The following is a 57,671-nucleotide window of genomic DNA, read 5'->3' as shown; positions in this document are numbered from 1 at the left end:
CCACTCTGGCTATCATTACAGGCGCAGATCGAATCCACAGAGCGTGCAATTGATGCCCTCGACAACATTTAGCCCTGGTGTGGGGCGCGCTGAGGCGCGATTCAGAGAAGCTCTGGAACGGCTTAAGGTAGGCAAGCCGATTCGGGTACGAAAGGGATCTAAGATAAGCCAGAACAATGTCGCGAAGGAGGCGGGCGTCGATCCTTCGGCACTGCGTAGATCGCGCTTTCCCACCTTGGTTGATGAAATCCAACAGTGGATTGCTTCCTATGGCAGCGCTCCTCCCAACCCTACGCCTCGCCAGCAGGTCTTGGCTGGCCGGTCACGCAATCGTGATCTACGTAAGCAGATTGAAGACCTCAAGATGCAGCGCGACGACGCTCTTTCCAAGTTAGTCGATGCAGAGTCTCGCATTCTGTACTTAGCTTTGGAGAACGAACGACTAGTGGCACTTGGGCCGAGGACCAATGTAGCTCCATTGCGACCTGCACAGTCTGGCAAGTAGACCGTACCTGCTGAACTTCACGCGGGACTACAGTAGATGCCTGCCCCGTTTGCTGTCGCGCCTTCTCCCTTCGGCTGCTGGTGTCACGGCGCTGCTCTATCGGCATAGATCTCGCAATGGAGATCTAGCTCCTCAGTCCTCTCGGCATCTTGTTCTGCTGCCTCGCTGTGCCCCGTAGAGACTGAGAAATGCCCCCATGGCGCCTCGGTTACGCAACGCCTCAGCAGGGACTTCTTTGCCAAGTTGGAGGCCGAGATCCAACGCATACTTGATCTGGGCAGCTGTCGGGAGCCTACGATCTGGCTTTGCATAGGGGAGGAGAGCCTGCACGAGTGCTGTTGCAGCGGCCGACCCGACACTGCCATCAACATCTCGAGCTAAGGCTAGACCCACGACATCGCGCAGCTCCTCCATCAACCCAGGGGGAACGAACAGTCGAAAGGTCTCTTGATGTCCCAGGATCTCGATCATCGGCGAGTGTATGATACTTTAAAGAAGCCTACCTTTAAGGGTGTGACCTTAAAAGTAGCAAGATCGTTACCGTCGCCGGATGAACGACGGGACTTCACAGGCTGCATTGGGGCTCGCTCTTCGCGCGAAGCGCGAGGCCGCGGGCTACAGCCAGGAGTCTTTCGCGGATCTGATCGACATGCATCGCGCGTATTACAGCGCGATCGAACGTGGAGGAAAGAACGTTACGTTGAGCACCTTGCTCAGGATTTGCGATGGGCTTCACATCAAAGCTGCCGAACTCATGCTCAGCGCAGGTCTGTAGCGGAGCACCAGATCCACTTGATGGTTCGCGCCTCTTTTGCACTCGGGTTCACTGATGATGTGCCAGAACATCGATATTGGCGACGTCTACATGCTCGCTGCCTTCTTAGTGCTCGGTTGCGTCGTTCTAGCAGCGTTTGTTGCGCTATGGGCTTTTTGGCAGAACGGGCGATCCGGCAGATAGTCCTGTGCGTTTCTTCCAGTGTCCACACCCCTATCAGAGGTTGAAGTTCGATTGGCCCACAAAAGGAAATCTCGGCTTGATTCGTCGTTGAAGCTAACTTCGAGTCGGTTTTCATCCTTGGATGCTGACGAGCGTTCTCAGCTAAGCAACAATGACCGAGTAGCACGCATGCTGTCGGCGACCGAAATCGATCGACTTCGGACCCGGGCTAATGAGTTGGTGGCGCGCTATGGAGATAGCGGGCTGGGAGTTGAGACTTCACCAGAAGTCAGATCATCGCGAATAGATGTGGATCAGTAAGAAACCTCTTTCCGCTCGGTGGGGCTTCGACGTCCCCGCTTTCAGCAGCGGGTCTGTTTGGAGTCCGGGCTCATCGTAGCGGCTTGGCCGCCAGCTGTTTTGCATAGGCGGTGGGCGTCAGTCCGCCGATGCTTTTTTTGGGTCTGTCCTCGTTGTATTCCCTGCGCCAGCGCTCGATCTCGGTGCGCGCGTGCAGCAATGTCAGGAACCAGTGCTCGTTGAGGCACTCATCACGCAGGCGTCCGTTGAAGGACTCGATGTAAGCGTTCTGATTCGGTTTTCCCCGCTGGATCAGGCGCAACGCGACACCACGCTCATGTGCCCAGCTCAACATCGCCTCACCGCAAAATTCCTTCCCGTTGTCGGTCCGAATCACCTTTGGCAGGCCACGGCTGAGCGTCAGACGATCCAACACACGACTGACGCCATGGCCCGAGATCGCACGCTCGACATCGATGGCCACGGCCTCGTGGCTCGCGTCGTCCACGATTACCAGACACTTGATGACGCGACCATCGGCCGTGCGATCGAAGATGAAGTCCATCGACCACACTTCGTTGGCGGGCGACCGGACGGATCAGCGGTTGCCGCTCGCCCATCGGCACCTTCTTGCGCTTGCGCCGCCGCACCTGCAGCTTCGCCTGCTGATACAACCGCTCCACGCGCTTGTAGTTCACGATGTGGCCGCCTTGCCGCAGCTTGAGGTAAATCATTCCTACGCCGTAGCGCTTATGCCGATACGCCAAGCCCTGGATCTGCGCCCGCAGTTCGATATTGCGATCCGGGCGAGACGTGTAGCGAAACGCGCTGGCACTCATGCCCACCACGCGCAGGGCGTGTCGCTCGCTCAACCCTTTGCCTGCCATGTAGCGCACCTGCTCGCGTCGGGCTGGTGCGCTCACCATTTTTTTCGCAGCACGTCCTTGATCACTTCGTTCTCGAGGACCTGCTCAGCCAGCAGCTTCTTCAACCGTGCGTTCTCGGTCTCCAGTTCCTTCAGCCGCTTGGCCTCGGACGCGTTCATGCCGCCGAACTTGCTGCGCCAAAGGTAGTACGACGCCTCGCTGAAGCCGTGTCGACGGCACAGTTCCTTGACCGGCAGGCCGGCCTCGGCCTCACGCAGGAAGCCGATGATCTGTTCTTCGCTGAAACGCTTCTTCACGTCCAATCTCCTTCTCGTTGGGGATTGGACTCCAAAGCAGCCTGCTACTCAATTGCGGGGGAACGTCGCTGTGCCGCGCTTATGCCGCACGCGGGGGGGGGGGGGGCATACAGATCGATCGTAAGATTTTCCCTATAGCCTGTGGGACCATCGGCAGCTATAAGGGGGTTATCAGCGTTGGGAAGTCGGCGCGATGCAGCGATCTCGATCGAGGCTTGCGTCATCAGCGAGCTTAGCGGGCTGCTGCGTCCACTGACGCTAGTCTCGTAAGGGCGCGTCTGCGTCTTCCGCATCCTGCAAAGGCGAGCTCCATTTGTAAAAGAGTCGGGCTAAGCGATTTGGGATTTCTCAGAAAATTCCAGAAATCGAGCTGATGATGCAATCGAAATGAGTTATGCGGAGTCCACCTTTCGCGTGATGGAAAAACGGGATTTCCACGACGTATTTATTCGCGCGCTCGTGTGGCGGCCGCTAAGAACGTGGGAACTACACCAATAATGAGTAGCGCTTCAGTCTTGGATTCTGCAAAAAACTGCTGTTTTCCCTTGCGACACCCCTGACTTTTTTACATTTATCTAGCATCTGCATCCCAAGGCCAATTCATAGCTCGTGCATTCCTTTTGCATGAAAGTAACCTTCGGCTAATTCGGATTCCATGGCGATGCGTTATTGGCGCCGTGCGCTGCCCTAGTATATCTTGGCATGACAGTGAATTTCAAGAACTCTGCACTTATATTAATAAAAGGATCTTTATAGGAGTGCGCTGATGTTATCAGTGACTAAATTAAATCCGGATTTTGACCGAGTATTATTATCGCTATCGATCTACGCGAAAATCCTTCGATAAAGAGAAATTGAAATGAAACTGGACGTGCCGTTTGCTTTTTTGATTTTGTTCTGCTGCGGGAATGCAAGCGCGCAGGTATATAGTTCTAATTATTACGGTGAAGAGGCCAGGAAAGCGCAGGAGTTCGTGCCACTTAGCACCGATGATGATGTCGCGAGGGTTAATCTACAAGATGGATCTATTTCTTTCGATTATAACGATATCGATTTCACGGTAAGCGATGAGCTCAGCCTGAGCTTTGGGAGAACGGCCGGATTAGGTGGACCGGCTGGTTTCGCAACCTGGGATCTTAATGTCCCTTATATGGTCGGAACGTACAGCTCTAATGAAGGATGGAATGCTGGATCTAATGATGGAAAGCGCTGCTCGTCAGGAAATTTCGCACCTAAGCCTGCTGGATCAGCGGTAGGGGCGTTAAGCGGTAACAACTGGTGGCGTGGGGTCCAGATTTACATGCCCGGCAAGGGATCTGAAACCCTTCTCAACATAGACGATGGAGCCCCGGCACCCCAAGATGGGAACCAATATTACGGCGTCACGAAATCGCATTCGCGCGTCCGCTGCCTAAGCTCGATTAAGAATGGATCTGGAGAGGGTTTTGTCGTAGTAACCGCGAGCGGAACGAAGTACTTCTTTGACTGGATGTCAACCCAGCCGCATTACTCAATATCGGGGATGGTTGGGCAATATCAAGGATTATGGCTGAGCCTATCAAAAGTTTTCCTTCTGGCGACAAGGGTAGAGGATAGGCATGGTAACTATATAACCTACAATTATAGCGGTGCGCACAATTCGAGCGCTAAGCTTATATCCATTTCGGCAAGCGACGGATCACAGGTCGAGATCGAATACGACCAAGATAGGGTGAGGTTCGCCAGGCATGAGCAGCGATCGTGGGAGTATAGATATGCTCGCATAGATTCGCGGTATGAGACCTTGGGGCTTAGCGAGGTTATAAATCCGGATCAAAGCCGATGGACGTTCTCGGGGCCTATTGGCTCTCTCGACGCCCACATAGACGGGAGGGCCGCTGGACAGTTTTTCCAAACCCATTGTGCCTTGCCGGCTAAAATATTGGGTACAGGTTATGTGGGGTATTCAGCGGCAAACACAAGGGGCTCGATCCATATTAATCACCCATCAGGATTGGAAAGTATTTATGACGTTGAGTTATCTCACACAGGCATAAATCAGGCTCCGGGTTATTGCGTGATGGACACGGTGACTCGATATAAAAGCACCATGGGGGTGCCCTTCGCTTATCTCCATTATGCGATTAAATCGAAATCATTGGCTGGTCCCGGATTGGTTCGAAGCACGTGGGAGTATAGCTACGATCAAAGTTGGTCCTTTGCAGGGGCTGCCTCTAGCTCAGACAGATCCAGGACTAACATAATATCTCCTGACGGCACCAAGGTCGTTTATGAGTTTGGCAATGTATTTTCGACCAATTTCGGGCAGTTGCTCGTCAAGAATGTATACCAAGGATCGCAAATCTTGCGTCAAGAGAAATTCGAGTATGTACAGGAATCACAAGGGCAGCCGTTCCCGGATCGAGTGGGTGAGATGCCTCACAGAGCAACTAATGGAACGGCTGTTGGGTCATGGGGCAATGATTTTTGGTTTAAGAATAGGCCGCTCTCAGCCAAGACAATCGTTGAAAGCAACGTCACGTTTAGAACGAATTTCAGTGAATTCGATTATTTTGCACGTCCAGCTAGGATCGTAAAGTCTTCCACCGGCAACTGACCGGTGGTCATTCGGGCTAATGCGGCTTGGGTGTTTGGCAGGCGCTGGGACTTGTGGGGCTGGCATTTATCTTCGCGAGGCGATAGAAGGATGCAGCCGTCCGGTCACCAAAAAATCCAAGGCCTAGCCAAAGCGAAATTCACTTAGGGCATGAATGCGCTTGATGTCTATGCGCGCCTACGAGCATCACAGAGTCTAGCGCCCAATTCCATAAGGATGGAAATGAACAAGCAAAAGCTGTATTTCCACTCATTCTTGATAGCCGTGGCGCTTTATTCAATTTCCGGTATTGGGGTAGTAAATGCTCAAAGCTACTCACGCACTGAGACGATTACCTATCATGACAATATGACCAAATGGGTTTTGGGTCAGGCGTCCAAGACGACGGCCAACGGCGTCGTAACGACTGACACGACCTACAGTGCCAATGCCCAGCCCCTCACAACGAAAGCGTTCGGCAAGCTGCAACAGACTTTGACTTACAACACCGACGGCACGGTCGCCACCGTCAAGGACGGCAACAACAACGTGACCACGCTGTCGAGCTGGTACCGAGGCATCCCGCGGAGCATCCGGTATCCCGGCGGCAGCACGCAGTCGGCAGTGGTCAGTGCCGCCGGCTGGCTCACCCGCGTCACCGACGAGAACGGGTTCGCCACTAACTACACCTACGACGCGATGGGGCGGCTGGCTAGCATCGCCTACCCGACCGGCGACAGCACCGCGTGGAGCACGACCACGCAGGTGTTCCAACCTGTGGCCAGCGCCGAGTACGGCATTCCAGCCGGTCACTGGCGGCAAACGGTGATTACCGGGACCGGTAGGAAGATCAGCTACTTTGACGCCCTGTGGCGTCCCTTGCTGGTGCGCGAGTACGACACGGCCAACGAGGCCGGGACGCAGCGCTTCCAGCGTTTTACTTACGACCACGCTGGGCGTACCACGTTTGCCTCGTATCCGAGCGCGGCCAGCAGCCCGACGACCGGCACTTGGAGGGAGTACGACGCGCTCGGTCGGGCGACATCGGTGTCGCAGGACAGTGAACTGGGCCTGCTGACGACGACGACTGCCTATCTGAGCGGCTTTCGGACCCGGGTCACGAGTCCGAAGGGCGCACAGACGACGACGGCGTACTTGGCCTGGGACCAGCCAACAACGGACTACCCGGTGACCATCACCCACCCAGGTGGGGCCTGGACCCACATCACCCGTGACGGCTTCGGCAAACCGACGCAACTGCGGCGCAGCAACAGCAGTAGCCCGACGGGCGGCACGGTTGCGGTCAACCGCCGTTATGCCTACGACGCCAACCAGCAGCTGTGCCGCGTCCTCGATCCGGAAACTGGCGCGACCCTGATGGGCTATGACGGCGCCGGCAACTTGGCGTGGTCGGCATCCGGCTTGTCGACATCTACCGCCTGTCACGCGACCGGGCTGGTAGCTCCCATCCAGCAGCATCGGATCGGGCGAACCTACGATGCGCGCAACCGGCTACTGACGCTGACATTCCCGGACGGACTGGGCAACCAGGCCTGGACCTACACCCCCGACGGTCTGCCAGCCAGCATTACCACCCAGAACGCGACCGACAGCAGCGTACCGGTCGTCAACGCTTACAGCTACAACCGTCGGCGCCTGATGGTCGGCGAGAGTATGTCGCTGGCCGGTTCTACGCCGTGGGCGATCGGCTACGGCTACAACGGCAACGGTCACCTAGCTTCGCTTGTCTATCCGTCCAGCCTGACGGTCGCCTACGCGCCCAACGCCCTAGGCCAGCCAACGCAGGTGGGCACATTCGCCAACGGGGCAACTTATTTTCCCAATGGCGCGCTCAAGCAGTTCACCTACGGCAACGGCATCGTGCACACCCAGGCCCAGAACGCGCGTGGCCTGCCGACGCGCCGCATCGACTGCGCGGTAGCGGGGACGTGTGCGACGGCTAACCGGAGGCTGGACCTGCAGTACACCTATGACAGGCACGGCAACGTCCAGCAGATTGTCGATCACGTCAACGGCCGGCAGACCCGCGGCATGAGCTATGACACCTTGGACCGTTTGATACAGACCACGTCCAACATGTTCGGCACGGCCAGCTATGCGTACGACGTGCTGGACAATCTGAGCACGGTGCATGCCTCGAGCGGTAGCCATGCCCGAAACCACACCTACGTCTACGACACGGGCAACAGGCTGAGCCAGGTACGACAGACGGTGGGCGGGGCGGCCGTAGCGAGTCTAGCCTACGACATCCGGGGAAACCTGAGAACGAAGGGGGCCCAAGGCTACGAGTTTGACTTCGGCAACCGGCTGCGGGCTGCGACGGGCAAAGAGACCTACCACTACGACGGCCACGGCCGACGGATACGGGCACGCACGAATAGCACCAGTTACATTACCTCGCAGTACGCCAACTCAGGCCAACTGCTGTACCAGCAGAACTACCGGCAGGCGAAGCGCTCGGAGTACATGTACCTCGGCGATAGCCTGGTGGCATTCCGGGAGACGCCGCATGGATCGACCGCCAGTACTGTCAAGTACCAGCACACCGACGCGCTGAGCACGCCGATCGCGGTGACGAATGCGGCGAAGGCGACGATAGAGACGAGTGAGTACGAGCCGTACGGACAGCTGGTGAACAAGGCCGCATTCGATGGGCCGGGGTTCACGGGCCACGTGCAGGATGCGGCGACCGGGCTGACGTACATGCAGCAGCGCTACTACGATCCGCAACTGGGCGTGTTCCTGTCTGTCGATGCGGTCACTGCCTCCAGCAATCCGGTCAGCCAATTCCATCGATACCGCTATGCAGGAAGCAACCCTTATATATTCATTGATCCAGACGGAAGAGAGCAAACCTTCAAGCTCAACTACATTAGAGAAAATGGGACACCAACAGCAGCCCAGCAAGCTGAAGTACTTATGTCTTTAGCCTGCGCGTGCGACGCAGGATATGTAGCTCCAACTGGAAGTGGTGCCGTTCAAGGAAGCGTTACTCCATTTGAAACTGCTGTTGGATCTGGTGCGACTCGGGCGGCAGCATTGGTTGGTCAGGCAGCTAATGCTGTCAGAGGCCTGATTTCAAGGAGTTCCGCTAGTGGAATTGCGAATCCTGTACCGGCGACGATGGCCCGTGTGATACCCGAAGGGGTGCCGGCGACTAGCTTGGGGCCGCCAGGTGTTGCTGATGTTTTCGTTACAGCGGCAGATGATATTGCTGGCATGAACGCTGCCCAAATTGCGGGAAGGCTTACCATTCCCCAAAGTAACAGCGGGTTCCGGGTTATCGAATTCGCGAGTCCCGGGCCAGGCGTCGCCTCACCTGTCTTCAGGAGCAACCCGGGGTTTGTTGGTGGTGGGCGGACTGCAGGGGGCGCGAGAGAGTTCGTCGTACCCAATCAGAGGATTCCATCCGACGCAAGGCAAAGGATAGTTGAATGAAGATTCCCAAAGAGGAAAGTCTTATTACAGGTCGTTGGGTACTGGAAGATGGGCGTCCAGTTGCCGACGAAAATTGCCGTCGAATCGAACTCCTCGTTCGTGATCATTTAAAAGAGGTAGCAAGAGACGATAGCGGATGGAATATTATTTATCTTGATCCACGTGACGGTAGACTGTGGGAGTTAAATTATCCCGAAGCAGAATCGCACGGAGGAGGGCCACCTCAACTTCAGCGCGTGACTGCCGAAGAGGTTGAAAAAAACTACCCCGGGTCGAATTATTCTTCGACGGCGTAACGGCGAAGTTTAATCCTCTGGACCTTTGAACGCGTTCAAGCAGTTTTATCCGGTGGGCCTGAGAACTTACTGTTCCGGCAGAATATGAGCAGTAGGGTCCTCAAATACCTTTTCAGTTGGGAGAGCCGTTCAGAGCTCGAGCAGGGTGAGCCTCGTCCGACGCCATGGGAGACAGGTGGCCATTGTGCTCATGTCGGTTGTCGCGACCTACTGAAGCGTCCTCGTTCTTTCGAGTCATTCGAAAGTAGAGGTGGTGGGCGAGTGTGCCATCGCATAGCGCATCGGTGGCATGCCGCCGAGGGTGCGATGCGGACGTTGCTAGAAGCAACTCCACTCGCGCTCATGTGGTGCCAGTGGCAAGCACGGCTGGAGCGAAGCTGAGAAGCGGGGCTTCGGCACGGAAGCCCGGAAGCTCGACAGTCCTAGGACGAGCTTCGATTGGCCGCGAGGGGGCTGTCACCACTCCGATTGCGCCTTTACAAGCCGACAGTCATGCTTGAGCGTCGGGGGCGCCGCAAGCCTCTCTCAAGGCTTGCGACGCAGAGGAGATACAACGGGGGAACTATGGACGAGCTCGACTTTGCAATCATTCATTCGCTTGAGAAGGCGCGGGGTGCGTCTTCTGCAACCGTGCGGGCTCGCACCAAAGTTCTTGATGTTAGGAAGCCGGTAATCAGGGGCTTGGCTGAGACTTTGGCCAAGCTTGTCGGCAAGGACGGTAGCGCTGTTTACTGGGGGCAGTTCGGCACCAATCGTCGCGAGGGCCTGTTCCCTACACACGTAAAGAACTTAGCTTCCGAGTGCACCGAGGAGGCATTCTTCGCTCTGTCAGAGGTCGCAATGGAGGAGCTCCGCGTTAAGGCATCCGAAGAGAGCTTCGCCACTGGCGGACACGTGTGCTTCTTCCTGTACCGCGTCCAGTCGATGAGCTTCTTACTCGTCGCGATGGTTAAGGAGCGGGGAGGGATGGTGCTCACGGATGACATGGAGCCCACAGAGATCACGGAGATTGATCTGTCCAAGCTGCACCAAGCAGCTCGGGTCAACATCGATCGGTACCGCGCGTTCCTTACGACCTCAGGTCAGGATGCTGGAGCTGTTGCTGCTGGGCCGGAAGACAGTACAGAGAAGACCTATCTCTGCTTCATCAACCGAAAGTCCCAGTCTGATGTCGCTGGTTACTTTGTCGAAGCGCTTGGTTGCGAGAAAGGTGTCGCTTCGGGACGTACCACAAAGGCGGTTGTTACTGAGATACGCAATTTCGTCCGATCGGTCCCCGAGATTAAGGACGTGGCGCCTGCAGTTCGCCTTGCTGTGATCGACTACCTGCAGTCATTGGAGGATGGTTCCCTCGTTTCTCTCGATAAGGTCGTTGCAGTGGCCCGCAATGCCGTGGGGGTTGAACTAGAGGAGCATGTCGCCGGCCTCAAGGATCATCTGAACAGCGATGGCGTTCAGATCCCTGACGAATTTCCGGTAAGCGCGACGGCGTTGCGAACCTACACCCGCATTTCGGCCAAGTCTTCCCGGTGGCAGATCAGCTTTGAGAATGGTGCGCTCGGGGTGGATGACGCTGAGATAATCTATGACTGTGTCGAGAAGAGCTTGAAGCTTACCCAGCTGCCACATGAGATGATCAAGAAGGTCGAAGACACATTGGCGGCTCGTGCACAACTGCTGTCAGGCGCCTCGGAAGGCTAGTCGTATGTTTGCGGATGTGGTGACGCTTTATCGGGAAGCTCAGCGCCCTGCACTGGATGCAGGGCGATTCGCTTTCGTTGGAGTGGCCACAGCTTCATTGAGAGCAGCTATTTCGCGTTGTGAGTCATTGGGTGACACCTTTGGCCGCTTCGAGGACGGCCCCAACTGGTCAGGCGATAGTGTCGAGTTCTCGTGGATCGTGAGTGCCAATGAGCACGGGCGATTCTTTGCGAACGTGTCCGACTTGGTCGATCGCTCGCAGTCACTGAGTCGAGGAAAGCGTCCGCAGAACTTCTACCTCATCGAGGAGGACTACTTCTCGACGGAAGCTGATGTGCCAGAGCAGCTAGAGCACGCGTACGAGTTGTGCGAGCTAGTGCAGCACCTCGGGAGTATCTCGCTATCCGCAGATGTCAGCTCATCAACTCACCCCAAGGAGATCATATTCGTGATCCCCGCCGGGGAGAAGGCGCCTCCCAGGACGCTGACGCTTCTTACTCGATTGGACTCATCAGCCCTTTCTGTAGGTCCGCTAGACCTCGCACCATTGCGAAGACTGGTCGCTGGGGACGCTAGCAACGCTCTGCATAGCCATGAGCTCCGTGGTCTGTTCCGCTTGGCGGTTGCCGACGCGGTGGGCCGGGCCCCTACTAGCGATAAGGCGTTCCTTTTTCTCGTCAAGAACTGGCCCGAAGTTCTCGAGAAATACTCTTTCGACGTCGACTGCTATCTAAGCAACTTCTCTTTCGAGAAGGTGCGACTCGAGATTGCTCAGATGGAATTGGACTTCTCAAGCAGGCTCAGCTCAGTCCTGGGGGATAGCGCGGCGAAGTTCCTTGCGCTCCCGGTGCCGATTGCCGTGCTCGCAGCCATCTACAAAGTTGATGGAGTAGTCGAGTCTTACTTGCTGTTCTTTGGCTCCTTTGTGATCGTCATGCTGTTCTCAGGGCTGATCTACAACCAGCTCCTTCAGCTGAATCGCATTGGCCACAGCTATGACGTCATCACCGACCAGTTCAACAAGAAGTCGAAGAGCTACCCGGAATCGATTACTACCCGTCTGAGGGAGGTGCAGAGAGGCGTTTCTAGACAACGATCTTTTTTGCTCCGCATCCTCCGGATTTTGCGAATAATCGCTTGGATTCCAATCTTCGCGTCCCTCGCATTGCTCGCCTGGAAGTTCCACCCTGGGTTCCAGGCATGGATTGGTCATGTGACCTGAGAGAGACGCCAGTTTTGGAAATTATCGAATTGGTGGTGGCCGGTCGGAATCGGCTGCGACCGTCGCTGTTTACCCCATCATGTGAGGACGTCCGCTTTTGGCCGAAAGCGGACGTCGGTTATCCAGTTGCTGTCTATGACCGTCCCCAGCCAGAAGCGGATAGCCTAGAGCACACAGTTCCGCAGTTGTTGCAGAACTATGGGGTTCTTCGGGTGGGACGGCCTCACTTGTCGCCAGTTGGGCAGCCCAAAACGACGGCGCATCGTTCGATGGCAGCAAAGCGCGTGGATGTGTCCACAACGCTGTTTGCGATCGCCAGCACCCGCGTCGCGAAGCAGGTAGCCATAACGCCACGCCCGCCCCTGTCATCGGCCGAGGTGACCGATGCTCACGGGTCCGGCTTCAGCCGCCGCCTGAAACGCTCACCAGAACACCGTCACGAAACGACAGGCGCAGCGAAGGCGCCCCCTGGCCGACCGTTTCGCCATCCTGATTCAGCCCGGCCCGTCCGGCTAGGCGCTCTGTAGCCGTCACCCGCTGGTGGACTACGCCGACGTCCAATGCGGCCCCTGTCTTACGCTGGCTGATAGCGTTCCCAGTATTGCCGCCGATCGCAGTGCCGACATCGCCGACCGCACCCAAGGCGCTGTTCGCGGCCTGGCGCAAGCCGCCCCACATGCCCCGTTTCGGCGGTGCATTTGCAGCCGAGTAATACCAGCTCTCATAGTGAATCGGCTTGTTGTCCGAGGACAGTTCGGAGTTGCGCTCAATGCGGCGCTGTTCGGCACCAAGCAGTGCCTCTGCTTCGGCCGAGGTCGTCACGCCCAACTGGAGGCGATCGCCCCAGCACTCGCTGTTCTGCCAGCAAGAGTCCGCCTGAGCTAATCCGGCGAGCGGCAGCAGGGCCAGTGCGAGCCCAAGCGCCAATGCATTTCCCCGCGAAGAACTGATCATCTTATTCACTCTGAACCTCTGTTTGGTTTTTGGTGAGCGGCTTTCTTGGAACCATCCATTTCACGTGTAGGGTGCGCTTGCCGTGTCGCAAGTTAAGCGCCCAGGAACCGCAACTTCTTGAGCCGCAGCCCGCTGTCCGGATGAGCATTCAATGCTGTGCTTGCCCCAAGGTGCAACGACAATGACTGGCGCGCCGCTCTCTGCTGCTAATGCAGTGGCAAGTGCTACGGATGCTAGCTGTGCACCCAAGCGGCCCTGAAACACCTCGTGATGCAGATCCTCTGCGTAAACCTCGAACCGGCCGTTTTCGATCTCTTTCACTTCGATCATCTCGGCACCTCCTGTGTCTCAAACAAGACTACAAGTGCCTGCCTTCCAGGCCATCAGGAATCTCTGACGCTGCTGTAGGTGTTTGGCCAAGCCGGCCATGCCTATGCGTTACTAGCAGCTCGCGGTCGCGACCACCTTTAATCGAAGCCCGCGTAGCAGCTATTGGCTCGTGATTGTCCACTCTGGGTTCTTGACACCTCTGCGCGCCATTCTCTTCTGCAGCGCTGATGTGTTCATGCGCCCGCCTTTAGAGCTGTGTCCGGAAGGCGAGTCACGCGGGGCGCCCTTCCCTGTCGCAATCGGGCAGCTGTTCCGGGATGCAGTGCTTACCAATGTAACCAGGCCACGCTATCAGAGCGCAGGGCGGGGCCCTAGCGCAGGAAGGCGAGCGCTGCACAAAAGATCCCGAAGGGATGTATCTGAATCACTCCGGGTCAAGACAGAGAAAGAGCGGGAGATCCAGGACCTAATTGCCGAGTGAAACGGACGGAAGCTCGCCGACAGCGAAGAGCAGCTGGCAAAGAAGTAACCGATGACGGATGAGCCAATGTAATGGTGTAAGCGATGGGTTCTACCCCGTTTCCGCGGACGGTTTGATTAAGGCTGAAAACGCCCGGTCACGCCGAGCTACTCTACGGCGCATGCGCGGGTTGTGGAATCGCTCGAGGTAATCAAACAGGTCCGCACGCGCTTCGTCGCGGGTCCGGTAGTGCCGGCGGTGAACGCGCTCACGCTTAAGTATTCCGAAGAAGCCTTCGCATGCGGCGTTGTCGGCGCAGTGGCCCACTTTGCTCATGCTGCTCACCGATGCATTTCCGCCCAGGAACTTCTGGTAGGTGCCGCTGATGAACTGCCCACCGCGATCCGAATGCAGGATGACTTCGGCGCTGCTCTGCCGTTGCCACACCGCCATCTGCACCGCGCGCACGACCATGTGACGGTCCTGCCGGTGATGCATCGACCAGCCCACCACCAGCTTGCTGTAAAGATCGACCACCACGCACAGATACAGCTTGCCTTCCACTGTCGCGATCTCGGTGATGTCGGTGACCCACTTGGTGTCCGGTTCTCTGGCATTGAAGTCGCGATCGAGCCGATTCTCGATGCCCACCGGGCGTGCGACTGGCTTGCCGCCGAAGCGACGCTTCCTGCGCCGGGGCCATCCCTGCAGATTGGCACCCGCCATCAGCCTGGCAACGCGATTGAGACTGATCTGTTCGCCCTCGTCCACCAGATCCTCGTGCATGCGCGGCGCGCCGATCACGCCGCCGCTGTCCTCGTGAATCTGCCCGATACGCGCAAGCACACGCGCGTTTGCGCGCGCCCTCGGCCCCGGCTTGCGGCCGGTCCAGCCGTAGAAGCCACTGGTCGACACGTCCAGGCAGCGGCACATCATTCCGATGGAATAGTGGCTGCGGCAGCGCTCAATCACCGCGTACCGTTCGGTGACTGCTTCGCGAAGTACGCTGCCGCGTCTTTTAAAAAATCCCGTTCCTTGGTCACCCGCGCCAGCTCGCGCTTGAGCCTGGCGACGTCTTCATCCCGGGGTGTGCCGCCGCCGGGAAACGCCTTGCCGCCCTCGGCCTCCCGCACCCAGCGGGTGAGCATGTTCGGATTGACCCCCACTTTCAAGCCGATCTGACGACAGCTCGTCTTTGATCGCCGGACCAAATCAACCAGCTCTCGCTTGTACTCGGGGCTGTAACGCTTGCGCTTCGACATGGACAATCCTTTTGCTCAGTGTGAGCCTTGGTGGATGTGTCCGCGAAATCGGGGTAGAACCCCTTTGTATCCGTGCAGACGGCGACTACAGCCAGATTTGTCTGCTGAATGGGCGCAGCGAGCTGCACGACAAATCCTTGACCGCGCTGACAGTCGTGCTGCCGCCCGATTTCGTTCGTTGCCACCGCTCTTGCCTGGTCAATCTGCGTCATGTTCGTTCCTTGCATAGCGGCTCAGGCAGCCGCTACTGGCTTGTCATGGCGAACGGAAAGGAGCTGCCCGTTGGTCGCGCTCACGTCGCGGGTTTGCGCGGCGAACTTGCTCTCGAATGAGCACAAGCTTCCAACGTGCACCGCCGATAGTGCTGCCTAACCCCTGCCTTGCTACGTCCGATTTCGGCCAGAAGCGGACGTCGGGCACTTGTGTGTACCATTCACACGCCTTACCGGATCTGTTAACCCACGCGCGAGCTGACCGATCGGGCTGATCGTGTTGTTACAACCCACAGCAGGGAAGGCCAACGCTGAGTCAGAAAATTTATAACTTTTCTCCCTGCCAACATCCGGTCAAAAAGGCCGGTAGTCGGAGACTTTAATGCTGGTTGCACATCGGATTGGCGACTGCCCCAGATGCGGCCATAACGTGTTTGGCAATGTACTGATCTCGGGCAACCTGTTGCTGCGAGGATGCGGACGCTGCACTTACAGCCAAGAGATACCACTCCGCCGATTGCGCAAAGAGGTTCTCTACCTTGACCAATCTTTTTTCAGCGGAGCGTTCAGAGCCCGAGAGAATCGTTACGTTCGCCTGTTCGAGCGCATCTCCCGCTTGGCCTCCATGCAATTGATGACCGTTCCCCGGTCGTCAGTTCATGATTCGGAAACTAGGCTCTGGGTGGATGCAACCCACCTGCGAGATTTCATCAAACGGGCAAGCAGGGGCAGCAGGTTCGAGCACAGCTTTCGAGTCGAGCGCGACCAAATTTTTCGCGGCTTCCGAAGCTGGAGAGCTAATGAGCCCACAGGCCAACTCTTGCAAGAGGAAGTTTTAGCGCCGAGTGCTCATGAATGGGACAGCTACCTTCATGTCGATGTACAGCTGCCCGATGGCGGCGTTGAGGAAGAGCGAGAGCTGAAGCGCCAATCGATGGAGAACCTCATCGCCCTTTTTGACGAGTGGCGCGAGTCCGAATCAACCTTCGAAGAAGACGTTGTTGGCGAGGTCGCGGGGGCAAAGCGAAAGTACTTGGCCCAGTACGGCGAGGCTATCCAACGTGCATTCGAAGGTGACTTCGACCACATCATCAATGGGACCGTGGGCGTTTCGATTGTCCAAGGCATGCGCCTGCAACTACCGCGAGAGATGGGGGTACTTGATCAAATTCGCACGTGCGCAGCTTTCTTTGACTCTCAAGCTTTCGCGGAACTTCCCGTCCAATACGTTCGCTCAAGGGCGTACGCTGCTCTAAAGGCTCAGGTGAAAGCCGGCGCTTTTAGGAACGTCGCGAGAGCCCGCACGAAGTTGAAAGGGTTCTATACCGATGTCGAACACGTTGCACAGTACGCACCCTACTGCAATGCAGTTGCTCTAGATCAACCGATGGCTGCGTTGATGAACTATCCAGGTCTAGAGCTAGAGAAGCGATACGCTGTCCGAGTCTTCAGTCTTAACAATCTTGCAGAATTCCACGCATGGCTGGATGGGGTGGAAGAAGCGATGCCTGCAGAGCATCAGATAGACCTAGACCTTGCCTATCCCTAAGGCCAGCAAGGCAGTAGGGAAGTTGCACCGTCCCGCAATGGGCAACGGCGCTCTCGCGGCGTGGATTTTCCGCCACCCATGCCCGCTTCCGGCCAGAAGTGGACATCCAGAATGACCCCTTATACCGGGCGCATCTGGTCCGCGAGGCTACGTGTCTTCTCTGTGAGTTCGGTGCCAGTGTGCAAAGTCGACTTGCGTTCGATCAGCATGACGTGGCACTCGTTCTCAGCGACTGGGTTGTGCCGAACACCTTTGGGAACGACAAAGGCGTCACCTTCACCAAGTACCACTTTTCTGTCTTCCATCTCAATCGTCAGCGAGCCCTTGAGGACATAGAAGAGTTCGTCTTCGTTTTCGTGGCTGTGCCAGGTGAGCGAGCCTTGCACCTTGGCGACTTTGACGAACGAATCATCGAGTTCCGCAACCACGCGCGGTGACCAGTTCTCGATAAGACCGGCCGCGACCTTCTTGGGCGAGACAACGTCTGTCATTGGAAATTTCTCTATTGAGGGAATTTTGCCCACGCGAACCAACTGAGCATTCGCCTGAAATGGGTCTTGCGATACGTAGCGCTTTATGGCTTCCAGTTTCCTAATGCGGACACCGAGACTCCGGCGTGCGCGCCCGATAACGCCATGGCGTAGCCGCAAACGTAACGCAGCGGGGGCAGGCAGATCTCGCGCAGCTGAGCCCGGAAAGGTCCGCGAGGCAACTCTCGTACCGATAAGCCTAGACCGGTCGCGATGCTATCAACAATCAATGATTCTGCCGTCACCCGATGGCCGCTTCTGGCCGGAAGCGCACATCACCAGCCTGCACTGCCTCAGGCACACTCACCGCCTGTTTCTGGAATTCTTGGATCTCCCGATGAGTGCACCAACGCCAACAGCGATCGAGGTCAAAGCATTCCTGCCCGCGCAAGACTTCCGTCGCTCCCTTCTTTTCTATCAGGCGCTCGGATTCAATTGCGTTTGGTCGGATGGCAAGCTAGCGGAGCTTCGGCTCGACACTGCTAGCTTCATCCTCCAAGACTTCTACATCGCGGAGCATGCGCGCAGCTTCCAGATGCACCTGCTCGTGGCGAGCATAGACGCATGGCATGCCATGTTCAGAACGGAGGGGATCGACGTCGAATTCGGGGTGCGACCGGGCGAGATCGCCAATCAGCCATGGGGGCTTCGTGACTTCGTGTTTCTCGACCCAAACGGTGTGATGTGGCGCGTAGCTCAACGGTTGGAAGGCAGTTGAGGGCGCCCGATTAGTCATCATTAGCGTTTCCGCTTTCGGTCAGGAACACACGCCCGCTTGCTAACGCTCCAGTAACCCGCGCAGCGACGATGCGCCGTCGAAGCGGGCGCTGCTATCTTTGAGCAGCAGGCGATTGGAAATGCTAGACGGCCTGTCCACTATTACTACTCGTTCGAACGATCCGGAGTCTCCGGACGCTTCACTCTGAGCGTCATCCTGTCCACGGCCCCAGCCTGAACAATCGTTGTCGTTCGATCGGTCGGGGCATAGAACACGTACTCGCCGCCCAGGCGACCAACGAACCGCTGCTCACCGGCGGGAAGCGCGGTGTCTCGTAATCGCTCCGGGCTCAGGACGAGGACGCGTTCCTCTACGAGAATCGAGTTCGCTTTGCGCTGCCCGTAGTAATGCGAAGCCATAGGAATGTAGGCGATTGCGAGCGCGACGTAGCCGATGACTTTCGCATGCTTGAAGGTCTCGGGGATGTCAGGTGAGTGGTGCGCAAGCCATATTAGAAACCACGTCAGCACCATCCCGAACAGCAGGTAGATGCCAAAGTCGACGAAGATCACGAGAACGACCAGGCTGCAGAGCAATCCTCCAAAGATGCTCCAGCACGCAAGCCTGCTCTTAGGCACATGCTGCACTAGGGCTGCCCCCAGATAGCCTCCAAGCAGGGCGGCGCCCGCCATAAAGGCGAGTGTGACGCCAATGCCTGTCAGGCCGACCACGGCCAGATCACCCGCATTGCTGAACTGGAACGGATCTAGGCCGAACCGTCCCCAGAAGGACTTCAGGTAGATCACGCCCTGAGTGGTCCCGAACGCCAACACGACTGAAATCCAGGCCACCACGTGTGCGGAGCTGACGACCGATGCCTCGCGGCGCGCTGGCATCGTCGCGCCTGATCCGTCTGAGGTGTCGCGTTCGATCTGCAAGTCCTCAGTGGCCATTATCGTCTGCCTGGGGCTTCCAGAACTCCGCGCTGTGGTTATCGAGTCGCTTACTGTAGCGATCCAACCTCACGGGAAAGACTTTGGGAATGTCGCTTGCGACTCCTCCATCTCTGAAGTAGTCCCGAACGCTCCACAGCGCCAGCTTCCTCAGGTGATCCCACTCTGCAAACAGATCTTCCTGCTGCTTCCTGGCCGCCACCGCGGCACTGGGTTTTCGCTTCGGGGGTGGTTGGGTGTAGTCCTTTCTGGACACCACGAGGTGGGTGAACTCTATGAATCCGTGCGTCCAAGATTCGCTGCTTGAAGCTCTCCACTGATACATGACACGTACCGACATGTCAGGCGTAAAGCGCGTGGGAGGCAGCACGTCGTCAAACACGTGGAAGGTCTCCCCCTCCCTGGCCTGGACTTCAACTGTCTCTTGCGCGCGGCGAATCGCAGAGCTGAGCGAGCCGCCTCTCCGCCGGGCCATGCTCGCGGTTAATTCGGTCTTCTTCGACGCTTTGGCTCCATCGAAAGCCCTGAGCGCTGCATCGAACTCACGGGCCTTGCTGGCCACATAGGGACCGCAGGCATCAAGTCGGAACACGTTCAGTGCGTAGCTGTTCCGAACATCAAGGCAACGCTCAATAGCCGCGTCTAAGGCTCTCGCATCCACTTCGCTCAGTACCTCGATCTCGAACTTCGAGTAGTAGAGATCACCCACAAGTTGCTCCTTGCGATTATTTGCTCGATCATTCCGCGCTGCAGTCGTGAAGCCGGGATGCAGCAGACCCGCAGTTTGATTAGGTAGATCTGGGATATAGGACGCCATGCCTCTTAGGAAGCATGTCCGGTCTCCCGGTGGTCCTAAGACCAATGGCGGCGTCGAGCTCGCAGTAAGCACTCAAACATTGTAGATGCCTGAAGCACCGCGCCCCGCTCACGTATCACGGTCAAGCGTTACATGCTCCGGATTATGGCGCACACCGGTCCGCGCTTGGACCTCAAAAATCCGGCTCTAACTATGGGCTGGTGGCATCTGTTGCATTCGGCGCGGTCCGCCGCAGTTCCCGTGGAAGAAATTTGTCGATCTCCTCGTCGGAGAAGGTCATGTCCTCCATCTGCTGTAGTGCTTTCTGGGCCATCTGATAAGCCTCCGCATTCGTGCTGGGAGCGCCGCTGTAGATTTTTCCGAGCTTGAGAAGCAGTTCATCGCGGCGCTCTCTAGCCTGATCACCTGATACGAAATTGGATCTGAGGTCGGTAAGCAGCGTCAGGTATTGCTCCCGGACAACCCAAACTTCCGCAGCCGACTGACGATGCTTCTGTGCTACCTCACCCAGATCGTAGTCTTTCGTGTAGGCGTTCAAGGCGAACAGCGCAGTAGATACGATGGCCGTCAAGATCGCCCACATAGCGCTTGTGTCTGGAAAGATCGTACCGATGACGCCGCACGTCACTAGCGCGGACAGCAAGATCTGAGTCTTCTTGATTCTCTGGTGCTGCTTGAACAACAAGTCCGCGCAGTTATCATGCGTTTTATGGGTGTACACGACTCGTCCGTAGCACTCACGAATCTGACCCTCCAGTGCCTCATCCACGTCAGTCATAGTCGCGCCCATCGTTATTAATAGGCACATGGATTCGGTCTTTCGCAACGACCACGCCGTTTCGCACGATGTAAGCCTCGACGATGTGCTCGCCGCGGAAACTGGTCTGCTCTTTCTTCATGTAGTGGCCGCCATCCTTCACGATCTCACCTCTAACGCAGTCGCGATTCTCAGCCTCCTCGCCTCGATTAAGCACCTTCCAGTGGAGCTCGCAATCCGCATCCAAGCCTGACGGATTCGTCATCCGGAATTCCAAGCTCTTGTCACTGTAGAGCGGAATTCTCCTGAGAAGCATGTTGCGAAGCGTGTGCTTCCTGAAGCCACGCTGCTTCACATCGCAATCGATCTTGAGTACTTCGCGAACGTCGATGGGGAACATGTCCTCGATGAACATTTCGGTATTGCGCCACGACTGGGCGGCCTTCGCGAGCGCCTGCTTCTTCGCTGCGGGGAATGGACGACCGTAGATTCTCTTCCACTTGTCGTTGACGCTATCAGAGTCTTCCGCATCGATCGCGGCGACGCACAGGTTGTAGGCCTTCAATGCCTTCTTCTGGAACTTCTTCTTGACCTTGACTCGTTGCCTGCTACCAAGAGCTGCGTATTCGCTCTGTTCTGGCAACTCGGAGAGGTACTTGAAGAAATCCCGACTCATCCGATCGTAGTAGTCGTAGCTTCGCTTGTCGTATTCGCTTGTTGAACTGAGGAAGTTGTACGCAAGCGTATCGATCAGCAGCCCACCGATGCCGACACCGTGCTTGTTTTTCCACGCTCGCGCCATCTTGCAGAGCCGGCGCAAATTGCAGTTCTTGGCCGTGTCGAGAGAGCCAAGTGCGTCCATCTCGAGTCGCGGCTTTGTCGTCTTCCAGGATCCACCGTTCTTCGTGTCCGGATACCTGTAGGACCCGTCCTCCTGCTCGAAGACCGGCTGCACTTCGACGTGGAAGTTCTGATAGGTCACCGTCACGACTAAGCGATCAACTCGTACTTTGGTGGTCGAGTAGCGATCTTTAATGGCCTTACGTGCGTCCTCAAGCAGCTTGGATTGCCCGCCAACGATGTTGTAGGTGTCCCATTTGCTCTTCGGCATGATGTAGAGCATGTCGAGATCTGAGATCCCTTTGATGCCGGTGCGTCGACCGAATGAGCCTACCTGCAGCGTGTTTGCCAGCTTGGACTCGGTGTCTCTGAATTTCTTGTTCAACGCAGCGGTCAGCTCGCCGTAGCGAAGGCTGATGGTTTCTGCATTGCTGACCGCAAGATTCCCCAAGAACTCGGAGAACATCGTCGACACGCTCATCGATTGCTTCCTTTCTCTGATGCGGCAGTCTGAGCCGCTTTGCTAGGACGCCGGGCGTCGCCGAAGCCAACTGGATTATGCGACTTACGTCACATCTCAGGAAGATCCAAGTGAGAGGCTCACGACCTCCAGATTGGTCCACAGGTCTCCCTTGTCGCTGGGATCGCCGCCAGATTGAGTATCTGCTGGATCTGGCGGCGATCGGATTCGAGTCCGTCTAGCTCAAGTCGGCGCAGTAGCGCTATCGCCCCTGGCACCGCGTAGCAACGCGCATAAGAGGCCAATAGTCCGTTGCAAGGCTGAGGGGGCGAGCTCCGAAGCCGAGCATCAGTCCGGGACTTAAGTCGGCTCTATACATGCCGGAATTCTTGATCACTCGGCTGGATCTGATCGGTTAACGATCATCACCAGTTCGCTTCCGAGGTTGAAGCTCGTGAACTAGGTAGCCCCCGATCCAGTGGATGATACGAACAGGTGGGAAGTCTACGATGTCCGCTTCTGGCCGGAAGCCGCCGTTGCGCTGGGGAAGCATAGCCGGCTTATCCAACCACCAATAGCGTGATTACTGCGCAACGCATCCGGGCCCACCTGCATAGAGATTGGACAGAGGTTGACCTCAACTATGGTTGAGCTTCGATACTCCGGTCTTCTGGATTTGAACGGAAGCGGCGGATGGGAAGAGGAGAAGATCAGGGAGCAGCCTTGAAGGAGGCTGACGTGCCTCGATTGCTCGGCATCCAGTTCAGAACTGCGACCATCGGTATCGTCGGGTTGGTGTCGCTGATCGCCTACGAGGCCATGGGTAACGCGACGGTGATGCCCCAGGCAGTGTCGGATCTCAAAGGCGTCTCGTTGTATGGCTTTGCCTTCGGAGGACCGCTGGCTATATCCCTCATCGGCATGGTGGCGTCTGGCCGTTGGGCCGATACCGAATCACCCTCCAAATCTGTCTTTTTGGGAGGCATCTGTTTTGTCGGCGGGCTGTTGCTGGCATCCATGGCCTCCTCGATGGCGTGGATGCTTGCAGGACGACTCGTCACTGGGCTGGGGTCAGGAATGCTCGCCGTAGCCCTCTATGCCCTCGTTGGGCACGTATATCCGCCTGCCCTCCACTCGCGGATCTTCGCGGCCTTCTCAGCGGCCTGGGTGTTGCCCTCCTTGCTGGCCCCCGGCATCAGCGGGACCATTGCTCAGCTATTCGGTTGGCGATGGGCTGTTGTGGTTGTGGCAGGGCTCGCCGTCCCTTCGCTGGTCCTCTTAGCGCGACTACGCTTAAAGACGAGAAGCGCGCATGCCGCACGTCCACAGGACCGGCATTTGATATGGGCCATCGTGGCTGCATTTGGCGCTCTGGCGTTACACATGCTCGGGCAAGCCGAGGATCATGGGGCCGCGCCCAAAGTGGTGCCGGTCTTACAGGCTGCACTCGTAGTCATCGCCGTGGCAGCCCTGTACGTCTCTGCGCGTGTGCTCCTGCCGAGAGGAACACTGTTGATTCAACCAGGCCTACCCGCGGCGGTCGCCCTTAGCGGACTCTCGCAGGGCGCTTTCTTCGCAGCTGAGGCCTTCATTCCTCTGCTGCTGCATCGCCATCGCGGCATTGCGCTTAGTGTCGCCGGTCTAGCTTTGACTGCAGGTGCCTTGAGCTGGACCGCGGGGGCGATGTACCGAGCGCGTGTCCACGAGCGTGTCGGCACGACTAGCTTGCTCAGGAAAGGCCATGCATTGCTGGCCGGCGGCATCTTGGTATCGATGCTAGCGATCCATCCGGCGTTGCCCTTCTGGCTTGCACCATTGGGCTGGACTTTCTCAGGTGCAGGCATGGGCCTGATTTCGCCAACCCTGTCGGTCATTACCCTGGCCATGGCGGCACCCGGCAGCCATGGCAGCGTGGGCGCCTCGCTACGCCTGAGCGCGGCGATGACGACGACGACTGCCTTGGCACTCAGCGGTGCAGCGTTTGCAGCGTTGATAAAGCAGTCTCCCTCTCTGGCGTTCGCCTTCAGCTTAGGAGTCGCGGTAGTGCTCGCGACGACCGGTAGCCTCTTGGCCGGACGTGTTGCGATTGCGACTGGCAGCGCACAGAAGTAGCCCCCAGATGGGGCCGTGGTAGGTAGGGAGTCGAAGGTAGGCCGCCTGTCCGCTTCCGGCCAGAAGCGGACATGGTTTTCTGGCTTAGATAACTGACAAGCTTCTAGTCCACTGCCGTGCCTAGGCCATCGCTCTGCAAGCCCTCGCTTGACGCCCGAGACACTAGCGCGGGCGTAAGTCGCATCACTCAAAAATGGGAGAGATCGCGAACATCTGACGGGACATCAGGAAGTCGTCAGGCCTGGAACGACACACCTCCCCATCGGGCGCAATCCAGTCCTGCGCGAATTGCCTGCGAAAAATGCTGTCGTGGCTGAGACAGTCTATTCGCTTAGCTGCAGAGCGGACCAGCTGGTGACATTTGACAGTTAGTGTCGGCGGAAAGCGCTAGGAAGTATGGACACCGGAAGTTCCCCCGCAAACCCATGCAGCTAGGCACATTTCACGATGTCGGCAGAAAGCATGTAACGGGTGTGCATCGGCCGGCGACGTCTCCAGCCGCTGCCGCTGCAGCAGCGACGTGATCACCCGCTACCGCGCGCGCATCTCCGGGCCCTTGCTGGACCGCATCGACCTGCACGTCGACGTGCCACGCCTGCCACCCTCGGCGTTGCGACCTGATGCGCCTGGCGGCGAGCCGAGTGCCGATGTCGCCGCGCGCGTCGCTTCGGCACGCGAACGCCAGCACGCACGCGCCGGTACGCTGAATGCCCAGCTCGACCAGAGCGCGACCATGCGCGACTGCCGGCTCACCCCGAAAGACCAGGCGTTGCTCGAACGCGCGATCGAAGCCCTGCATCTCTCGGCCCGCTCGATGCACCGCATTCTGCGCGTCGCGCGCACGATTGCCGACCTCGATGGCAGCGACTCAATTGCCACGCCGCATCTCACCGAGGCGCTGGGTTATCGCGGCGCCCATGCAGGACCTTCGCCGTCAGCCTGAGGCCGAACAGCCAGCCGTTTCCGAACGACGCGGCCTCGCGTTGGTCAGCCTTGCTTTCGCGTACGCAAGTGCATCCAGGCACGCGCACTCAGCACGGCAGCGATCACGAACACCCACAACGGCCAGATCGCCACCAGCGCGACTGTGAGATCGAGGACGCCCTGCCAGCCGCCGCGCAGTGCCTGTCCGATCCGTGCGAAGAATCCTGGCCGGTGCTGCGCGAACGCTGCATCCGGATCCGCTCGCTCGCTGCGCCGCACCTGCGCCGGCTGGTACAGCGACAATGACAGCGTCGCGAACGCGATACGGTCCTCGACCTCCCGCTGCGCAACACGGGCGTCGTCCCGTGCGGCCAGCGCCTGCGCGCGTGCGGCGAAGGCCTCGCCCTTGCGGTCCAGGCGGTCCTCGTCACGGACCGCTTGCGCAAGCGATTGCTGCAACTCCTCTGAGCGCGCATCGGCGAGCTGCTGGCGCAGCAGATCGAACTGCACATCCCGGGCCTCGAAGTCGCGGCTGTCGAGGAACGTCATCTGCTGGGCGAGCTCGCGCAGGAACGCCTGCGCACGATCGCTGGGCACTCGGACGATGAGTTCGCCCTGTGTCGTGTACTCGGTCAGCTCCAGCAGTTGTCCGTCGCCGATGTTGTGGCGTCGCACATTCTGCGTATCGGATCGGATCCGGTTGGAGACCACGAAGCCGCCCTGGCCGGCCGCAAGGTCTTCGATGGCGAGCACCGACCGGTAGACATCATCGACCGAGAACCGCACATCGGCGGTCCGCACGAAACGGCGGCCCGGCGCATCCTGTGCCATCGCGCCGGAGGCCATCTGCGTGGATGCGTCGACTGGCGTTCCTGCAGCCGCCGCATCTTCCGCGGAGGCGGCGTCAGCCTGCGGCGTTTCGGCTGCAACAGACACCATTTCCGCCGCACCGCCGGACTGCTTCGCGCAGCCGCTCATCAGCATCATCAGCACGCATGTCGATAACCACGCGGCGCGTCGGAATTCGTGCATGAATCGCTCCAGAGGAAATCGGCGGAACCGGATAAGGCTGGATGTGCCGCAAGGCGCAGCGTGCCGTCGAGCATCGGCCCCTATGCGTCCCTACGCCACCCTGCCATCGGTCATCCCGCGGAATTAACGGGTTTACAACACGCCCGGCAAACCGTCGCGCTAGCTTCACGCGGCACAACTCACCCGGGGAACACCAATGCGTCAACTCATGCTCGCGACCGGCATCGCCGTCGCGCTGACCGCCTGTGGCGGTCGCACCGACAATGCAGATTCCGCCGCGCGGGCACCCGCCGCTGCCGCGCCGACAACGCTGGCCGATGTCGAACTCATCCCGCGCGACGCGCTGTTCGGCAATCCGGAGCGGGCCGGCGTGCAGCTGAGCCCGGACGGCCAGTATCTGAGCTGGATCGCCCCGGTCGACGGCACGATGAATGTCTGGGTCGCGCCGGCCGACAATCCCGGCGCCGCGAAGGCGGTCACCCAGGACACCGCGCGCGGCATCCGGAGCTACTTCTGGACCTACAAGCCCGGCACGCTGCTGTATCTGCGCGACACCGGCGGCGATGAGGATTTCCATCTGTTCGCGGTTGATGTTGAGAGCGCGCAGGCGCGCGACCTGACCCCGTTCCCGAAGACCACTGCGCAGGTGGTCGGGGTGAGCCATCGCCAGCCCGACACGCTGCTGGTCGGCATGAACGATCGCGACCCGCAGTGGCATGATCTCTACAAGGTCGATCTCGCCAGTGGCGAACGCACGCTGGTCGAGGAGAACACCGATCAGATCGCCGGCTACATCGCCGATGCCGATTACGCGCTTCGCTTCGCCTCTCGCAGTCGTCCCGACGGCGGCATGGACGTCCTGCGTCGCAACGGCGATGCCTGGGAGGTGCAGGACGACATCCCGTTCGAAGATGTGCTGACCACGGCACCGGCAGGCCTCACCGAAGACGGCAGGACGCTGTACATGTCCGACTCGCGCGAGCGCAACACGGCCGCGCTGTACGCGATCGATACCACCAGCGGCGAGAAGACCCTGGTGCATCAGGATCCACGCGCCGATGTCGGCGGCAGCCTGAGCGACCCGCGCACCGGCGTGTTGCAGGCGGTCTCGGTGAATTACCTGCGCGAGGAATGGACGACGCTCGACGACAGCATCAAGGCCGATCTCGCCAAGCTTGAGGCGATCGGCCCGGGCGAGGTCTCGATCAACAGCCGGACTCTGGACGACAAGCATTGGCTGGTGGCGTACTCGGCCGCCGAATCGCCGGTGAAGTACTACCGCTACGACCGCGGCGAGAACGGCGCTGAGGGCACGCTCACCGAACTGTTCTCCGGTCGCCCCGCGCTCGACGGCAAGCCGCTGGTGCCGATGTGGCCGCTGGAACTGAAGTCACGCGACGGCCTGACTCTCGTCAGCTATCTCACGCTGCCCAAGCACGCCGACGCCAACAACGACGGCAAGGCCGATGCGCCGGTGCCGATGGTGCTGCTGGTGCACGGCGGCCCCTGGGCGCGCGACGGCTATGGCTACAGCTCGATGGACCAGTGGCTGGCGAATCGCGGCTACGCGGTGCTGAGCGTGAATTTCCGCGGCTCGACCGGCTTCGGCAAGGACTTCACCAACGCCGGCAACGGCGAGTGGGCGGCGAAGATGCACGACGATCTGATCGACGCCGTGCAGTGGGCGGTCGACAGCGGCGTCACCACGTCCGACAAGGTCGCGATCATGGGCGGCAGCTACGGTGGCTACGCCACATTGGTCGGCCTGACGTTCACGCCGGAGACCTTCGCCTGCGGCGTCGACATCGTCGGCCCGGCCAATCTCAACACGCTGCTGTCGACAGTGCCGCCGTACTGGGCCAGCTTCTTCGAGCAGCTGACCCGGCGCATGGGCGACCCGCGTACCGAAGAAGGCAAGGCCTGGTTGACCGAGCGTTCGCCGCTGAGCCGCGCGGACGCGATCACCAAGCCGTTGCTGATCGGCCAGGGCGCCAACGACCCGCGCGTGAAGCAGGCCGAGAGCGACCAGATCGTCGAGGCGATGACGGCGAAGAACATTCCCGTCACCTATGTGCTGTTCCCCGACGAAGGCCACGGCTTCGCGCGGCCAGAGAACAACAAGGCGTTCAACGCGGTGGCCGAAGGCTTTCTCGAAACCTGCCTCGGCGGACGTTCGCAGCCGATCGGCGAAGAGTTCAAGGGTTCGAGTATCACCGTGCCGACCGGCGCCGACGGCGTGCCGGGTCTGGCGGATGCGCTGAAATCGCATACGCAGGAGGTACGCAAGTAACCGAGGATCGTCACCTCGGGTGCGAATGAAGAGGCCGGGCATTGCCCGGCCTCTTCGTTTCCGCAGTATCGGTTCTCAGGCCGCCTTCGTCCCGTAGAACTGCGCTTCCTCCGTCGAGCCCGTCAGCGCGGTGACACTCGACGCACCGCCCTGGATCACGGTCGTCACGTCGTCGAAATAACCCGCGCCGACTTCCTGCTGGTGCGACACGAAGGTGTAGCCCTTGTCGCGCGCGGCGAATTCGCGTTCCTGCACCTGTTCGACGTAGTGCTTCATGCCCTCGCCGCGGGCGTAGTCGTGGGCGAACTGGAAGCTGTTGAACCAGTTGATGTGGATGCCGGCCAGGGTGATGAACTGGAACTTGTAGCCCAGTGCGGCCAGGTCCTCCTGGAAACTCGCGATCTGGCGGTCGTCGAGATTCTTTTTCCAGTTGAAACTCGGCGAGCAGTTGTAGCTCAGCAGTTTGCCGGGGTGCTTGGCATGCACGGCCTGGGCGAACTCGCGGGCAAAGCCGATGTCAGGCGTGCCGGTCTCGCACCACACGAGATCCGCATACGGCGCGTAGGCCACGCCGCGGCTGATCGCCTGCTCCAGACCGTTGCGCACCTTGTAGAAGCCTTCGGCCGTGCGCTCGCCGGTGACGAAGGGCGCGTCGTTGGCGTCGAAGTCGGAGGTCAGCAGGTTCGCGGCCTCGGCATCGGTGCGCGCGAGCACGATCGCCGGCACGCCGAGCACGTCGGCCGCAAGACGCGCGGCGACCAGCTTCTGCACGGCTTCCTGCGTGGGCACCAGCACCTTGCCGCCCATGTGGCCGCACTTCTTGACCGCGGCCAGCTGGTCCTCGAAGTGCACGCCGGCGGCGCCGGCGACGAGCATGTTCTTCATCAGCTCGTAGGCGTTGAGCACGCCGCCGAAGCCGGCTTCGCCGTCGGCGACGATCGGCAGGAAGAAATCGATCGCATCACGCTCGTCGAGCTTGCCGTCGGCGATGGTCTTCCACTGGATCTCGTCGGCGCGCTGGAAGGTGTTGTTGATCCGGCGGACCATCGTCGGCACCGAGTCGTAGGCGTACAGCGACTGGTCCGGATACATGGTCTCGGAGCTGTTGCCGTCGGCGGCGACCTGCCAGCCGGACAGGTACACCGCTTCCAGACCGGCCTTGGCCTGCTGCATCGCCTGGCCCGCGCTGATCGCGCCGAAGGCGTTGACGTAACCCTTCTTCGCGTCGCCGTTGACCAGCGCCCACAGTTTCTCGGCGCCGCGCTTCGCGAGCGTGTGCTCGGGCTGCACGCTGCCGCGCAGGCGCACGACATCGGCAGCGGAATACGGCCGCTGGACGACGCTCCAGCGCGGGTTGGTGGTCCAGTCCTGTTGCAGGGCATCGATCTGTTGCTGGCGAGTGCGCATGGCAAGACTCCTTCGGAGTGGTAATTCGTGATGTGTGATTTGTGATTCGGAAAAGCGGCTGATCGGCGTCCGGAACGTGCTTTGGATGGGTCCAATCACGAATCCCGGCTTTCAACGGACGAATGTCCGTTCATCCCAATCACGGCTCTCAGAGACGGTCGTACGCAGGCAGCGTCAGAAAGTCCTCGAGCGTGTCGCGATGCGTGAGGTCTTCGAGCAGGGAGATGGCCTCGGCGACGCGCGTCGCGCCCGGGATGTCCTGACCGGCCAGCTTCGATGGCAGCGACAGCAGCACGCGGTCGAGCAGTGCGCCGTCGATCGCGGTGCCGTCGTCGAGATGCAGCGGCGCATGGCCGTCATCGGCGTAGTGGATCCACTGCCAGAGTTGCGCGCGGGCGATCTCGGCGGTGGCCGCGTCTTCCATCATGTGATGGATCGGCACGCAGCCGTTGCCGTCGAGCCAGGCGGCGATGTAGCGCACGCAGACTTCGACATTGCCGTCGAATCCCGCGCGGCTGATCGTGCCGATCGACGGCGCGATCAGGTCGTCGCGGTCGACCAGCACATCGTCGCGCGTCATCGCGTGCTGGTGCGGGCCGCGCATGCGCTCGTCGAAGATCTGCTTCGCCAGCGGAATCAAGCCCGGGTGCGCGACCCAAGTACCGTCGTGACCGGCGGTGACCTCGCGCAGCTTGTCCGCGCGCACGCGCGCCATCGCCGCGTCGTTCGCGGCGGCGTCGCCGGCGATTGGAATCTGGGCCGCCATGCCGCCCATCGCATGCGCGCCGCGGCGGTGGCAGGTCTGCACCAGCAGTTCCGAATACGCCTTGAGGAACGGCTGGGTCATCGTGACCTGTGCGCGTTCGGGCAGCACGCGGTCGCGATGCCGGCGGAAGGTCTTGAGGTAGGAAAAGATGTAGTCCCAACGGCCGCAGTTGAGCCCGGCGATGCGGTCCCGCAGCGCGTACAGGATCTCGTCCATCTCGAACACAGCGGGCAAGGTTTCGATCAGCACCGTCACGCGTATCTGCCCGGCCGGCAGGCCCAGCGTGCGTTCGATGTGGGCCAGCACCTCGTCCCACAGCTGCGCTTCCTCCATCGACTGCAGCTTGGGGATGTAGAAGTAGGGACCATGGTCCTTCGCCGCCAGCGCATGCGCGTTGTGGAAAGCGAACAGACCGGTATCGAACAGGGCGCCCGACATCGGCGCGCCGTCGATGCGCACGTGCTTCTCGTCCAGATGCCAGCCGCGCGGACGCACGATCAGCACCGCACGCTGGTCCTCGGGCTTGAGCGCATAACGCTTGCCGGCGGGCGAGGTGAACTCCAGCGTGCCTTTGATCGCATCGCGCAGCGCGCGCTGGCCGGTCAGGAGGTTGTCCCATGTGGGCGACGTCGAATCCTCGAAGTCGGCCATGTAGCAGTTCGCACCCGAGTTCAGCGCGTTGATGACCATCTTCGGATCGACCGGGCCGGTGATCTCGACCCGGCGGTCGCGTAGCGCGGGCGGCAGCTTCGCCACGTGCCACTCGGATTCACGGATCGACCGGGTGTCACGCCGGAAGTCCGGCAGCGCGCCGCCATCGAACGCTTCCTGCCGGTGCCCCCGCGCGGCCAGCAGATCGCGTCTGCGGGCGTCGAAGCAGTCGTGCAGTTCGGTCAGGAACGCGAGCGCATGCGTGTCCAAGAGGTCGACCGGGGTGCCGGCGGGCACGGTGATGCGTGGATCTTCGGCGGGCGGAGCGGTCTTGATGACGGCATTCACGAGGGTGGTCCTTTCGCGGGCAGCGATGGTATTGCGGTGCAACAGACCGTCCTCTCAAGCCGGGTATTTGACAACCGAGTTCTGTCAATGCCTATCATCAGCTGCGCTTATACGAGAACTGCGATGTCCGCCAAGTCCGCGTCAGACTTCAGGTTTCCGTACAAGAGCGACCGCCTCAAACCGCTGCGTGCGTTCTGTCAGACCACGCGATTGGGTTCAGTCTCACGGGCCGCAGAGGCGCTTTACGTCAGCCAGCCGGCGATTTCGCTGCAGCTGCAGGCGTTGGAACGCGAGCTGGGGGTCAAGTTGCTGGAGCGCAGCGGCCGGCGCCTGGTGCCGACCCGCGAGGGTGAAGTGCTCTATGCACTGGCGACCCCGCTGGTGGAAGGCCTCGACGGCCTGCCGGCCGCGTTCCGCCGCGAGATCGGTGGGCTCGATGCCGGCGAACTGACGGTCGCGGCCAACAGCTCGACGATCCTCTACCTGCTGCCGCGCATCGTCGACCTGTTCCGTCGCCAGCATCCGGACGTGCGCCTGACGCTGCAGGATGCGATCACCGCCGACGGCACCGACCTGCTGCGCAGCGATGCGGTCGACCTCGTGGTGGGTTCGATGGTCGACGTGCCGGGCGACCTCAGCTACGCGCCGGTCTACCGCTTCGATCCGATCCTGTTGACCCCGCCCGACCACGCCCTCGCCCGGGCGAAGACACTCACGCTGGAAGAGATCGGCCGCTACGGGTTGATCCTCCCGCCCAAGCGCCAGATCACCTACCGCCTCGTCGACCAGGTCTTCCAGCAGGCGCGCGTGCCGTACACCGTGGCGCTGGAAGTCGGCGGCTGGGAGGTCATCAAGCAATACGTCGCGATGGGCATGGGCATTTCGATCGTCAGCTCGATCTGTCTCGACGATAGCGACGGCGCCCGACTGGCGACGCGATCGGTCTCGGAATGGTTTCCCCCGCGCACGTATGGCGTCGTCGTCCGCAAGGGCAAGGTGCTGTCACCGCAGGCGCGGGCGTTCATCGAACTGATCCGGCCGGATCTGTTCGTGCGGCGGGATCATGAGGATGCGGGGCATTCGGAGCGGTAGCGACCGCTGCCCGCGTGTGTTGCAGTTCTGCGCGGCGCAACTCCACGCCACGGCGGCGGACGTGACACGACGCATCGGCAAGCCGCAGAAAAAAGCCCGGCATGAGCCGGGCTTTTTTCGTCTATGCAGAAGCGAAGCGAATCACCCCGCGACCGCCAGCTTCTCCTGCCCGTACCGCCACACCGCCAGCATCCACAGCGCGGCCGCCAGCGCCAGGCTCGCGCCCAGATACACACCCCACACCTCCGGTGCAATCGGTTCGGCGCGGATGATCTTCAGCAGCAGCTGGTTCTGCGCAAGGAACGGCACCGCGAACTGCCACAGCTCGGTCTTGATCGGGTTGACCATCAACACGAAGCTCGGAACCATCGGCAGCAGCATCAGCCACACGATGTGGCTCTGCGCCTCCTTCATGCTCTTGGCGGTCGCGGCGAGGAACGTCAGCAGCGAAGTGCCGACGAACAGCATCGGCAGCAGCACCAGCAGCATCTTACCGATCGCGCCGAAGCTGACGTCGAGCAGCCGCGCCGAACCGCCGCCCATCTGTGCGCTGATCTTGAACGCGAGCAAGGTGAGCAGCAGCGAGCACATGCCGATGATGCAGGCCGCGGCGATCTTGCCGCTGACGATCGCACCGCGCGACGCCGGCGTGGCCAGCAGCGGTTCCAGCGACTGGCGCTCGCGCTCGCCGGCGGTGGCGTCGAGGATCAGATAGGAGCCGCCGATGAAGCTCGACAGGATCAGCAGGTAGGGCAGCAGGATCGCCAGCATGATGCCGCGTTTGGCTTCCTCGCTCGCCGTGTCACGCGTGCCGACCGCGACCGGTTGCACCACCGCCGGATCGATACCGCGGGCGAGCAGGCGCAGCGCGCCGACCTGCTGGCCGTAGGCCGCGATCGCGGTGCGTACGCGGCGCGTCGGCGTCTCGGCGTTGCGGCGCGTGCTGTCGCTGATGATCTCGACCGTCGCCGGGCGACCGGCGTGCCAGTCCTCGGCGAAGCTGGCCGGAATCTCGATCGCGACATCGATCTCCTGGCTGGCAATTGCCGCATTGAGATCCGCCGGTGCGTCGACCGCCTGGATACCGAGCGTCGCCAGATGCGCGACGAGATTGGGCGCATGTTCGGCGCCGATCACCGGCACTTCCAGCACCCGGTCCATCTCGGTCTTCATGCGCTTCTCGGCCATGAAGTTCATGCCCAGCATCAGCAGCGGATACATCAGCGGGCCGAGCAGCAGCGCCATGAACAACGTGCGCCGGTCGCGCGCGATGTCGAGCAGCTCCTTGCGCACCACGCACCACATCCATTTCAGGTTGCTCATGCCAGCAGGCCCTCCTCGGAACCGATCGCACTGACGAATGCGTCCTCCAGGTTCGACTTGCCGAAGCGCTCACGCAGTTCGTCGGCGGTGCCGTCGGCCACCACGCGGCCCTTGGCGATGATGACGATGCGGTCACACAGGGCAGCGACCTCCTGCATGATGTGGCTGGAGAAGATCACGCAGCGGCCGTCGTCGCGCAGCTTGAACAGGAACTCGCGCATCGCGCGCGTGGTCATCACGTCCAGGCCGTTGGTCGGCTCGTCGAGAATCACGTTGCGCGGGTCGTGCACCAGCGCGCGGGCGATCGCGGTCTTGGTGCGCTGGCCCTGGCTGAAGCCTTCGGTCTGGCGGTCGAGAATCTCGCCCATGTCGAGCTGTTCGCTCAGCACGCGCGTGCGCTCGGCGATCTCCGCCTTCGTCAGACCATGCAGCTCGCCGAAGTAGCGGATGTTCTCGCGTGCGGTCAGCCGCTTGTACACGCCGCGCGCATCCGGCAGTACGCCGAGCACGCGGCGCACTGCGGCCGGATCCTGCGAGGCATCGATGCCGTCGACCAGTACGCGGCCGCTGTCGGGCTTCATCAGCGTGTAGAGCATGCGCAGCGTCGTCGTCTTGCCGGCGCCGTTGGGACCGAGCAGGCCGGTGATGCGGCCGTCCTCGGCGATGAAATCGACGCCATCGACGGCGTTGACCGTGCCGGTCTTCGTCTTGAATGCCTTGTGCAGTTGCTGGGCCGTGATCATCGGCGGAGCTCCAGAAGAAAGAGGGAAGTCGGCAGGCGCAGCGCGGTCACGGCTCCCACCCATTGAAACTGGTGAACGGCGGCACCGCGCGCATTGCATCCAGACACGTGGCGTCGAGCGCCTTCGCATCGGTCGATTCGATGAACTGCGCGAGCAGCTTGGGCGCGCAGCCCAGGGCGAACGTGCCGTGGCCCTGGCCCTTGAGCACGAGATGACGGCCGTTGCTTAGACCGGCGGCGACGCGCTCGGCATACGCCGGCGGGGTGACCGGATCGAGTTCGCCTGACAGCAGTAGCGCGGGCACGTCGGACTGCAGCGCCGCGGTGTGGTTGGCGGGCGGTGTGCCGGTCGGCCAGGTGCGGCAGGCACCGAAGAACATGCGCGCGACCTCCGGGCCCAGGATCGTCTCCGCGACGCGACCGTCTTCCTGGTAGCGGCCTGCGTCTTCTGCGCAGATCACCGACCACTGCATGCCGCGCGTCATCTGCCCGCCGACGTTGCTGACCATCAGTTGCGACAGCGACATCAGCGGCGCGTAGCGACCCTGCGCCGCTTCGTCGAGGATCAGCGGCAGCAGCGAGGCGGTCTGCGGTGCATACGAGAACAGGAACGCCAGACCGGTCACCGTGTCCGGCGTGACCATGCCGTCGCGCTGCGCGCCAGTGGTCGGGTCGGCATAGGTCACCGGCACCGGCGCGGCCTGCAGCGTCGACAACACACTGCGCAGTTGCGCCTGCAGGTCAGTCGGGAAGCGCGTGCGGCACGCGGGGTCCTGCGCGCACTGCTTCGACTGCAGCGCGAGTGCGTCCTCGAAGGTGTGGGCGAACTCGCCGCCGACGACCAGGTCGTTCGGCGCGACGCCGTCGAGCACGAGGCTGCGCGTGTGCTGCGGATAGGCCATCGCGTACTGCTGGGCGACGCGGGTGCCATAGGAGCCGCCGACCAGATTCACCTGGTCCGCACCGAGCGCGGCGCGCACGGTGTCGAGATCGCGGATCGCATTCGCGGTCGTGTAGAAGCGCGGATCGGCGCGGCCTTCCAGGCCGGCGAGGCAGCGGGCGACGTAGCCGTCGAGGTCGGCGTCCGACGGGGCCGTGAGTGCATCGAGTTCCAACGGCTCGCCCGAAGCATCCACGCAGTCGAGCGGATTCGAGCTGCCGGTGCCGCGCTGGTCGATGAGCACGATGTCGCGCTGGCGCCGCACTTCGCGCAGGCCGGCGTTGATCTGCGCGGCCAGCTCCGTCGCCGCCTGGCCGGGGCCGCCTGCGAGGAAGAACACCGGATCGGCGGTGCCGCCGTCGCTTGCGTCTGCCGGCAGCCAGGCGATGTTGAGGCCGATCCTGCGGCCGTCCGTCGCATCCGGGTTCTCCGGCACTTCGAAGGTCGCGCACTGCGCCTCGACGCGGGTGGCGGCATTGCCGCCGTCGAGCGTGCAGGCGTGGAACGGGATCTGGCCGAACATGCGCGTCGGTCGTGCGTCATCGCCATCGGTGGCCGCGGGTGCACCGCCGCTGCAGCCGGCGAGCGTCGCGCTCGCGGCCAGCGCCAGCAGGGAAAACCTGATTGCTCTCATGGAACGTCCTCGAACAGGAAAATGGATTCGATGGGCTCGGCGAACTCGCGTGCGATCCGGAACGCCAGCGGCAGGCTAGGGTCGTACTTTCCGGTTTCGATCGCGTTGATCGTCTGTCTCGATACATCCAGACGTTCGCCAAGCTGTGCTTGTGACCAACCGCAGGCCTCGCGCAGTTCGCGCACCCGGCTCCTCATGTCGGCGGCCTCATCCGTACCGCCGCGCGACGACGGATTTCGCGAGGCCATAGGTGCCGCACACCAGCGGGAACACCCACAGCATCGCCGCGCTGGCCGGCACGTCGATGACCCGCGCGGCCTGCAGGAAGCCGGCGGTCATGTAACCGAAGGACACCAGCGCGGCCGCGATGCAGACCGCTTCGAGTTCGATGCGCTGCTGCAATTCGTCGACGCCGCGGATGAAGCGCACCATCGCCCGCAGCACGAGAGCGATCGGCAGGATGGGCAGCAGGGCGATGACCGCGCGCAGCGCCGGGGCCTCGATCTCCTGCAACAGCAACAGGGAGACGATCAGCAGCCCCACGTAGGCCGCCATGCCGATCAGCAGCTCCCGCGTGTAGCGGCGCTGCACCAGCCCGGATGCGGTCGCGCAGTCCCGCTCCGCACCCAGCACCGCCGCGGCGATGAGGCCCATGCCGGCAAGCAGCACCAGCAAGGGAACCCAGCGCGACACCTGGGGCAGGCCGAACCGCAGGCCGATGGCGGCGCCGATCAATCCCAGGGCAAGACCGAAGAAGAGGCGTGAGCGCGACATGGCGGGTTTATGTGTCAAGTGAGCTTGACATCGAGCATCGTGGATTGATCCAAGGTCTGTCAAGCACCCTTGACACCAGAATCGAGAATCGTCGTTGCGCGCAGGCCCTGGGCGAATCGCGCGTGCTGCCCGCACGCCCGCGCCGCCGACAGTGCGCTACGCCAGCGCGGCCAGCCGTTCCTCGAACACCAGACGGCTGGCCGCATCGGGAATCCGCGAAATCAGTCCGCGCGCGCGCTCGACATGCATGCTTGCCGCCGCGCCGTCACCGTCCAGCCGGGCGATTTCCGCATCCAGCCAGGCACGATACGGCGACAGATCCATCAGTCCGCCCTCGCAGCGCAGCCGCCAGGCCGACAGCAGCCTGCGATCCCCGATCAGCAGTGCGGCATGGCTGGCGAGCGCGACCGCGATGGCGCTCTGGAACACCGGCGGCGCGCTGGCGAAGGCTGCCGTGAGCGCCAGGGCTTCCGGTCGGGCGGCCCCGGCATCGCGCCGGTCGATCGCCCGCGACAGCCGCAATATCTGCGCGGTCTGCTGCAGGCTGCTGCTGGCGATGACGGCGTCGCCGGCTGGCAGTGCGGCCTCCGGCCAGTCGCGCGGACGCACGCCGGCCAGGCTCAACGCCATCAGCTGGTTGACCTGCAACTGCAGTGCCGCGTCGGGCGTGCGCCGCAGCAAGTCGAGCAGGCCACGCCCGTCGGTGCGCCAGCCCTGCACGTGCAGCGGGATGAGATTGCCCAGCCCCAGCGTCGCCGCGCCCAGTGCCACGCCGATCAGCGTGCCGGTCAGCCAGGCCGGCATCGGCAACCACGCGACCAGTGCGGCCAGAACGGCCGCGGTCAGCAGGTTCGCCAGCGGGCCCCCGCACAAAAAGATCATCTGATCGAACCGCGACAGGCCGCGCGTGCCCCGCGGCACCAGGGCCGCGAATCCGCCGACCCCGCGGATGCCGCCGCCGTTGCGCCAGCGCCAATGGTCGTCGCCACCGCGCTCCCAGCGCAGCGGGCCCACGCCGAACGCGATCGCGTGCATCCCGCGCGAGAGCCCAGCCAGTGCATGGCCTGCCTCATGCACGACGATGTGCGGCCACAGCGAGAGGAAGAAGCCGGCCAGCACCGCGAACCCCGTCGATGGCGGCAGCGTTTCAAGCAGTGGCAGGCCGATGGCCGCGACGCCCGCACCGACCACGCCACCGCCGACGAATCCGCCGAGCACCGGCAACAGGCGACGCCACCAGGGGCGCTTGGCCGGTGCCGCTCCGGATGCGGGTGGCATCAGCGCGGCGATGTCCGGGTCCTGTGTCACGGCAACCGCAGTCTCCATCCCTGTTTCCCTCTCCACTCCCGATTGCCGGCGTCACGCCTGGAGACCGGACTGCGCTCGGCGGCGCCCGTGCGAACAGGGCGCCTGCAACGGCCTCCCGCGTGTGGCCGGAGGCCGGCGCGACGGCTACTTGCTGCTGACGTACTTCTCGCGACGGATCAGCGGCACCGGCAGACCGAAGCCCTTGAGCGCCTCGAACGTCGCGTCGACCATGTTGGGATTGCCGCACAGGTAGGCGATGTCGCCCTCGCCCGGCGCGAATTCCCCGAGGAACTGCTGCACGTAGCCGTGGCGCACATCGGCATGCGGCGCGTCCGGCAGCTCGCGCGAGAAGCACGGCACGAAGCGGAAGTTCGGGTGCCTGTCGGCGAATGCGCGGAAGTCGTCGCCGTACAGCAGCTCGGCCGGCGTGCGGGCGCCCATCAACAGGACGACTTCGACGCCGCGCTCGGCAATGGCGGTCTCCAGCAGCGGCAGCATCGCCCGGTACGGGGTCACGCCGGTGCCGGTGCCGACCAGCAGATAGCGGCGGTTGCTGTCCTGCGGCATCAGGCAGAAGCGGCCGAACGGGCCGCTGGCCTGCACCGTGCTGCCCAGATCCATGCCCTCGAACAGCGCCGTCGCGGCGCCACCTGGCACATAACTCACCGCCACGTCGATCGCCTCGCCCGGCCCGATCGCATGGTCGTGGATCGTCGCCAGCGAATACGAACGCTTGGTCGGGGTGCCGTCGGCGTACTCGAAATGGATCTGGATGAACTGCCCGGGGATGAAGTCCAGCGGCTGGCCATCGTCGCGGACGAAGGACAGATGGGCGACGGTCGGCGCGACCATGCGCCGCGAGACGAGCTTGATGGGGAACTGCGTGATGGCCACTGCGGGAATTTGTCCGTGATTCGACGAGCGTCCGGCGCTGTCTGCGGCCGGTGGGGCTCCATGCGCCTATGGTAGCGGGTCGGTGGCGGGCGCCCGGTGCACAGGCCGCAACACCGCGTTGTCCACCTGCACGCCCCCACGCGTGCAACGCGCCGTTGCGGCCGGGCCCGGCGGGGCGTCCCTATACTACGGACCCCCGCCGCGCCATCCGCGGCACGAGCGATGGACATGTCCCCCATTCCCCAGGCCGACGCCGCCCTTTCGGTGCGCGATCTGCGCAAGACCTATGACGGCGGTGTCGAGGCCCTCAAGGGCATCTCGCTCGACGTCGCGCCCGGCGATTTCTTCGCCCTGCTCGGCCCCAACGGCGCCGGCAAGTCGACGCTGATCGGCATCATCTCCTCGCTGGTCAACAAGACCTCGGGCGAGGTGCGCCTGTTCGGCACCGACCTGCACCGTGACCGCGACGCGGCGATGCGCCTGATCGGCCTGGTGCCGCAGGAAATCAACTTCAACATGTTCGAGAAGCCGCTCGACATCCTCGTCAATTACGCGGGTTTCTACGGCATCCCGCGCGCCGAGGCGATGGGGCGGGCCGAAGAGGAGCTCAAGCGCGCGCAGCTGTGGGACAAGGCGACGACGATGTCGCGCACGCTCTCGGGCGGCATGAAACGTCGGCTGATGATCGCCCGCGCGATGATGACGCGCCCGCGCCTGCTGATCCTCGACGAGCCCACCGCCGGCGTCGACATCGAGATCCGCCGCGGCATGTGGCAGACCCTCAAGGAGATCAACGCCGCCGGCACGACGATCATCCTGACCACGCATTACCTCGAAGAAGCCGAGAGCCTGTGCCGGAACCTCGCGATCATCGATCGCGGCATCATCGTCGAGCAGGGCCCGATGCGCCTGCTGCTGTCCAAGCTCGACGTCGAGGGTTTCATCTTCGACATCGACGGCACGCTCCCCACCACGCTGCCGCCGATCGAGGGCGCGGAACTGGTCGCCACCGACGACCACACCCTGGACCTCGACATGCCGCGCGCGATGGATCTCAACCGCGTGTTCGCCTCGCTCGACAGCGCCGGCATCCGCGTGCGCTCGATGCGCACCAAGTCCAACCGGCTCGAGGAACTGTTCGTGCGCATGACCGGACCCAATGCCGCCTCGCAGCAGGAGAAAACGGCATGAGCACGAAGACCACCCACACCGATGTCGCTGCCGTCGAAGGCACCGCGCAGCGCCACTGGGTTGCGCTGTACACCATCGCCCGCCGCGAGATCGTGCGCATCCTGCGCATCTGGGGCCAGACCTTGGTGCCGCCCGCGATCACGATGACGCTGTACTTCCTGATCTTCGGCGGCCTGATCGGCGCGCGCGTCGGCGAGATGGACGGCATCCGCTACATGGATTTCATCGTGCCGGGCCTGGTGATGATGAGCGTGATCCAGAACAGCTACGGCAACATCTCGTCGAGCTTCTTCGGCGCCAAGTTCGGCCGCCACGTCGAGGAACTGCTGGTCAGCCCGATGCCGAGCTGGGTGATCCTGGGCGGTTACGTGATCGGTGCGGTCGCGCGCGGTCTTGCGGTCGGCGTCATCGTGCTGTGCATCGCCATGCTGTTCACCACCGTGCGCATTCCGCATCCGCTGGTGACCTTCGCCACCGTGCTGCTGGGCGCGACGATCTTCGCGCTGGCCGGTTTCGTCAACGCGGTCTATGCGAAGAAGTTCGACGATGTCGCCATCGTGCCGATCTTCATCCTGACCCCGCTGACGTATCTGGGCGGCGTGTTCTATTCGGTCTCGCTGCTGCCCGGCTGGGCGGAGACCGCGACGCATGCGAATCCGATCTTCTACATGGTCAATGCGTTCCGCTATGGCCTGCTCGGCGTCAGCGACGTGTCGCTCGGCGTGTCCTTCGCGCTGATGATCGGCTTCGTCATCGCACTCGGCGCGCTGGCGCTGTGGTTGCTCAAGCGCGGCATCGGCCTGCGCAGCTGACGCATCGCGTGCCTGTTGCAGCGTGCTGCGTCGAGCTGGCGCGGCGCGGCTGACGATCGTGCACGCCTGTTTGCCGGCGCGTGCGGGTTGCAGCGCGGCATGTCGGCGCAATACGCGTCTCCACGACGCACCCCGGAAGCACAGGACCAAGCCGCGGATTCCGATAAGCGCGTGATGTGTCCTGCCGCCGACAGCGACGGCAATCGGAAGCGCACACGGAGGACCCCCGTCACTTCACCGACAGCGCCGTGTGCGCCGTTACTGAAGTGGACACGCATCGAAACGGTCAAGGCCCGGTCTGTCACCAACACGTCAACGTTGGCGCCGATCATGCGTCCCGCGGTGCAGGGATAGCGTCCGCCTCCCTCCGTCACCGTCCGAGCCATGAAGCCTACCCATCTCGCATGCGCGGTCATTGCCGCGCTGTCCATGTCGTTCGTGTCCGCCGCGGCCAGCGCCGCCCCCGCGACTCCCACCTCGTCCACGTCAGACCTGGACGCGGTCATCGTCACCGGCACGCGTGGCTCCACCCGCACCCAGTTCGACACCATGGTGCCGATCGACGTCTTCACTGAAGAAGACGTGCGCCGCGTCGAGTCCAGCGACGTCAACGACATCCTGGCCCAACTCGTGCCCTCCTTCGTCGTCCAGCGCCTGCCGATGGCTGATGGCCAGGTGTTCGTGCGGCCGGCCACGCTGCGCTCGCTGTCGCCCGACCACACGCTCGTGCTGGTCAACGGCCGCCGCTTCCATCGCTCGGCGATGCTGGGCGGGCGCGGCGCGCAGGCGCCGGATCTGTCGCAGATTCCCGCCTCGGCGATCAAGCGCATCGAAGTGCTGCGTGACGGCGCGGCCGCGCAGTACGGCTCCGATGCCATCGCCGGCGTCATCAACATCATTCTCGACAACAGCACCGGCGGCAGCGCTGCGCTGAACCTGTCGGAGTACAGCGAAGGCGATGGCACTGCCTGGAGCGCCGAGTTCGGCTACGGCTTCACACTCGGTGACGCCGGCGTGCTGCGCCTGTTCGGTGAGCGCGGCAGCTCGGATCCGACCTCGCGCTCGCGCCAGCGACCCGACGCAATCGCCTTCCAGGCCGCGCATCCCGAACTCGATGTGCCTGACCCGGTGCAGCGCTGGGGCCAGCCGGAACTCGAACATACCCGGTTGGGCTTCAACCTCGAGCTCGGCCTGGGCGAGACCACCACGCTGTACGGTCATGGCCTGTACGGCGAGAGCGACGGCCTCAGCGACTTCAACTGGCGCAACCCCGACACCAACAGCGAACTCTACCGCCAGACCCCGGTATTCCCCGGCTGGGACCTGCGCACGGTCTATCCGGTGGGCTTCTCGCCGGCCTACGGCAACGAATCGCAAGACCTGCAACTGCTGGCCGGCCTGCGCGGCATGCTGGGTGATGCGCTGGACTGGGACGCGAGCGTGTCGCACGGCCGCAGCAGCATCGACTACACGCTCGCCAACTCGATCAACGGCTCGCTCGGTCCCGACAGCCCGACCGCGTTCTATCTCGGCAATCTCGAGCAGAAGGAAACCAACCTCAACCTCGACTTCGTCTACCAGTGGGCGCTGCCCGCGCTGGACGCGCCGGTGAACGTGGCGTTCGGCGCCGAACACCGCAAGGAAACCTACGCCGTGTCGCAGGGCGATGCCGCTTCCTGGGCGGTCGGTCCCGGCGCGGCCGCAGGGCTGGCGCCCAATGCCAGCGGCGCGCCCGGTTTCAGCGCCGCGCAGGCGGGCAGCTGGGGCCAGACCAGCAACGCCGCCTATGTCGACGTGGAAGTGCCGCTGGGCGCGCGCTTCGCGCTCGGTGGCGCGCTGCGTTATGAGGACTTCTCCGAATTCGGCGATACGCTCAACGGCAAGCTGTCGGCGCGTTGGGAACTGGCCGACGGCCTCGCACTGCGCGGCGCCTGGTCCACCGGCTTCCGCGCGCCGACGCCGGGTCAGCTGTATTCCACGTCCACGACCCAGGGCCTGGATACGGTGACACTGCTGGTGTTCAACACCGGTCGCCTGTCGCCGGACGATCCGATCGCCCGATCGCTCGGTGCGCAGGCGCTGCGCCCGGAGGAATCGGAATCGGCCACGATGGGTCTGGCGTGGCAGGGCGCGGCCGGATTCTCCGGTTCGCTCGACGTATACCGGATCGCAGTGGACGACCGTTTCAGCAGTTCGCCTAGCCAGGTGGTGCCGGCCAATCTGCCCAACCCGATGCGCTACACCTCGGTGTACTGGTTCACCAACGACTTCGACACGGTGACCAGGGGCGTGGACCTCGTCGCCCACCACCGCAGCCGCGCGACATACGGCGAGCTCGGCCTGACGCTTGCGTGGAACCACAACAAGACAGAGGTCGCGTCCGGCAGCACCGGCGTGGCGACCAATCCCAACCAGCGTCGGGTGTTCGAGGAGCGGCTGCCGCGCAACAAGGGCAGCTTCACCGCGAGCCTCTCGCAGGAACGCTGGGACTGGATGGCGCGTGCGCGTTACTACGGCGCGTGGACCGACTCGACCGGCAACGCGACCGGCGAGATCTTCCAGACCTTCGGCGACATGCTGATGTTCGATGTGGCCGCCACCTGGAACATGAGTGAGACGCTGTCGCTGCGCCTGGGCGCCGACAACGTGTTCAACCGCTATCCGGACGAAGCCGTATTCCAGGCCAGCCGCGGACTGATCTACTCGCGCAACGCGCCCTACGACACCGACGGTCGCAACGTGTCCGCACGGCTGCGGCTGGAGTTCTGAGATGACGAACGGCACCCGGCGCGGCCTGCTGCGCAGCGTCGGTCTGCTGCCGCTGGCCGCTGCAGTGGGCGCATTGCCCGCTGCAACAGCGCTGGCCGGTGCCCGCCTGCCGGAAGCGCCGGTCGGCGTGGATGCGCAAACGCTGGCCCGCGACGAGGACTACTGGGCACAGGTGGCGGCGCTCTATGACATCGCGCGAACGCCGGTGCCATTGGAGAACGGCTTCTGGGGCGTCATGGCCACGCCGGTGCAGGCCGCCTATCTGCGCCACCAGAAACGCGTCAACCGCGAGGGCGCGGCGTTTGCCCGGCTGGCGTTTCCGCAGATGTATCGCACCGCGCTCGAACGCGCGGCGCAGGCGCTGGGCACCGGGGTCGACGAGATCGCGTTGACCCGCAACGCGACAGAAGCGATGCAGGCACTGATCGGCGGCTACAACCGGCTGCGTCCCGGCGACGCGGTGCTGTGCGCGGATGTGGACTACGACAGCATGCTGACGGCGATGCGTTGGCTGCAGCAAAGGCGCGGCGTCGAGGTCGTGGAGATCGCACTGCCGGAACCAGCGACGCGCCAGGCCATTCTCGATGCCTACGCACGTGCGTTCGCGCGCCACCCGCGGCTGCGCATGATGCTGCTCACCCAGGTCAGTCACCGCAACGGGCTGCGCCTGCCGGTGGCGGAACTGTGCACGATGGCACGTCAGCGGGATATCGACGTCATCCTCGACGCCGCGCACGGCGTCGGACAGCTCGACCTGCGCCTCCCCGACGAAGGCGCGGACTTCGTCGGCGTTAATTTCCATAAATGGTTCGGCGCGCCGGTGGGCGTGGGCGGTCTGTACATCCGCCAGGGGCGCGCCAGCGACATCGATCCACACATGGGCGAGGCGGATCCGCGCGGCGCCACAGCTACGCGTGTGCATACCGGCACAGTGAATTTCGCCGCGGTCATGGCCCTGCCCGACGCGCTCGATCTCCACACGCACATCGGCGCGGCGAACAAGCGGGCACGGCTGCTGCATCTGTCGAACGGCTGGATCGAAGCCGCGCGCCAGACCGGCGCTTTCGAGGTGCTGACCGCCGAAGCGCCCGAACTACGCAGCGCGCTCGGCGCATTGCGTTTGCGTGGCCGCAATAGCATCGACGACAACCGCGCGCTCGCGACCCGACTGCTGGACAGCTTCGGCATCCACACGGTAATGCGCGATGGCCTTGGCTCTGGGGCATGCGTGCGCATCACGCCGTCGGTGTTCACCCGGCCAGCAGAGATCGACCGGCTGTCGGATGCCTTGCGGCGGATTGCCACCGGGCACTGAGGCCGGCATGCGCCCAAGGTGGAATTGCCGCATCGCTGGTGCGCCGTCACGATGGGCGCCTCCCACGATATAGAAGGTCGCGTCCATGCGAATTCTTGTGCTCGGCGCCGGTGGGACCGGCGGTTACTTCGGCGGCCGCCTCGCGCAGGCCGGTGTCGACGTCACGTTTCTCGTGCGTCCGGCACGCGCGGCGCAGCTCGAGCGTGACGGCCTGCGAATCCGCAGCGGGCTTGGGGACGCGCAGTTCCCGGTTGCGCATATCACCGCCGATGCGCTGCCTGCGCTTGCTGCGGACCGGCCGTTCGATCTGGTGCTGGTGAGCTGCAAGGCCTACGACCTCGACAGTTCGATCGAGGCGATCGCGCCGGCCGTCGGTTCGGACACCGCGGTGCTGCCCATCCTCAACGGCCTGCTGCACTACGCCGCGCTCGATGCGCGCTTCGGCGCGGAGCGTGTGCTCGGTGGCCTGTGTTTCATCAGCGCGATGAAGGGCGAGGACGGCGAAGTGGTGCATCTGCCATCGCCGCCCTCGATGACCTTCGGCGAGCGCGATTCGACGCATAACGGCAGTGCGCGCACGCGTGCGCTGGAAGCGGTGTGCGCAGGCGCAGCCGGCTTCGATGCGGTGCGCAGCGACAGCTTCATGCAGGCGGCCTGGAACAAGTTCACCTTCCTCGCCGCGCTGGCCGCAGCGACCTGTCTCATGCGCGCCAGCATCGGCCGCATTGTCGAAACCGATGGCGGCACCGCATTCCTGACGGCGTTGCACGAGGAATGTCTGGCGGTCGCGGCCGCGGACGGCCACGCGATTCCGGCCGAGGCCGCGCAGCAGGCGCGCGCGCTGCTGACCAAGGCCGGCTCGACGGTCACTGCCTCGATGCTGCGCGACCTCGAATCCGGCCAGGACGTCGAAGCGCTGCAGATCATCGGCGATCTGCGTGCACGTGCACATGCGGCGGGTCGCGCAGTGCCGCATCTCGATGCGGCCTGGGTGCATCTGCAGGCCTATCGTTCGCGTCGCGAGACACCGCAGACGCCCTGAAGACGAGCGCGGGGCCTTCGCAACACGTTTGTTAGGCTGGCCCCTCCCCCGATGGAGATGGCCGCATGACGCTTCCCCGTACCCGACGTTTCGCCTGCCTGCTCGTGCCCGCGGTGTTCGGCCTCGCCGCCTGTGGCCCCGCGCCGCAGCCCGTCACCGATGAGGCAGTGCAGACCCAGCCGGTCGAGGACACGCAGACCCAGCCATCGGAAGCCGCCCAGGCCCAGATCGAATCCGGCACGCCGCCGGTCGATGCGCCGCTGACCGGCGATGCCGCCAGCACGATGCTCGCCCAGATCGCCGGCATCGCCGGCGCGATGCATGCCGCCGCGAAGCTGTGCGACCCCAATGTGTCGGATGCGCAGCTCAACCAGGCCAAGGATCAGCTGCGCCAGGAATTCACCGGGATGGGCGGTGACGTCGGCACCTTCGATGGCGAGTTCGCCTCTGCACACGAGAAGACCAACGCCCAGTTCACCCAGGCGACGCCCGCGCAACAGAAGCAGATGTGCGACGAACTCGAAGCGATGGCGTCGCAGTCAACGCCGACGCCTGCCGGCTGAGGCGCGGCTGGTCTTTCAGCACCTCTCCCTCCGGGAGAGGTCGGCGCGCACAGCGCGTCGGGTGAGGGTCGGAAGAGAGGACGACGTCTAGAAGCGCCCTCATCCGCCCTTCGGGCACCTTCTCCCAAAGGGAGAAGGGCACAAGAACAACATCGCTGCACTCGACGCTATCCGTCCAAGCGTCGAGCAAACAGCAGCGTTCCGTCAGAACCTCTCCCTCTGGGAGAGGTCGACGCGCAAAGCGCGTCGGGTGAGGGTTGGGCGGAGAGGAAGCGTTCAAAAGCACCCTCATCCGCCCTTCGGGCACCCCGCATCAAGTACGGGGCAGGCTCTTCTCCCAGAGGGAGAAGGGCACAAGAACAACATCGCTGCACTCGACGGTAACCGTCCAAGCGTCGAGCAAACAGCAGCGTTCCCTCAGCACCTCTCCCTCTGGGAGAGGTCGGCGCGCACAGCGCGTCGGGTGAGGGTTGGGCGGAGAGGAAGCGTTCAAAAGCACCCTCATCCGCCCTTCGGGCACCCCGTATCAAGTACGGAGCAGGCTCTTCTCCCAGAAGGAGAAGGGCTTGAAGAAAAAGCAGCAACACGCCGCGCAGCGATGACTGACCAAGCGGAGACTCGCAAGAAAAAGCATCCCTGCCTGCGGAAGGAAGGATCAGATTGAAGCGTCCAGAGGCTCAATCCCTGAAATCCCCGCCGATAAACACCGACAACGCCTCCGGCTGCAGATGCCGCTCCATCGCCGCCCGCACCGCTTCCGGCGTCAATGCACGCAGCTTGTCCTCGAACGCCGCCGAGTACGCCATGTCGCGTCCGGTGTAGAGGTTGCTGTCGAGCATGCCGACGAGTTCGGGATCGTTCGCGCGTGACGTGCGGCGGGCGCGCAGCATGCCTTCGCGCGCGTCGTCGAGCTCGGCCTGGGTGATGCCTTCGCTGCGGATGCGCTGCAGTTCTTCGCGCATCGCGGTTTCCACCTGCGCCATATTCTCCGGCGCGGCGATCGCCGAGACGCCGAACGCGCCCGCATCGTCGAACACGCTGGCGGAGAAGTTCGAGCCCACGCCATAGCTCAGGCCTTCGCGCTGGCGAATCCGGTCGCCGAGGCGCGACTTCATGCCCGAGCCGCCGAGAATGTAGTTGCCGATCAGCAGCGCCGGGTAATCCGCGTGATCCTGATGGATCTGCAGGGACTGCCGCGCGACCAGCGTCGCGTTTGCCTTGTCGGGCGTGACCAGTGTCTGGCGCACCGGCTCGCGCGCGACGTACGGTGTTTCGATGCGCACGAACGGTGTCGGCAGCGCCCAGTCGCCGAACAGGTCTTCGAGTTGTGTGCGGACCGCATCCGGATCGACATCGCCGACCACCGCGATCGTCGCGCCCTCGCCCATGCCGTAGAAATCACGGTGGAACGCGCCCACGTCTTCGAGCTGCAGGCCTTCGACCTGGGCGATGCGGTCTTCGAACGTCGTCGCGTGATACGGGTGGCCCTTCGGAAACGCATTGAAATGTTGCGACAGCGCCTGGTTCGCCACCGCACCCGGCTCGCTCATGCTGCTGCGGATGCCGGTCAGCTGCTGGCTGCGCAGCTGGGTGAACTCGCTGTCCGGGAACGTCGGCTTGCGCAGCACATCGGCGACGAGGTCGAGCAATGCGCCGACATGTTCGCGATCGGTGGTCGCCGCGACCGTCACCGTGGTTGCGGTGCCGCCGACACTCAGCGTCGATCGCAGCGATGTCAGCTGCCGCGACAGTGCGGCGCGGTCAAAGCCCTCGCTGCCGCGCATCAGCAAGGTGCCGGCCATCTGTCCGGCGATGGCGCGGTCGTGCAGTCGCTGCGCATCACCGAGGCGCAGATTCATGCGCACCTGCACCGAGTTGCCACGCGTGGCCTTGTCGAGCACCGCGAGCTTCGCACCGTTCGACAACGTCGAAATCTTCGTGCGCGCGTCGATGTTCGCGTACGACGGATCGAAGGCTTCGCCGGCATCGAGCGCGGCGCGCGGCACGAAATCTTGCAGGGCGGCGTCGGCCGTCGGCGCTTCGGTGATCGTCACGCGCTCGACCGCATCGGTCGGCAGGAACTGGCCGGTGGTGCGGTTGTCGCGGCGCAGATAGGCCTGCGCGACGCGCGTGACATCGTTGACCGTCACCGCATCGAGCCGGTCGCGCGTGCGCAGCAGCAGGCGCCAGTCGCCCTGGGCGATGGCTTCCGACAAGGCCACGCCGATCGCATTCGGGTCGCGCATCGCACGCTCGTAGCCGGCGAGCATGCGTTGCTTCGCGTCGTCGACTTCCGCTTCGGTGAAGGGTGTCGTGGTGGCGTCTTCCACCAGCGCCAGCAGCTCGGTCTGCAGCGCATCGAGATCGCTGCCTTCCGGCGCTTCGGCAACGAAGCTCAGATAGCCGGGCTCGTCCATCGCCAGTGCGGACGCCGATGCACCAGTGGCGCGGCCCGGCTCGACCAGCATGCGATGCAGGCGCCCGCCCGGCGTGCTGCCCAGTACCTGCGACAACACGGCCACAGCCGCGCTGTCGTCATGGCGGCCGGCGGGAATGTGATAGCCGGCCACGAGATACGGCGTGCGTCCCACCCGGCGCACCACCACATGACGTTCGCCGTCCTGTGCGGGCTCACGTGTGTAGGTGACCGGCAATGCCCGTGTCGGCTTGGGCAGCGCGCCGAAGCTCTCGCCCACCGCGGCCAGCGCCTGCGCCGGATCGAAATCGCCGGCGATCACCAGCACCGCGTTGTCGGGCTGGTACCAGGTCCGGTAGAACGCCTGCAGCCGGTCGATCGGCACGTTCTCGACATCGCTGCGCGCACCGATCGTCGAGTTGCCGTAGTTGTGCCACTGGTAGGCCGCGCCCATCACCCGCTGCATCAGCGCACGCACCGGATTGTTCTCGCCCGATTCCATCTCGTTGCGGACGACGGTCATCTCGCTGTCGAGATCCTCGCGTGCGATGCGCGAATTGACCATGCGGTCGGCTTCCATGCGCAGCACCCAGTCCAGCGTGTCGGCGTCGGTGGAGAAGCTGGCGAAGTAGTTGGTGCGGTCCAGCCACGTGGTGCCATTGAAGCGCACGCCGCGGCGGCGCATCTCGCCGGGAATGTCGGCGTGGGTTGGCGTGCCCTTGAACACCAGGTGTTCAAGCAGATGCGCCATGCCGGTTTCGCCATAGCCTTCGTGGCGCGATCCCACGCGGTAGGTCACGTTCACCGTGGTCACCGGCTTGCTGGTGTCGGGAAACAGCACCAGCGCCAGCCCGTTTTCGAAACGGTATTCGGCGATGCCCTCGGCCTCGTGCACCGGCGCATCGAGCTGCGGCGGCGCGGCCCACAGCGGCCATGCGCTGCCGAGCAGCAGCACAACGCAGGCACGTAGACGACGTTGCATGCGGATCCCCCGTTGGCGAAGACGATCGACGAAAATAGCAGATCAGTGGCGGCCGACCGGCTGCGACACTTCAGTGGATTCACGATGATCGAGGTGCGCTACGCGGACGACTGGCTGGCCGTCGTCAATAAGCCGGCGGGCCTGATGGTTCACGACAGCGCGCTGGCGCGCGACGAGCACGACTTCCTCGCCGATCGCCTGCGCGTACAGTTCGGCCGTCCCCTGTTCCTGATCCACCGCCTCGACCGCGCGACCAGCGGCGGCCTGCTCGTGGCCTTCGATCGCGACACCGCATCCGCACTCGGCACGCAGTGGATGGCGCGCAGCGTCGACAAGCACTACCTGGCGATCTGTCGCGGCTGGCCCGACGACATCGTGGTCGACCACCCCCTCGATGGCGGCCCCGGCAAGCCGGTGAAGAAGCCTGCGGTCACGCGCTTTACCCGACTGGCGAAGACCGAACTGGCGGTGCCGTCGTCGGGCTTTCCGACCTCGCGCTACGCACTGCTGCGCGCCGAGCCGATGACCGGCCGCTTCCGCCAGATCCGCCGGCATCTCAAGCATCTGTCGCATCACCTGATTGGCGACACCAGCCACGGCGACGGCCGCCACAACCGCAACTTCCGCATGCTCGGCATCCACCGCATGCTGCTGCACGCCGAGCGTGTGGGCTTCGATCATCCGCAGACCGGCGAGCGGCTGGTGGTGGAAACACCGCCCGGGGACGAGTTCGCGAAGGCGTTGATGCTGTTTCCGGGCACCGCGACGGTGTAAGCGTCGCGGTGCAGGGGTGACTCAGTCCGCGGGGCTTGCCGGGTCGTTCGCGAGTTCCGAACGCAGGTCCCGTTCCATCTGCTGCAGCATCGGAATCACCAGCTGCTGCACCGCGTTCATCGTGTTCTGCATCAGCAGCGGCATCTTGTCGAGCAGGTTCTGCCCGGCCGGGCTGCTGTAGAACGTCACCATCGCCTCGGTGTCCTCGGCGGTGAAGGTCTCCATGTAGATCTTGCGATACAGCGGCTGCAGCGACTCCCACGACAGCGCCGATTCCACCGCGCGCATCGACGAAGCGGCGGCCCGCTGCGCGGCCTCGCGCTGCTGGGGATCGGCGTCCTGGGTAAGCTGCGCGATCATCTGCTGCTGCGAGGCCATGACCTGCGGCACCATCGCGTTGGCGGTCTGCTCGGCCCGCATCACCTCGAGCAGGCGGTCGATCTGGGCTTCGCTCGGCGGCGCGGCCATCGCGAGGACCGGTGCGCAGAACGCGAGGGCCAGCAGGGCGGCCAGTTGGAAACGACGTGGCATCGGAGACTCCATGTGTCCGTAGGTGGGGCGCTACTGTAAACCGGGCCGCACCTGCGCCGGGCGTGGCTTGCGCACACGATCGCCACGCGGATCAGCGTCTACAATCGCCGCCGATGTCCACGCCGCCCGCCATTCCCGAAGACGAACTCGTCGAGCGTTTCGTGCGCGCGAGTGGGCCCGGTGGCCAGAACGTCAACAAGGTGTCGACCGCGGTGGAACTGCGGTTCGACATCGCCGGCTCGCCGTCGTTGCCCGAGCACGTGCGCGCGCGACTGCTGGCGCGGCGCGACCGGCGCATCACCGAGGCCGGCGTGGTGGTCATCAACGCGCAGCGCTTCCGCACCCAGGACCGCAACCGCGAGGACGCGCGCGAGCGGCTGGCGGCCTTCGTGGCCTTCGGCTACGAAGTCCCCAAGGCCCGCGTGGCGACCAAGCCCACGCGCGGATCGAAGGAACGACGGCTCGGGGCGAAACGCGAACGCAGTACCATCAAACGCGGTCGCGCCACGCGCGACTGGGATTGACCCCGTCATTGTTGGCCCTTTGCGCCGAGGACGCATGAGCACTTCGAAGTATCCGTTCCTGATTCCGGTTCCGCCGCGCGCCCCGCGTGTCAGGCCCAGCCGTCTCGCGCGCTGGATCGGCCGCAGCATCCTGCGCGTCGGTGGCTGGCGCGTCGTCGGCGAGCTGCCCGATGTCTCGCGCCTGGTGCTGATCGGCGCCCCGCATTCGTCCAACTGGGATGGCATCTGGGGCTTCGCCGCCAAGGCCGCGCTCGGCCTCGACATCCGCGTGCTCGGCAAGGACTCGCTGTTCCGCATTCCGGTGCTCGGCTGGGCACTGCGCGGGCTGGGCGTGATTCCGGTCGACCGCAGCCGCGCCTCGCGCGTCATCGAACAGGCCGCGGCCGCGATCCACGGCAACGAGGCCTTCTGGTACGGCCTCGCACCGGAAGGCACACGCAAGCGTGTCGAGCGCTGGAAGACCGGTTTCTGGAAGATCGCCAAGGCCGCCAACGTGCCGATCCAGACGATGTACTTCCACTACCCCGACAAGGTCATCGGCTTCGGCCCGATGATCCAGCCCAGCGACGATCCCGACGCCGACATGGCGATGATCCGCAACTGGTACGCACCCTTCATGGGCAAGAACCGCGGCACCGTCTGATCGACCACCGGCACAGGGACTGCGCCATATGCGACATCGCACTGTGCTCATCGCCGCCGCTGCCGTGCTGTTCGCAGGCGGCGTCGGGTATCTGGCCGGGCGCGGCGGGCCGCTTTTGTCGTCCGGTAGCGGGGTCACGTCTGCAGGCGCCGACGATGACGCGCATGTCGTCCTGACGCCAGACGCCCGCGGCGCCAACGCAGGCGCGACGCGTGTCGACCGCACGGCGCCATTGCCCGAGCCGGGCACGCCCCTGCCGCAGATCCACGACGAGCTGGTCCGCCGCGCCGCGGCGGGTGAAGCGCGCGCCGCCTGCCGACTGGCCGCGGAACACCAGCGTTGCGAGATGGAGCGGCTGAATCTGCGCATGCTCGTCATTCGGAACGAAAACAACGAGGCCTGGGCGTCGCAGCACATGCAAGGGCAGTCGGAAGACGCGGCGCTGCACTTCGCGCAGATGCGCGCGCAGGCCGCGCAGCAGATCGAAGACAAGCGGGCGAATGTCGAGCAGTGCGACAGCGCGCCGACCCTGGCGCCGGAGGCACGCGCACGTTACTGGCGGCAGGCCGCGTTGGCGGGCCATGTGCCTTCGATGCGGCATTACGCGATCGGCAACGGCTTCCGTTGGCACGATCTGATGGACGCGCTGCCTGCGCTGGCGACCTATCGCCGTGAGGCGGAAGGCATTGCCCGCCGCGCTGCGATGCACGGCGACGCGGCCAGCGCCTACGCCCTCGCGATGGCGTATGCCGACAGCGACGGCGGCCACTGGCGGCCTTTTCTCGCCCAGACCGTGACGCCGGACGTCAGCCAGGCGCTCGCCTGGTTCTCGGTCCTGTCCCGACATCCGGACATCACCAGCTTGCCTGCCGGCCATCCGACGGCCGTGGTGGTGGCGCGTCAGCTTGCAGCCTTGCAGGCCGCGGCGACGCCGGCGGAAGCCACGCGGGCGGCGCGGCAGGCACAGGCGGTCGCGATACCCGACGCAGGCGCCGGGCTGACGGCCCAGAGGATGATCCGGCCGGACGGCGGCATGGACGACCTCGCGCCCGAGACCTGCGCCGAGAGCCATTTCGCCGACGCCGGGCCTTCCCGCACCACAAGCTGAACCGGCCAACGAACGGCACATACCGAACCGCGCGCGACAGGCGCACGCTGCGCGGCTGACGGGCCGCATCCAACGCGACCGACGTCATCCCCGCGTTGTCTTTCCGGAGTTCCCTCCCATGTTGCGTACGCTCCTCCTGTCTTCCGCGATCGCGCTGGCGCTGTCCGCCTGCGGCGACCGCACCCCTGCCGAGCCCACGATGCCCGCCACTGACACTGCCACCGCCGCGCCGACCGAGAACGCCCTGTTCACCGCCAGCACGCTGCCGTTCCAGGCCCCGCCCTTCGACAAGCTGAAAGACGCCGACTACCAGCCGGCCATCGAGGAGGGCATGAAGCAGCACCTGGCAGAGATCCGCACGATCGCCGACAACCCGGACGCGCCGACCTTCGAGAACACCATCGAAGCCATGGAGCGCAGCGGCGAACTGCTGACCCGCTCGGCCAGCGTGTTCTTCATGCTCACCGGCGCCAACACCAACGAGACCTTGCAGGCCGCCGAGGAAGCACTGGCGCCGAAGCTCGCCGAGCACAGCGACGCCATCCATCTCGACCCGGCGCTGTTCGCGCGCGTCAAGACGATCTATGACCAGCGCGACACGCTCGGCCTCACACCCGAGCAGAAGACCGTCGTCGAACACACCCACGACGGCTTCGTCCGCGCCGGCGCCCTGCTCAATGATGCCGACAAGGCCGAGCTGCGCGCGCTCAATTCCGAGTCCTCCACGCTGTCCACCGCGTTCGGCAACAAGTTGCTGGCGGCCAACAATGCCGGCGGTGTATTCGTCACCGATGTGGCCGAACTCGACGGTCTGGACGACGGCGCGATCGCCGCCGCGGCCGATGCCGCCAAGGCCGCCGGCAAGGACGGCCAGTGGCTGCTGAGCCTGCAGAACACCACGCAGCAGCCGGTGCTCGCCTCGCTGAAGAACCGCGCCCTGCGTGAGCGCGTGCTCGCCGCGTCCACCGGCCGCACCGAGAAGGGCGACGCCAACGACACCCGCGCCACCATCCAGCGCCTGGCCGAGATCCGCGCGCGTCAGGCCCAGCTGCTGGGCTTCCCGAATTACGCCGCCTACAGCATCGCCGACCAGATGGCGAAGACCCCGGAAGCCGCGCTGAAACTGCTGACCGACACCGTACCCGCCGCCACCGCGCGTGCGCGCGCCGAGCTCGCCAAGATTCAGGGCGTCGTCGACGCGCAGAACGGCGGCTTCACTGCCGGCGCGGCCGACTGGGACTTCTACGCCGAGCAGGTGCGCAAGGCCGAGTTCGATCTCGACGAGGCGCAGATCAAGCCCTACTTCGAGCTCGACCGCGTGCTCAACGATGGCGTGTTCTTCGCCGCCAACCAGCTCTACGGCATCACCGCCAAGGAGCGGAAGGACATTCCCGTCTACCACCCCGACGTGCGCGTGTTCGACATCTTCGATGCAGACGGCAAGCAGCTCGCGCTGTTCTATCTCGACCCCTTCAAGCGCGACAGCAAGCAGGGCGGCGCGTGGATGGGCAACTTCGTCGAGCAGAACGGCCTGACCGGCACGATTCCGGTCGTCTACAACGTCGAGAACTTCACCAAGCCCGCCGCCGGCCAGCCCGCGCTGCTGAGCTTCGACGACGTGACCACCCTGTTCCACGAGTTCGGCCACGCCCTGCACGGCTTCTTCTCGAACACGACGTACCCGTCCGTCGCCGGCACCAACACCCCGCGCGATTTCGTCGAGTTCCCCTCGCAGTTCAACGAGCACTGGGCGCTCGACCCCAAGGTCTTCGCCAACTACGCCAAGCACTACCAGACCGGCGAGGCGATGCCGCAGGAACTCGTGGACAAGATCGTCACCGCCCGCACCTTCAACCAGGGCTACGCGACCACCGAATACCTCTCGGCCGCCCTGCTCGATCTCGCCTGGCACACCCTGCCCGCAGGTGAGGCCAAGCAGGACGTCGACGCGTTCGAAAAGCAGGCGCTGACGAAGTACAAGGTCGACCTCGCCGCCGTGCCCCCGCGCTACCGCACCAGCTACTTCAGCCACATCTGGGGCGGCGGCTATGCGGCCGGTTACTACGCCTACTTCGGCGCCGAAGTCCTCGACCACGACGCCTTCCAGTGGTTCCGCGAGAACGGCGGCCTGACCCGCGAGAACGGCCAAATCTTCCGCGACAAGATTCTGTCGATCGGCCATTCGCGTGATCTCGCCGAGGCATACCGCGAGTTCCGCGGCAAGGAACCGAGCGTCGAGCCGCTCCTGGAGCACCGTGGGTTGAAGTGAGGTAGGCATCGCGCGCAGCTGTGCGCGAAGCGCGCACTGAAACAGGGCGGCCAACAGGCCGCCCTGTTTCGTTTTCGGAGCGGCGATTGCGCTTTATGCGACGAAATCGCCTGATAACACGGCACAAAACCGTGCTGTTGCATAACGCGGCAATCGCTAGTGCATTGAAGCCAAGCGGATTGCTCCAAGCGACTGATCTCGGGGAGGTTTCTTCCTGGTAGCGCTACGCCGGGCGGCGCGCCATACTCGGTGCAACACCCCGCATCCGGGGTCGAATACTAGTTAGCCCGCATGTACGACTGTCCGCACTGTTCAACGAAAAGCATCGGGACTTGGCGCAAAGTATCCGCAACTCCGTTCTCACCAGCAATCTGCGGCAATTGCGGCAAAGCCAGCTTTGTCTCTGGTTGGAGCAACTTTGCTACCGTCTTGGCAGCAGAGGTATTCCTTTGGGGCAGCATTGTTTTCGCAATCTTTCTGGGGAGCTTTTACGGCCTTCTTGCGCTACCTGTAGGCATGGCCGTGATATCGATTTTGCTCGCACAGCTCTTTCCGCTCATACCTGCCAATGACTTCGTGCTGGAGACAAGGCGAAAGATTGTTCGACGCACATGGGGATTTGCTGTTCTTGCCGCATTGGCGCTTCTCATTTATGGCTTGTCCACTCACAGTGCGGGGTGAATTAACAAGCGAAGTGCACCGCGCCGAGGAGTTCTCGCATTCGTTCGATCGGTGATTTGAACCCATAACGTTTTCTCGGCCGAGAGTTGAGTTTGTGCGCGACACGGTCGCAGGTCTTCTGTTGGAGACGAGCCAGGCTGCTTCGCTTTGGAAAGTACTGGCGGAGCAGGCCGTTGAAGTTCTCGTTGCTACCGCGCTCCCAAGGTCGATGCGGATACGCAAAGTAGCAGCGCACGCCCGTTGCTTCCTCAAGCGCTCTGTAGCCATGGAACTCGGTGCCGTTGTCCCATGTGATCGTCTCGAACGGCAAACCGCTTTCCCGGATCAGCCGCAATGTGGCGCGATTGACGGCCTTGCTGGTTCGATGCGGAAGCCGTGCCACGAGGGCCAGGCCGGAACTGCGTTCCACAAGCGTCAGAAGGCACGATCGCTCGCAGGCCGGTCCGCTCACCGTATCGCCCTCCCAGTGACCTGGCTCCTGGCGCAATTCGACTTCGGATGGCCGCGTATCGATCATGGGCTTACCTTGTAGACGGCCGCGCTTTTCCGGGCCCCAGGTGCGCTTTCGGCGTCGCTTTCGGCCTTGACGCAATGCGTTGCGCAAGCCGCCGCCATGCGCCGAGTCGGCTCGCACATGGCGATAGATCGTCATGTGGCTGATACGCGCGATGCTGTTGTCGGCCAGCCAACGCGCGATCTGCTCGGGACTCCACTGCTCGTGGCGAAGCAGAGCCTCGACGGCGGCGTACACCGCCTCACTATGCTGTCGAATCCGACGCGAGCGGCAGCGGCGA

47 protein-coding genes and 1 pseudogene (2 of these 48 only partly in view) are annotated in these 57,671 nt (G+C 63.0%); 26 read left to right on the top strand and 22 right to left on the bottom strand.

The window, feature by feature from the left end; translation table 11 throughout:
- Nucleotides 1-72, top strand: the end of a protein-coding gene (locus J2X52_RS01545; protein ID WP_310147709.1) for a hypothetical protein. The gene continues 1,881 nt to the left of window position 1, outside the view; the window shows 72 of its 1,953 coding nt (coding positions 1,882-1,953); its start codon lies off the left edge, out of view; its stop codon occupies nt 70-72.
- A 983-nt stretch (nt 73-1,055) separates the two neighbouring features.
- The gene (locus J2X52_RS01540) at nt 1,056-1,280 is read left to right on the top strand and encodes a helix-turn-helix transcriptional regulator (protein WP_310147707.1); all 225 of its coding nucleotides are present in this window, start codon (nt 1,056-1,058) and stop codon (nt 1,278-1,280) included.
- A 553-nt stretch (nt 1,281-1,833) separates the two neighbouring features.
- On the opposite strand, the pseudogene J2X52_RS01535 reads toward J2X52_RS01540, so the two are convergent.
- Nucleotides 1,834-2,925, bottom strand: a pseudogene (locus J2X52_RS01535) (IS3 family transposase).
- Nucleotides 2,926-3,784: 859 nt separating this feature from the next.
- On the opposite strand from J2X52_RS01535, the gene J2X52_RS01530 reads away from it, so the two are divergent.
- The 5 genes from J2X52_RS01530 (at nt 3,785) to J2X52_RS01510 (ending at nt 12,178) form a co-directional block, all read left to right on the top strand.
- Nucleotides 3,785-5,521 (top strand): hypothetical protein, encoded by a 1,737-nt coding sequence (locus J2X52_RS01530; protein WP_310147705.1) that lies wholly within the window; start codon nt 3,785-3,787, stop codon nt 5,519-5,521.
- 222 nt (nt 5,522-5,743) lie between these two features.
- Nucleotides 5,744-8,959, top strand: a complete 3,216-nt coding sequence (locus tag J2X52_RS01525; protein ID WP_310147703.1) for a polymorphic toxin type 10 domain-containing protein — start codon at nt 5,744-5,746, stop codon at nt 8,957-8,959.
- Nucleotides 8,956-9,255 (top strand): Imm27 family immunity protein, encoded by a 300-nt coding sequence (locus J2X52_RS01520; protein WP_310147702.1) that lies wholly within the window; start codon nt 8,956-8,958, stop codon nt 9,253-9,255. The genes J2X52_RS01525 and J2X52_RS01520 overlap by 4 nt, the downstream gene beginning before the upstream one ends.
- 564 nt (nt 9,256-9,819) lie before the next feature.
- Nucleotides 9,820-10,956 carry a nucleoid-associated protein gene (locus J2X52_RS01515; protein ID WP_310147700.1) on the top strand — a complete coding sequence of 379 codons (1,137 nt, stop codon included), beginning with the start codon at nt 9,820-9,822 and terminating at the stop codon, nt 10,954-10,956.
- 4 nt (nt 10,957-10,960) lie between these two features.
- Nucleotides 10,961-12,178, top strand: coding sequence for a hypothetical protein (locus J2X52_RS01510; RefSeq protein WP_310147698.1), 1,218 nt, complete (start codon nt 10,961-10,963; stop codon nt 12,176-12,178).
- A 402-nt stretch (nt 12,179-12,580) separates the two neighbouring features.
- Here the strand turns inward: J2X52_RS01510 and J2X52_RS01505 are convergent, their stop codons facing one another.
- From J2X52_RS01505 to J2X52_RS01495, 3 genes are all read right to left on the bottom strand, one after another.
- Nucleotides 12,581-13,141, bottom strand: a complete 561-nt coding sequence (locus tag J2X52_RS01505; RefSeq protein WP_310147696.1) for a hypothetical protein — start codon at nt 13,139-13,141, stop codon at nt 12,581-12,583.
- 51 nt (nt 13,142-13,192) lie between these two features.
- Nucleotides 13,193-13,462, bottom strand: a complete 270-nt coding sequence (locus tag J2X52_RS01500; RefSeq protein ID WP_310147694.1) for a hypothetical protein — start codon at nt 13,460-13,462, stop codon at nt 13,193-13,195.
- 571 nt (nt 13,463-14,033) lie between these two features.
- Nucleotides 14,034-15,184 (bottom strand): IS3 family transposase gene (locus tag J2X52_RS01495; RefSeq protein ID WP_310147692.1). Its coding sequence is split into 2 segments (ribosomal slippage): nt 14,034-14,941 and nt 14,941-15,184, totalling 1,152 coding nucleotides; the frame shifts between segments, so codons are not numbered across the junction.
- A 20-nt stretch (nt 15,185-15,204) separates the two neighbouring features.
- Here J2X52_RS01495 and J2X52_RS01490 point away from each other — a divergent pair.
- Together J2X52_RS01490 and J2X52_RS01485 are read left to right on the top strand one after the other, a co-directional pair.
- Nucleotides 15,205-15,516 carry a LytTR family DNA-binding domain-containing protein gene (locus J2X52_RS01490; protein ID WP_310148793.1) on the top strand — a complete coding sequence of 104 codons (312 nt, stop codon included), beginning with the start codon at nt 15,205-15,207 and terminating at the stop codon, nt 15,514-15,516.
- Nucleotides 15,517-15,778: 262 nt separating this feature from the next.
- Nucleotides 15,779-16,945, top strand: a complete 1,167-nt coding sequence (locus tag J2X52_RS01485) for a hypothetical protein (RefSeq protein WP_310147690.1) — start codon at nt 15,779-15,781, stop codon at nt 16,943-16,945.
- Nucleotides 16,946-17,064: 119 nt separating this feature from the next.
- On the opposite strand, the gene J2X52_RS01480 is transcribed toward J2X52_RS01485, so the two are convergent.
- Nucleotides 17,065-17,436: a cupin domain-containing protein gene (locus J2X52_RS01480; protein ID WP_310147689.1), complete on the bottom strand. Its 372-nt coding sequence runs from the start codon at nt 17,434-17,436 to the stop codon at nt 17,065-17,067.
- Between the two features lie 268 nt (nt 17,437-17,704).
- On the opposite strand from J2X52_RS01480, the gene J2X52_RS01475 reads away from it, so the two are divergent.
- Nucleotides 17,705-18,193 (top strand): VOC family protein, encoded by a 489-nt coding sequence (locus J2X52_RS01475; RefSeq protein ID WP_310147688.1) that lies wholly within the window; start codon nt 17,705-17,707, stop codon nt 18,191-18,193.
- 164 nt (nt 18,194-18,357) lie between these two features.
- Here J2X52_RS01475 and J2X52_RS01470 read toward each other — a convergent pair whose 3' ends face one another.
- From J2X52_RS01470 to J2X52_RS01455, 4 genes are all read right to left on the bottom strand, one after another.
- Nucleotides 18,358-19,146, bottom strand: a complete 789-nt coding sequence (locus J2X52_RS01470; protein WP_310147686.1) for a hypothetical protein — start codon at nt 19,144-19,146, stop codon at nt 18,358-18,360.
- On the bottom strand, nt 19,136-19,855 hold the full coding sequence (locus tag J2X52_RS01465) for a hypothetical protein (RefSeq protein ID WP_310147684.1): 720 nt from the start codon (nt 19,853-19,855) through the stop codon (nt 19,136-19,138). The genes J2X52_RS01470 and J2X52_RS01465 overlap by 11 nt, the downstream gene beginning before the upstream one ends.
- 298 nt (nt 19,856-20,153) lie before the next feature.
- Nucleotides 20,154-20,741 (bottom strand): SLATT domain-containing protein, encoded by a 588-nt coding sequence (locus J2X52_RS01460; RefSeq protein ID WP_310147683.1) that lies wholly within the window; start codon nt 20,739-20,741, stop codon nt 20,154-20,156.
- Complete coding sequence (locus J2X52_RS01455; RefSeq protein WP_310147681.1) at nt 20,734-22,041, bottom strand: nucleotidyltransferase; 1,308 nt, start codon at nt 22,039-22,041, stop codon at nt 20,734-20,736. Before J2X52_RS01455 ends, J2X52_RS01460 begins: the two co-directional genes overlap by 8 nt.
- A gap of 717 nt (nt 22,042-22,758) precedes the next feature.
- Here J2X52_RS01455 and J2X52_RS01450 point away from each other — a divergent pair.
- Nucleotides 22,759-24,132 (top strand): MFS transporter, encoded by a 1,374-nt coding sequence (locus J2X52_RS01450; protein ID WP_310147679.1) that lies wholly within the window; start codon nt 22,759-22,761, stop codon nt 24,130-24,132.
- Between the two features lie 439 nt (nt 24,133-24,571).
- Complete coding sequence (locus tag J2X52_RS01445) at nt 24,572-25,075, top strand: ATP-binding protein (RefSeq protein WP_310148790.1); 504 nt, start codon at nt 24,572-24,574, stop codon at nt 25,073-25,075.
- Between the two features lie 44 nt (nt 25,076-25,119).
- Here the strand turns inward: J2X52_RS01445 and J2X52_RS01440 are convergent, their stop codons facing one another.
- Entirely contained in the window at nt 25,120-26,088 is a 969-nt protein-coding gene (locus J2X52_RS01440) for a DUF4349 domain-containing protein (protein WP_310147677.1), read from the bottom strand.
- A gap of 196 nt (nt 26,089-26,284) precedes the next feature.
- Here J2X52_RS01440 and J2X52_RS01435 point away from each other — a divergent pair, with 196 nt between their 5' ends.
- On the top strand, nt 26,285-28,378 hold the full coding sequence (locus tag J2X52_RS01435; protein ID WP_310147675.1) for a S9 family peptidase: 2,094 nt from the start codon (nt 26,285-26,287) through the stop codon (nt 28,376-28,378).
- Nucleotides 28,379-28,453: 75 nt separating this feature from the next.
- Here J2X52_RS01435 and aceA read toward each other — a convergent pair whose 3' ends face one another.
- Both aceA and aceB read right to left on the bottom strand, forming a co-directional pair.
- Nucleotides 28,454-29,785 carry an isocitrate lyase gene (gene aceA, locus J2X52_RS01430; RefSeq protein ID WP_310147673.1) on the bottom strand — a complete coding sequence of 444 codons (1,332 nt, stop codon included), beginning with the start codon at nt 29,783-29,785 and terminating at the stop codon, nt 28,454-28,456.
- Between the two features lie 148 nt (nt 29,786-29,933).
- Entirely contained in the window at nt 29,934-31,538 is a 1,605-nt protein-coding gene (gene aceB / locus J2X52_RS01425; RefSeq protein ID WP_310148786.1) for a malate synthase A, read from the bottom strand.
- A gap of 135 nt (nt 31,539-31,673) precedes the next feature.
- On the opposite strand from aceB, the gene J2X52_RS01420 reads away from it, so the two are divergent.
- Nucleotides 31,674-32,642: a LysR family transcriptional regulator gene (locus J2X52_RS01420; RefSeq protein WP_310147671.1), complete on the top strand. Its 969-nt coding sequence runs from the start codon at nt 31,674-31,676 to the stop codon at nt 32,640-32,642.
- A gap of 141 nt (nt 32,643-32,783) precedes the next feature.
- Here J2X52_RS01420 and J2X52_RS01415 read toward each other — a convergent pair whose 3' ends face one another.
- From J2X52_RS01415 to J2X52_RS01385, 7 genes are all read right to left on the bottom strand, one after another.
- On the bottom strand, nt 32,784-33,965 hold the full coding sequence (locus J2X52_RS01415; protein ID WP_310147669.1) for an ABC transporter permease: 1,182 nt from the start codon (nt 33,963-33,965) through the stop codon (nt 32,784-32,786).
- Complete coding sequence (locus J2X52_RS01410) at nt 33,962-34,708, bottom strand: ATP-binding cassette domain-containing protein (protein WP_310147667.1); 747 nt, start codon at nt 34,706-34,708, stop codon at nt 33,962-33,964. Before J2X52_RS01410 ends, J2X52_RS01415 begins: the two co-directional genes overlap by 4 nt.
- Nucleotides 34,709-34,754: 46 nt before the next feature.
- Nucleotides 34,755-36,281: an alpha/beta hydrolase gene (locus tag J2X52_RS01405; RefSeq protein WP_310147665.1), complete on the bottom strand. Its 1,527-nt coding sequence runs from the start codon at nt 36,279-36,281 to the stop codon at nt 34,755-34,757.
- A complete protein-coding gene (locus J2X52_RS01400) occupies nt 36,278-36,478 on the bottom strand; it encodes a helix-turn-helix transcriptional regulator (protein WP_159681121.1) in 201 nt (66 codons plus the stop codon). Before J2X52_RS01400 ends, J2X52_RS01405 begins: the two co-directional genes overlap by 4 nt.
- 10 nt (nt 36,479-36,488) lie before the next feature.
- Nucleotides 36,489-37,016 (bottom strand): hypothetical protein, encoded by a 528-nt coding sequence (locus tag J2X52_RS01395; protein WP_310147663.1) that lies wholly within the window; start codon nt 37,014-37,016, stop codon nt 36,489-36,491.
- 195 nt (nt 37,017-37,211) lie between these two features.
- Nucleotides 37,212-38,363 carry a site-2 protease family protein gene (locus J2X52_RS01390; protein WP_310147661.1) on the bottom strand — a complete coding sequence of 384 codons (1,152 nt, stop codon included), beginning with the start codon at nt 38,361-38,363 and terminating at the stop codon, nt 37,212-37,214.
- A gap of 144 nt (nt 38,364-38,507) precedes the next feature.
- A complete protein-coding gene (locus J2X52_RS01385; RefSeq protein WP_310147659.1) occupies nt 38,508-39,257 on the bottom strand; it encodes a ferredoxin--NADP reductase in 750 nt (249 codons plus the stop codon).
- Between the two features lie 228 nt (nt 39,258-39,485).
- On the opposite strand from J2X52_RS01385, the gene J2X52_RS01380 reads away from it, so the two are divergent.
- From J2X52_RS01380 to J2X52_RS01355, 6 genes are all read left to right on the top strand, one after another.
- The gene (locus tag J2X52_RS01380; RefSeq protein ID WP_310147658.1) at nt 39,486-40,448 is read left to right on the top strand and encodes an ABC transporter ATP-binding protein; all 963 of its coding nucleotides are present in this window, start codon (nt 39,486-39,488) and stop codon (nt 40,446-40,448) included.
- Nucleotides 40,445-41,260, top strand: a complete 816-nt coding sequence (locus J2X52_RS01375) for an ABC transporter permease (protein ID WP_310147655.1) — start codon at nt 40,445-40,447, stop codon at nt 41,258-41,260. The genes J2X52_RS01380 and J2X52_RS01375 overlap by 4 nt, the downstream gene beginning before the upstream one ends.
- A gap of 384 nt (nt 41,261-41,644) precedes the next feature.
- The gene (locus tag J2X52_RS01370; RefSeq protein ID WP_310147653.1) at nt 41,645-44,029 is read left to right on the top strand and encodes a TonB-dependent receptor; all 2,385 of its coding nucleotides are present in this window, start codon (nt 41,645-41,647) and stop codon (nt 44,027-44,029) included.
- 1 nt (nt 44,030) lies between these two features.
- Entirely contained in the window at nt 44,031-45,344 is a 1,314-nt protein-coding gene (locus tag J2X52_RS01365; RefSeq protein WP_310147651.1) for an aminotransferase class V-fold PLP-dependent enzyme, read from the top strand.
- Nucleotides 45,345-45,429: 85 nt separating this feature from the next.
- Nucleotides 45,430-46,386: a 2-dehydropantoate 2-reductase gene (gene panE / locus J2X52_RS01360; protein ID WP_310147649.1), complete on the top strand. Its 957-nt coding sequence runs from the start codon at nt 45,430-45,432 to the stop codon at nt 46,384-46,386.
- Between the two features lie 65 nt (nt 46,387-46,451).
- Entirely contained in the window at nt 46,452-46,949 is a 498-nt protein-coding gene (locus tag J2X52_RS01355; RefSeq protein ID WP_310147647.1) for a hypothetical protein, read from the top strand.
- Between the two features lie 677 nt (nt 46,950-47,626).
- Here the strand turns inward: J2X52_RS01355 and J2X52_RS01350 are convergent.
- The gene (locus J2X52_RS01350; RefSeq protein ID WP_310147646.1) at nt 47,627-50,347 is read right to left on the bottom strand and encodes a pitrilysin family protein; all 2,721 of its coding nucleotides are present in this window, start codon (nt 50,345-50,347) and stop codon (nt 47,627-47,629) included.
- A gap of 84 nt (nt 50,348-50,431) precedes the next feature.
- On the opposite strand from J2X52_RS01350, the gene J2X52_RS01345 reads away from it, so the two are divergent.
- Entirely contained in the window at nt 50,432-51,121 is a 690-nt protein-coding gene (locus J2X52_RS01345; RefSeq protein ID WP_310148782.1) for a pseudouridine synthase, read from the top strand.
- A gap of 21 nt (nt 51,122-51,142) precedes the next feature.
- Here J2X52_RS01345 and J2X52_RS01340 read toward each other — a convergent pair whose 3' ends face one another.
- The gene (locus J2X52_RS01340) at nt 51,143-51,652 is read right to left on the bottom strand and encodes a DUF2059 domain-containing protein (RefSeq protein ID WP_310147643.1); all 510 of its coding nucleotides are present in this window, start codon (nt 51,650-51,652) and stop codon (nt 51,143-51,145) included.
- Nucleotides 51,653-51,765: 113 nt separating this feature from the next.
- Here J2X52_RS01340 and arfB point away from each other — a divergent pair, with 113 nt between their 5' ends.
- The 5 genes from arfB (at nt 51,766) to J2X52_RS01315 (ending at nt 56,877) form a co-directional block, all read left to right on the top strand.
- On the top strand, nt 51,766-52,176 hold the full coding sequence (gene arfB / locus J2X52_RS01335; RefSeq protein WP_310147641.1) for an alternative ribosome rescue aminoacyl-tRNA hydrolase ArfB: 411 nt from the start codon (nt 51,766-51,768) through the stop codon (nt 52,174-52,176).
- Nucleotides 52,177-52,210: 34 nt separating this feature from the next.
- Nucleotides 52,211-52,819: a lysophospholipid acyltransferase family protein gene (locus tag J2X52_RS01330; RefSeq protein ID WP_310147639.1), complete on the top strand. Its 609-nt coding sequence runs from the start codon at nt 52,211-52,213 to the stop codon at nt 52,817-52,819.
- 28 nt (nt 52,820-52,847) lie between these two features.
- Nucleotides 52,848-53,927 carry a hypothetical protein gene (locus J2X52_RS01325; protein WP_310147637.1) on the top strand — a complete coding sequence of 360 codons (1,080 nt, stop codon included), beginning with the start codon at nt 52,848-52,850 and terminating at the stop codon, nt 53,925-53,927.
- Nucleotides 53,928-54,045: 118 nt separating this feature from the next.
- Nucleotides 54,046-56,196 carry a peptidyl-dipeptidase Dcp gene (gene dcp / locus J2X52_RS01320; RefSeq protein ID WP_310147633.1) on the top strand — a complete coding sequence of 717 codons (2,151 nt, stop codon included), beginning with the start codon at nt 54,046-54,048 and terminating at the stop codon, nt 56,194-56,196.
- A gap of 291 nt (nt 56,197-56,487) precedes the next feature.
- The gene (locus J2X52_RS01315) at nt 56,488-56,877 is read left to right on the top strand and encodes a hypothetical protein (RefSeq protein WP_310147631.1); all 390 of its coding nucleotides are present in this window, start codon (nt 56,488-56,490) and stop codon (nt 56,875-56,877) included.
- A gap of 1 nt (nt 56,878) precedes the next feature.
- Here J2X52_RS01315 and J2X52_RS01310 read toward each other — a convergent pair whose 3' ends face one another.
- On the bottom strand, nt 56,879-57,671 hold the 3' portion of the coding sequence (locus tag J2X52_RS01310; protein ID WP_310147629.1) for an IS30 family transposase. The gene runs 191 nt beyond the window's last position; only the last 793 of its 984 coding nucleotides appear in the window; the start codon falls outside the window, past its right edge — the gene reads right to left on this strand; its stop codon occupies nt 56,879-56,881.

This window comes from Luteimonas sp. 3794, from assembly GCF_031456825.1.
In the GTDB taxonomy this organism is placed as follows: domain Bacteria; phylum Pseudomonadota; class Gammaproteobacteria; order Xanthomonadales; family Xanthomonadaceae; genus Luteimonas.
This window is presented reverse-complemented; position numbering and strand designations above follow the sequence as displayed.

Bases quoted from the DNA above. Each gene is read 5' to 3' on its own strand.
- J2X52_RS01540 (WP_310147707.1), top strand. From the start codon at position 1,056: ATGAACGACGGGACTTCACAGGCTGCATTGGGGCTCGCTCTTCGCGCG.
- J2X52_RS01530 (WP_310147705.1), top strand. From the start codon at position 3,785: ATGAAACTGGACGTGCCGTTTGCTTTTTTGATTTTGTTCTGCTGCGGG.
- J2X52_RS01525 (WP_310147703.1), top strand. From the start codon at position 5,744: ATGAACAAGCAAAAGCTGTATTTCCACTCATTCTTGATAGCCGTGGCG.
- J2X52_RS01520 (WP_310147702.1), top strand. From the start codon at position 8,956: ATGAAGATTCCCAAAGAGGAAAGTCTTATTACAGGTCGTTGGGTACTG.
- J2X52_RS01515 (WP_310147700.1), top strand. From the start codon at position 9,820: ATGGACGAGCTCGACTTTGCAATCATTCATTCGCTTGAGAAGGCGCGG.
- J2X52_RS01510 (WP_310147698.1), top strand. From the start codon at position 10,961: ATGTTTGCGGATGTGGTGACGCTTTATCGGGAAGCTCAGCGCCCTGCA.
- J2X52_RS01500 (WP_310147694.1), bottom strand. From the start codon at position 13,462: ATGATCGAAGTGAAAGAGATCGAAAACGGCCGGTTCGAGGTTTACGCA.
- J2X52_RS01485 (WP_310147690.1), top strand. From the start codon at position 15,779: ATGCTGGTTGCACATCGGATTGGCGACTGCCCCAGATGCGGCCATAAC.
- J2X52_RS01480 (WP_310147689.1), bottom strand. From the start codon at position 17,436: ATGACAGACGTTGTCTCGCCCAAGAAGGTCGCGGCCGGTCTTATCGAG.
- J2X52_RS01475 (WP_310147688.1), top strand. From the start codon at position 17,705: ATGATTCTGCCGTCACCCGATGGCCGCTTCTGGCCGGAAGCGCACATC.
- J2X52_RS01470 (WP_310147686.1), bottom strand. From the start codon at position 19,146: ATGGCCACTGAGGACTTGCAGATCGAACGCGACACCTCAGACGGATCA.
- J2X52_RS01460 (WP_310147683.1), bottom strand. From the start codon at position 20,741: ATGACTGACGTGGATGAGGCACTGGAGGGTCAGATTCGTGAGTGCTAC.
- J2X52_RS01455 (WP_310147681.1), bottom strand. From the start codon at position 22,041: ATGAGCGTGTCGACGATGTTCTCCGAGTTCTTGGGGAATCTTGCGGTC.
- J2X52_RS01440 (WP_310147677.1), bottom strand. From the start codon at position 26,088: ATGCACGAATTCCGACGCGCCGCGTGGTTATCGACATGCGTGCTGATG.
- J2X52_RS01435 (WP_310147675.1), top strand. From the start codon at position 26,285: ATGCGTCAACTCATGCTCGCGACCGGCATCGCCGTCGCGCTGACCGCC.
- aceA (WP_310147673.1), bottom strand. From the start codon at position 29,785: ATGCGCACTCGCCAGCAACAGATCGATGCCCTGCAACAGGACTGGACC.
- J2X52_RS01420 (WP_310147671.1), top strand. From the start codon at position 31,674: ATGTCCGCCAAGTCCGCGTCAGACTTCAGGTTTCCGTACAAGAGCGAC.
- J2X52_RS01415 (WP_310147669.1), bottom strand. From the start codon at position 33,965: ATGAGCAACCTGAAATGGATGTGGTGCGTGGTGCGCAAGGAGCTGCTC.
- J2X52_RS01410 (WP_310147667.1), bottom strand. From the start codon at position 34,708: ATGATCACGGCCCAGCAACTGCACAAGGCATTCAAGACGAAGACCGGC.
- J2X52_RS01405 (WP_310147665.1), bottom strand. From the start codon at position 36,281: ATGAGAGCAATCAGGTTTTCCCTGCTGGCGCTGGCCGCGAGCGCGACG.
- J2X52_RS01400 (WP_159681121.1), bottom strand. From the start codon at position 36,478: ATGAGGAGCCGGGTGCGCGAACTGCGCGAGGCCTGCGGTTGGTCACAA.
- J2X52_RS01380 (WP_310147658.1), top strand. From the start codon at position 39,486: ATGTCCCCCATTCCCCAGGCCGACGCCGCCCTTTCGGTGCGCGATCTG.
- J2X52_RS01375 (WP_310147655.1), top strand. From the start codon at position 40,445: ATGAGCACGAAGACCACCCACACCGATGTCGCTGCCGTCGAAGGCACC.
- J2X52_RS01370 (WP_310147653.1), top strand. From the start codon at position 41,645: ATGAAGCCTACCCATCTCGCATGCGCGGTCATTGCCGCGCTGTCCATG.
- J2X52_RS01365 (WP_310147651.1), top strand. From the start codon at position 44,031: ATGACGAACGGCACCCGGCGCGGCCTGCTGCGCAGCGTCGGTCTGCTG.
- panE (WP_310147649.1), top strand. From the start codon at position 45,430: ATGCGAATTCTTGTGCTCGGCGCCGGTGGGACCGGCGGTTACTTCGGC.
- J2X52_RS01355 (WP_310147647.1), top strand. From the start codon at position 46,452: ATGACGCTTCCCCGTACCCGACGTTTCGCCTGCCTGCTCGTGCCCGCG.
- J2X52_RS01350 (WP_310147646.1), bottom strand. From the start codon at position 50,347: ATGCAACGTCGTCTACGTGCCTGCGTTGTGCTGCTGCTCGGCAGCGCA.
- J2X52_RS01345 (WP_310148782.1), top strand. From the start codon at position 50,432: ATGATCGAGGTGCGCTACGCGGACGACTGGCTGGCCGTCGTCAATAAG.
- J2X52_RS01340 (WP_310147643.1), bottom strand. From the start codon at position 51,652: ATGCCACGTCGTTTCCAACTGGCCGCCCTGCTGGCCCTCGCGTTCTGC.
- arfB (WP_310147641.1), top strand. From the start codon at position 51,766: ATGTCCACGCCGCCCGCCATTCCCGAAGACGAACTCGTCGAGCGTTTC.
- J2X52_RS01330 (WP_310147639.1), top strand. From the start codon at position 52,211: ATGAGCACTTCGAAGTATCCGTTCCTGATTCCGGTTCCGCCGCGCGCC.
- J2X52_RS01325 (WP_310147637.1), top strand. From the start codon at position 52,848: ATGCGACATCGCACTGTGCTCATCGCCGCCGCTGCCGTGCTGTTCGCA.
- dcp (WP_310147633.1), top strand. From the start codon at position 54,046: ATGTTGCGTACGCTCCTCCTGTCTTCCGCGATCGCGCTGGCGCTGTCC.
- J2X52_RS01315 (WP_310147631.1), top strand. From the start codon at position 56,488: ATGTACGACTGTCCGCACTGTTCAACGAAAAGCATCGGGACTTGGCGC.